Annotated in this window: 49 protein-coding genes, 1 CRISPR repeat array and 1 other annotated feature (1 of these 51 cut by a window edge); of the genes, 44 read left to right on the top strand and 5 right to left on the bottom strand. The window is 28.7% G+C overall.

Annotated elements, in window-relative coordinates:
• Positions 1-49: 49 nt before the first annotated feature.
• Positions 50-376, bottom strand: a complete 327-nt coding sequence (locus HMPREF9629_RS12715) for a transposase (protein WP_009524537.1) — start codon at positions 374-376, stop codon at positions 50-52.
• A gap of 236 nt (positions 377-612) precedes the next feature.
• On the opposite strand from HMPREF9629_RS12715, the gene cbiD reads away from it, so the two are divergent.
• The 6 genes from cbiD to xseB all read left to right on the top strand — a co-directional run bounded on the left by cbiD (position 613) and on the right by xseB (position 5,264).
• Positions 613-1,749 carry a cobalt-precorrin-5B (C(1))-methyltransferase CbiD gene (gene cbiD / locus HMPREF9629_RS01475; protein ID WP_009524538.1) on the top strand — a complete coding sequence of 379 codons (1,137 nt, stop codon included), beginning with the start codon at positions 613-615 and terminating at the stop codon, positions 1,747-1,749.
• Between the two features lie 188 nt (positions 1,750-1,937).
• Positions 1,938-2,648 (top strand): YebC/PmpR family DNA-binding transcriptional regulator, encoded by a 711-nt coding sequence (locus tag HMPREF9629_RS01480; protein WP_009524539.1) that lies wholly within the window; start codon positions 1,938-1,940, stop codon positions 2,646-2,648.
• A 133-nt stretch (positions 2,649-2,781) separates the two neighbouring features.
• Positions 2,782-3,108 (top strand): Asp23/Gls24 family envelope stress response protein, encoded by a 327-nt coding sequence (locus tag HMPREF9629_RS01485; RefSeq protein WP_009524540.1) that lies wholly within the window; start codon positions 2,782-2,784, stop codon positions 3,106-3,108.
• Between the two features lies 1 nt (position 3,109).
• Positions 3,110-3,757, top strand: coding sequence for a transcription antitermination factor NusB (gene nusB, locus HMPREF9629_RS01490; protein ID WP_009524541.1), 648 nt, complete (start codon positions 3,110-3,112; stop codon positions 3,755-3,757).
• The gene (gene xseA / locus HMPREF9629_RS01495; RefSeq protein ID WP_009524542.1) at positions 3,754-4,935 is read left to right on the top strand and encodes an exodeoxyribonuclease VII large subunit; all 1,182 of its coding nucleotides are present in this window, start codon (positions 3,754-3,756) and stop codon (positions 4,933-4,935) included. Before nusB ends, xseA begins: the two co-directional genes overlap by 4 nt.
• Positions 4,936-5,072: 137 nt before the next feature.
• Positions 5,073-5,264, top strand: coding sequence for an exodeoxyribonuclease VII small subunit (gene xseB / locus HMPREF9629_RS01500; protein ID WP_009524543.1), 192 nt, complete (start codon positions 5,073-5,075; stop codon positions 5,262-5,264).
• Between the two features lie 165 nt (positions 5,265-5,429).
• On the opposite strand, the gene HMPREF9629_RS01505 is transcribed toward xseB, so the two are convergent.
• The gene (locus HMPREF9629_RS01505; RefSeq protein ID WP_242821994.1) at positions 5,430-6,164 is read right to left on the bottom strand and encodes a hypothetical protein; all 735 of its coding nucleotides are present in this window, start codon (positions 6,162-6,164) and stop codon (positions 5,430-5,432) included.
• Between the two features lie 734 nt (positions 6,165-6,898).
• Between HMPREF9629_RS01505 and potA the strand changes: the two genes are divergently transcribed.
• The 14 genes from potA to HMPREF9629_RS01575 all read left to right on the top strand — a co-directional run bounded on the left by potA (position 6,899) and on the right by HMPREF9629_RS01575 (position 23,832).
• Positions 6,899-7,954, top strand: a complete 1,056-nt coding sequence (gene potA, locus HMPREF9629_RS01510; protein ID WP_009524545.1) for a spermidine/putrescine ABC transporter ATP-binding protein — start codon at positions 6,899-6,901, stop codon at positions 7,952-7,954.
• Positions 7,947-8,789 carry an ABC transporter permease gene (locus HMPREF9629_RS01515; protein ID WP_009524546.1) on the top strand — a complete coding sequence of 281 codons (843 nt, stop codon included), beginning with the start codon at positions 7,947-7,949 and terminating at the stop codon, positions 8,787-8,789. The genes potA and HMPREF9629_RS01515 overlap by 8 nt, the downstream gene beginning before the upstream one ends.
• Positions 8,783-9,580: an ABC transporter permease gene (locus tag HMPREF9629_RS01520; RefSeq protein ID WP_009524547.1), complete on the top strand. Its 798-nt coding sequence runs from the start codon at positions 8,783-8,785 to the stop codon at positions 9,578-9,580. The genes HMPREF9629_RS01515 and HMPREF9629_RS01520 overlap by 7 nt, the downstream gene beginning before the upstream one ends.
• A 32-nt stretch (positions 9,581-9,612) precedes the next feature.
• Complete coding sequence (locus tag HMPREF9629_RS01525; protein WP_009524548.1) at positions 9,613-10,668, top strand: ABC transporter substrate-binding protein; 1,056 nt, start codon at positions 9,613-9,615, stop codon at positions 10,666-10,668.
• Positions 10,669-10,860: 192 nt separating this feature from the next.
• Positions 10,861-11,865 (top strand): ABC transporter ATP-binding protein, encoded by a 1,005-nt coding sequence (locus HMPREF9629_RS01530; RefSeq protein ID WP_009524549.1) that lies wholly within the window; start codon positions 10,861-10,863, stop codon positions 11,863-11,865.
• Positions 11,865-12,806 (top strand): ATP-binding cassette domain-containing protein, encoded by a 942-nt coding sequence (locus tag HMPREF9629_RS01535; protein ID WP_009524550.1) that lies wholly within the window; start codon positions 11,865-11,867, stop codon positions 12,804-12,806. The genes HMPREF9629_RS01530 and HMPREF9629_RS01535 overlap by 1 nt, the downstream gene beginning before the upstream one ends.
• Positions 12,806-13,768, top strand: a complete 963-nt coding sequence (gene opp4B / locus HMPREF9629_RS01540) for an oligopeptide ABC transporter permease (protein WP_009524551.1) — start codon at positions 12,806-12,808, stop codon at positions 13,766-13,768. The genes HMPREF9629_RS01535 and opp4B overlap by 1 nt, the downstream gene beginning before the upstream one ends.
• Before the next feature lie 10 nt (positions 13,769-13,778).
• Positions 13,779-14,720: an ABC transporter permease gene (locus HMPREF9629_RS01545; RefSeq protein ID WP_009524552.1), complete on the top strand. Its 942-nt coding sequence runs from the start codon at positions 13,779-13,781 to the stop codon at positions 14,718-14,720.
• A 209-nt stretch (positions 14,721-14,929) separates the two neighbouring features.
• Entirely contained in the window at positions 14,930-16,771 is a 1,842-nt protein-coding gene (locus HMPREF9629_RS01550; protein WP_009524553.1) for an oligopeptide ABC transporter substrate-binding protein, read from the top strand.
• 397 nt (positions 16,772-17,168) lie between these two features.
• A complete protein-coding gene (locus tag HMPREF9629_RS01555) occupies positions 17,169-19,193 on the top strand; it encodes a diguanylate cyclase domain-containing protein (RefSeq protein WP_009524554.1) in 2,025 nt (674 codons plus the stop codon).
• A 443-nt stretch (positions 19,194-19,636) separates the two neighbouring features.
• Positions 19,637-20,410, top strand: coding sequence for a sulfite exporter TauE/SafE family protein (locus tag HMPREF9629_RS01560; RefSeq protein ID WP_009524555.1), 774 nt, complete (start codon positions 19,637-19,639; stop codon positions 20,408-20,410).
• A 161-nt stretch (positions 20,411-20,571) separates the two neighbouring features.
• Positions 20,572-20,814: a binding site (T-box leader), on the top strand.
• Positions 20,815-20,942: 128 nt separating this feature from the next.
• On the top strand, positions 20,943-21,908 hold the full coding sequence (locus HMPREF9629_RS01565; RefSeq protein WP_009524556.1) for an ABC transporter substrate-binding protein: 966 nt from the start codon (positions 20,943-20,945) through the stop codon (positions 21,906-21,908).
• 220 nt (positions 21,909-22,128) lie between these two features.
• Positions 22,129-22,998 (top strand): ABC transporter permease, encoded by an 870-nt coding sequence (locus HMPREF9629_RS01570; protein ID WP_009524557.1) that lies wholly within the window; start codon positions 22,129-22,131, stop codon positions 22,996-22,998.
• 54 nt (positions 22,999-23,052) lie between these two features.
• Positions 23,053-23,832, top strand: coding sequence for an ABC transporter ATP-binding protein (locus tag HMPREF9629_RS01575; RefSeq protein WP_009524558.1), 780 nt, complete (start codon positions 23,053-23,055; stop codon positions 23,830-23,832).
• A gap of 109 nt (positions 23,833-23,941) precedes the next feature.
• Here HMPREF9629_RS01575 and HMPREF9629_RS01580 read toward each other — a convergent pair whose 3' ends face one another.
• A complete protein-coding gene (locus tag HMPREF9629_RS01580; protein WP_009524559.1) occupies positions 23,942-24,811 on the bottom strand; it encodes a YitT family protein in 870 nt (289 codons plus the stop codon).
• Between the two features lie 413 nt (positions 24,812-25,224).
• Here HMPREF9629_RS01580 and HMPREF9629_RS01585 point away from each other — a divergent pair, with 413 nt between their 5' ends.
• The 3 genes from HMPREF9629_RS01585 to HMPREF9629_RS01595 all read left to right on the top strand — a co-directional run bounded on the left by HMPREF9629_RS01585 (position 25,225) and on the right by HMPREF9629_RS01595 (position 31,566).
• Entirely contained in the window at positions 25,225-27,624 is a 2,400-nt protein-coding gene (locus tag HMPREF9629_RS01585) for a glycogen/starch/alpha-glucan phosphorylase (protein ID WP_009524560.1), read from the top strand.
• Positions 27,625-27,823: 199 nt separating this feature from the next.
• The gene (locus tag HMPREF9629_RS01590; protein ID WP_009524561.1) at positions 27,824-29,566 is read left to right on the top strand and encodes a glycoside hydrolase family 13 protein; all 1,743 of its coding nucleotides are present in this window, start codon (positions 27,824-27,826) and stop codon (positions 29,564-29,566) included.
• Between the two features lie 200 nt (positions 29,567-29,766).
• On the top strand, positions 29,767-31,566 hold the full coding sequence (locus HMPREF9629_RS01595) for an LTA synthase family protein (RefSeq protein ID WP_009524562.1): 1,800 nt from the start codon (positions 29,767-29,769) through the stop codon (positions 31,564-31,566).
• Between the two features lie 181 nt (positions 31,567-31,747).
• Here HMPREF9629_RS01595 and ilvC read toward each other — a convergent pair whose 3' ends face one another.
• Both ilvC and HMPREF9629_RS01605 read right to left on the bottom strand, forming a co-directional pair.
• Positions 31,748-32,743 (bottom strand): ketol-acid reductoisomerase, encoded by a 996-nt coding sequence (gene ilvC, locus HMPREF9629_RS01600; RefSeq protein ID WP_009524563.1) that lies wholly within the window; start codon positions 32,741-32,743, stop codon positions 31,748-31,750.
• Between the two features lie 180 nt (positions 32,744-32,923).
• Complete coding sequence (locus HMPREF9629_RS01605; protein WP_009524564.1) at positions 32,924-34,063, bottom strand: cysteine desulfurase family protein; 1,140 nt, start codon at positions 34,061-34,063, stop codon at positions 32,924-32,926.
• Between the two features lie 332 nt (positions 34,064-34,395).
• Here HMPREF9629_RS01605 and HMPREF9629_RS01610 point away from each other — a divergent pair, with 332 nt between their 5' ends.
• The 21 genes from HMPREF9629_RS01610 to HMPREF9629_RS12400 form a co-directional block, all read left to right on the top strand.
• Entirely contained in the window at positions 34,396-35,277 is an 882-nt protein-coding gene (locus HMPREF9629_RS01610) for a hypothetical protein (protein WP_009524565.1), read from the top strand.
• A 129-nt stretch (positions 35,278-35,406) separates the two neighbouring features.
• A complete protein-coding gene (locus HMPREF9629_RS01615) occupies positions 35,407-35,805 on the top strand; it encodes an RrF2 family transcriptional regulator (protein WP_009524566.1) in 399 nt (132 codons plus the stop codon).
• 2 nt (positions 35,806-35,807) lie between these two features.
• Positions 35,808-37,538: a B12-binding domain-containing radical SAM protein gene (locus tag HMPREF9629_RS01620; protein ID WP_009524567.1), complete on the top strand. Its 1,731-nt coding sequence runs from the start codon at positions 35,808-35,810 to the stop codon at positions 37,536-37,538.
• A gap of 24 nt (positions 37,539-37,562) precedes the next feature.
• A complete protein-coding gene (lgt, locus tag HMPREF9629_RS01625; RefSeq protein WP_009524568.1) occupies positions 37,563-38,303 on the top strand; it encodes a prolipoprotein diacylglyceryl transferase in 741 nt (246 codons plus the stop codon).
• A 196-nt stretch (positions 38,304-38,499) separates the two neighbouring features.
• A complete protein-coding gene (rsmH, locus tag HMPREF9629_RS01630; RefSeq protein WP_009524570.1) occupies positions 38,500-39,456 on the top strand; it encodes a 16S rRNA (cytosine(1402)-N(4))-methyltransferase RsmH in 957 nt (318 codons plus the stop codon).
• Complete coding sequence (locus HMPREF9629_RS01635) at positions 39,437-39,628, top strand: hypothetical protein (protein WP_040012641.1); 192 nt, start codon at positions 39,437-39,439, stop codon at positions 39,626-39,628. Before rsmH ends, HMPREF9629_RS01635 begins: the two co-directional genes overlap by 20 nt.
• 28 nt (positions 39,629-39,656) lie before the next feature.
• Positions 39,657-39,953, top strand: a complete 297-nt coding sequence (locus tag HMPREF9629_RS01640) for a hypothetical protein (protein ID WP_009524571.1) — start codon at positions 39,657-39,659, stop codon at positions 39,951-39,953.
• A 13-nt stretch (positions 39,954-39,966) separates the two neighbouring features.
• Positions 39,967-42,135 (top strand): peptidoglycan D,D-transpeptidase FtsI family protein, encoded by a 2,169-nt coding sequence (locus HMPREF9629_RS01645; protein WP_009524572.1) that lies wholly within the window; start codon positions 39,967-39,969, stop codon positions 42,133-42,135.
• Positions 42,136-42,155: 20 nt separating this feature from the next.
• Entirely contained in the window at positions 42,156-43,136 is a 981-nt protein-coding gene (gene mraY / locus HMPREF9629_RS01650) for a phospho-N-acetylmuramoyl-pentapeptide-transferase (protein ID WP_009524573.1), read from the top strand.
• A gap of 174 nt (positions 43,137-43,310) precedes the next feature.
• A complete protein-coding gene (gene murD / locus HMPREF9629_RS01655) occupies positions 43,311-44,660 on the top strand; it encodes a UDP-N-acetylmuramoyl-L-alanine--D-glutamate ligase (protein WP_009524574.1) in 1,350 nt (449 codons plus the stop codon).
• Positions 44,661-44,979: 319 nt separating this feature from the next.
• The gene (gene cas6 / locus HMPREF9629_RS01660; RefSeq protein ID WP_009524575.1) at positions 44,980-45,723 is read left to right on the top strand and encodes a CRISPR-associated endoribonuclease Cas6; all 744 of its coding nucleotides are present in this window, start codon (positions 44,980-44,982) and stop codon (positions 45,721-45,723) included.
• On the top strand, positions 45,720-46,094 hold the full coding sequence (locus tag HMPREF9629_RS12395) for a hypothetical protein (protein ID WP_009524576.1): 375 nt from the start codon (positions 45,720-45,722) through the stop codon (positions 46,092-46,094). Before cas6 ends, HMPREF9629_RS12395 begins: the two co-directional genes overlap by 4 nt.
• 31 nt (positions 46,095-46,125) lie before the next feature.
• The gene (gene cas8a1, locus HMPREF9629_RS01665; RefSeq protein WP_278224194.1) at positions 46,126-47,163 is read left to right on the top strand and encodes a type I CRISPR-associated protein Cas8a1/Csx8; all 1,038 of its coding nucleotides are present in this window, start codon (positions 46,126-46,128) and stop codon (positions 47,161-47,163) included.
• Positions 47,153-48,061, top strand: coding sequence for a type I-B CRISPR-associated protein Cas7/Cst2/DevR (gene cas7i / locus HMPREF9629_RS01670; protein WP_009524578.1), 909 nt, complete (start codon positions 47,153-47,155; stop codon positions 48,059-48,061). The genes cas8a1 and cas7i overlap by 11 nt, the downstream gene beginning before the upstream one ends.
• A complete protein-coding gene (gene cas5 / locus HMPREF9629_RS01675) occupies positions 48,051-49,175 on the top strand; it encodes a CRISPR-associated protein Cas5 (protein WP_009524579.1) in 1,125 nt (374 codons plus the stop codon). Before cas7i ends, cas5 begins: the two co-directional genes overlap by 11 nt.
• A 153-nt stretch (positions 49,176-49,328) precedes the next feature.
• The gene (locus tag HMPREF9629_RS01680; protein WP_009524580.1) at positions 49,329-51,707 is read left to right on the top strand and encodes a CRISPR-associated helicase/endonuclease Cas3; all 2,379 of its coding nucleotides are present in this window, start codon (positions 49,329-49,331) and stop codon (positions 51,705-51,707) included.
• A 178-nt stretch (positions 51,708-51,885) separates the two neighbouring features.
• Complete coding sequence (cas4, locus tag HMPREF9629_RS01685; protein ID WP_009524581.1) at positions 51,886-52,380, top strand: CRISPR-associated protein Cas4; 495 nt, start codon at positions 51,886-51,888, stop codon at positions 52,378-52,380.
• Between the two features lie 256 nt (positions 52,381-52,636).
• On the top strand, positions 52,637-53,629 hold the full coding sequence (cas1b, locus tag HMPREF9629_RS01690) for a type I-B CRISPR-associated endonuclease Cas1b (RefSeq protein ID WP_009524582.1): 993 nt from the start codon (positions 52,637-52,639) through the stop codon (positions 53,627-53,629).
• Between the two features lie 329 nt (positions 53,630-53,958).
• Complete coding sequence (gene cas2 / locus HMPREF9629_RS01695; protein ID WP_009524583.1) at positions 53,959-54,237, top strand: CRISPR-associated endonuclease Cas2; 279 nt, start codon at positions 53,959-53,961, stop codon at positions 54,235-54,237.
• Positions 54,238-54,412: 175 nt separating this feature from the next.
• Positions 54,413-56,962: direct repeats of the CRISPR family, unit length 30 nt; unit sequence ATAGTAAAATCACCAAATTGGAATGTAAAT.
• 17 nt (positions 56,963-56,979) lie between these two features.
• Positions 56,980-57,189: a hypothetical protein gene (locus tag HMPREF9629_RS01700; RefSeq protein ID WP_040012642.1), complete on the top strand. Its 210-nt coding sequence runs from the start codon at positions 56,980-56,982 to the stop codon at positions 57,187-57,189.
• A gap of 72 nt (positions 57,190-57,261) precedes the next feature.
• Positions 57,262-57,671: the 5' portion of a DUF4241 domain-containing protein gene (locus HMPREF9629_RS12400; protein WP_009524584.1), read on the top strand. It continues 175 nt past the right edge of the window; only the first 410 of its 585 coding nucleotides appear in the window; it begins with the start codon at positions 57,262-57,264; its stop codon lies beyond the right edge, outside the window.

Here is a 57,671-nt window from a genome sequence, read left to right on the forward strand (position 1 = left end):
ACCTGAATGGACAGCTCTATAAATAGTGTTATATTGAAATACTAAAAGGTTAGTTTTTTCTTAACTTTTGCTCTACCTTGATATTTTGCTCAGGAGTCCACATTAAGTCAAGTCTATCAATAACGTAGTTTTTAGCTTGTTCATTAGATTGTAATATAGCTTTTTTACCACATTTAGATTTTCTTTTAAGATACTTTTTTTGAGCATGATGAGCGGCATAAGAACCGCTAGCATATGAATTACGATTAAATTCACGAGATATGGTTGAGGGCGAGCGAACAAGTATACGTGCTATAGCACGTATACTTATACCTTGTTCTAACATAACTCTTGACTTTTCTCTTTCTTCTATGCTAAGATGAGTGTAATGACTCATAAAATATCAACTCCTTGTATTTTATTTTCGCAAACTCTATTATACAAGTTTTTGTTTTATGAGTCATTATTTTTTTATTAGGTGTTGCACTTATATTGTAAACCTAAAATATTTTTTATAATTACAGGGAAATATATTTTAATTAATTTTAAATTCATTGGTTTTATCGTATTAAAAAATTTTTGTTTTCTTTGTATCTGATTGGATATTAGTATTAATTTAAATAAGAGGAAAAAATGGACAATTCAATCAAGAAAAACCTTGAAGAATTTTACGAAAATCAACTTGGATATGTGGATTCAAATGGAAAAAAACTTAGACGTGGAATAACAACAGGTACAGTTGCCACAGCAGTTTCAAAGGCAGGAGCCTTATATTTTTTAGAACAAAAAGAGTTAAAAAGTATAGAACTTACATTGCATGATAACAAAAATATACAAGTATTATTGGAAAGATATGAAATAAAAAAAGATGAGGTAACAGTATATTCACGAAAATACGCCGGAGATGATATAGATGCAACAAATCTTGCGCTTATATATGCAAAAGTGAATAAGAGAAACGATAAAAATATAAATATAACAGGCGGAAAAGGTGTAGGTGTTGTAACACGAAAAGGACTTGATGCAAATATAGGTCAAAGCGCTATAAATTCAAAACCTAAAGAAAATATTATAAGAGAGATAAAATCTATAACCGATATGGGATTTGACATAGAAATATGTGTGGAAAACGGAGAAGAAATAGCGAAAAAAACTTTTAATGAAAGACTTGGAATAATAGGAGGAATATCAATAATAGGCACAACGGGTATAGTTGAACCTATGAGTGTAGAAGCCATGAAATCATCCATATCAAAAGAAATAAATGTAAAAGTTCAAAACTCTGATAATATTGTACTTGCATTCGGTAATATGGGTGAAAAAGCATTGAATTTGATGGGCATATCATCGGAAAAAATATGTATATGCAGTAATTATATAGGATATGCATTGGAACAGATAACTACTTATAATCATATAAAAAAAGTTTTGATAGCCGGAAATTTCGGTAAAGCAGTAAAATTGGCAGGTGGAATATTCAATACGCACTCACATATAGCAGATGCAAAAAATGAAATAATTGTAGCAAATCTTGCTTTGATGAAAGCACCATATGAGCTTTTAAATTTGGTTATAAATTCCAATACTACGAGACAAGTAAATGAATATATAAAAGAATACAGTTTTGAAAAGGTATATGACATATTGGCGCAAAAAGCGTCTCAAAAATGTGAAATATCCACAAAAAATCAGTTTAAAACATATGTTTTAATGCTCGACTATGATAATAACAAGTTGAACGATTTGACAAATATTGACGATTTTAAGTAATATTTGTATAGTTATATATAAACGATAGTTTTATTAGATTTATAATATTTTTTAAGTCTATACTTTAATAAACTCTCATTTCATAATTATAAAAAATAAAACTGTCACCTTTAACAAACATTTTACAACAAACTTATTTTATGGTAAAATTGCTATTGCAATAATTTTATTTTTAGGGAGGTAATATAGTGGGTCGTTTACACACTATCGAAAACAGAAAAGGCAAACAAGATGCCAAAAGAGCAAAAATATTTACAAAATATGCAAGACTTATAGCAGTTGCTGCAAGAGATGGAGGAGCAGACCCTGAATATAATGCGGCACTTAAAAATGCAATAGATAAAGCAAAATCTGAAAATATGCCTAACGATAATATAGATAGAGCAATTAAAAAAGGTGCAGGCGGTGGAGAAGGAGATAATTACGAATCCATAGTATATGAAGGTTATGGTCCTGGAGGAGTTGCTATGATAGTAGAGACTCTTACAGATAACAAAAACAGAACGGCAGGTAACGTGAGACACTACTTTGATAAAAATGGCGGTAACTTAGGAACAACAGGCTGTGTATCATTTATGTTTGAGAGAAAAGGCGAAATAATAATAGAAAAAAATGACAGCATAAATGAAGATGAGCTTATGGAAGTATCTCTTGAAGCTAATGCTCAAGATTTTGTTACAGAAGAGGACTGTTACGTTATATATACTGATGCAGCAGATTTTCTTGAAGTGAAAAAAGCATTGGAAAGTAAAAACTATGAGTTTGTATCGGCAGATGTAAAATTGATACCTGCAAATTATACAACTATAGATGAAAGTAATGAAAAAATGATGGAAAAATTATTGGACTCATTGGAAGATGATGATGATATCCAAAATGTATTCCACAACGCAAAATAACATAATACTCAATTTTAAAAATATAATATTCAGCTTCAAAATCACATCATATTTTGGTGTGATTTCAGTTGTTTTATAATAAAATTTTTAATGTCTTTTAAGTGTGAAAAATCAAAAAAAGGAGGCATAAATAATGATAAATACAGATTTAGGAGAAGTAAAGATATCAAGAGAAGTAATAAACACTATTGTAAGATTAGCTATGAGCGAACTTGACAGTGTCAGCAATATACCAAAAGATGCTACAAAAAAAATTCATACTAAATTACCAAAAGTGGAAATAGAAAATAATGAAGTAAAAGTCAATGTATATGTAAGTTTTTATTATGGAACTGAAATAAAAAAAGAAGTGGAAAAATTACAAGAAAATATAAAAAATTCAATAGAGACAATGGTAGAGCTTAAAGTATCCGCTGTAAATGTATATGTATACGATATAATGCCAAAGGAAGAAAACTAAGATGCAGCTTGAAGAAAAAAATATACAAGATATAAAGAAGAAAATGACAAGAAAGACACAAAGACAGACAGTTATGAAGATAATATATCAGATGAGCATAACCGGAGATTATTCAAAAGTTGACAACATATATGTAGATTACAGAAAAAAAGATGAAAACAAAGAGATAGATGCGAGCAATATAGAGGATTTTGATAATATAGACCATATAAAAAAATTAATTTCAGATTTTTCGGCTTCTCATATAAAAGATGATTTTGATATTGAAGAAATATCGTCAAATGACGGCAAGATATTGTACAAAAATAGCGGAAGAAATGAATATTTTAACGAGAGTTTGGAAGAGTATGATGAGATAGATTATCTTAAAAATATGATGGATTTGTTCATAAAAAATAGGCAACATATAGATGAACAGATAGAAAAACTGCTTTTTAACACTTGGAAGATAGGAAGGCTTTCAAAGATAGATTTAGCTATACTTAGAACAGCTATATTAGATATAGAATATATGAATATACCTTATAAAGTTGCTATAAATGAGGCTCTTAATATGGCAAAAGAATATTCAGATGAAAAATCTTCAAGCTTTATAAACGGTGTATTAAAAGAATATGCACAAAATTCTGATAGAGAAATTGAAAAATGAAATTAAAAACTTTAACAGTATCACAAGTCAATGATTATTTGGCAAATTATATAGGCACCAATCCTATATTTTCAAATATGTCGGTTGGAGGAGAAGTTTTCAATCTCAAAAAAACCGGATATGGATATACCTTTTTATCGCTTAAAGATGATGAATCAAAGCTAAATGCAATAACATATTTGGAAAAATTTGATGTTCAAGAAGGCGATTTTATAACTGTAAGTGGAAAGATAAGTTTTTATAAAAAAAGCGGAACATATTCTATAATAATAAACAGTTATGAAAAAAGAGGGCAAGGGAATAATTATGAACAGTTTAAAATATTATATGAAAAATTGGAAAAATTAGGTTATTTTAAATATGAATTAAAAAAACCTATAATAAAATTTCCTCAAAAAATAGGTATCATAACTTCTGCAAAAGGAGCTGCTGTAAAAGATATAATATCTGTGATAAACAGAAGATATCCTAAAGTCACACTTATTATTTATGACTCAAAGATGCAAGGAATAGATGTTGAAAATAATGTAGTTCAAGGAATAAATACTCTAAGTGATTTAAGTGTAGATACAATAATAATATCAAGAGGCGGCGGAGATACAGATGATTTAAGCGTGTTTAATTCACAGCTTATTGCAAAAGCTGTATTTGATTGCAATGTGCCGATAATATCGGCTATAGGCCATGAAATTGATTATGTGATATGTGATTTTGTTGCAGATATGAGAGCGCCTACGCCTTCGATAGCAGGAGAATTATCAGTACCTAATCTGCAGGAAGTATATGATACAATAGATAATTTTGAAAAATCAATCAATATTTCATATAAAAATATAATAAATCTATATAATTCAAAGATTAATTCATATAGGTTTTTGATACAGAGCAATACACCATATCAAAAGATAAATCAAAAAAAGTTATCATTATTAGAGTTGACATCATTTATAGAGCAGGCTTATAAAGATAAAATTCAAAGTTATAAAGATAGACTTTTTTATATGAGTTCCATTTTGCAAGAAAATAACTACAACAATATATTGTCAAAGGGTTTTGCACTTGTAGAAAAGGGCGACAGATTCATAAAAACAACTGAAGATTTGGCATTAGGAGATAGGTTGACGATTAGATTAAAAGATGGAAATGTAAGTGTATTAGTGGAAGAATTTAAGAGTTAATAGAAAATATTTTATGTTTGTTTTTTAGAATTTATCAGATAAGCAAAATCTTAAAGTAAAAAGGATAATAAATATTATTCGTTGATTAAAGAAATATCAGTATAAAATAGATGCAGATTTGTTAAGGAAGAAAAAATATGCCGAAAAAAACAAATGATTTTGAAAATAATGTATTGAGATTACAGGAAATATCGGAAAAAATATCTATGTCAGACATATCACTTGAAGAAGCGTCAAAGCTTTATGAAGAAGGTATGAAACTGAGCAAGATGTGTAAAAAATATTTAGAAGAAAAAGAATTGATAATAGAAGAAATAAATAAAAACTAAAAAACATATCACTTCGTTGGTATGTTTTTTAGTTTTTATACTATTCTCTAATAAAATTATGGACAATTTGTATAATTATATAACATTAGTACACATAGTCTACAGGAAAAATTAATTATTATGTTTTTCTATTATTCTATTAATTTTTAGTGTAAGAGAGTAGTATCAGTCAGTTATATTTATTACTTTCTTTATAAAATCAATATATTTGTCATTATGTTCTAAAAACTCCTGAAGATGTGTCATTCCTTTTTTTATATAAATGTTTGATTTATTGTAATGTAATTTTATATAATTTATGGATTTTTTGGAGAAGTCATTTTCGCCATATCTTATGTATAGTTTTTTCTGCCTGATTTCCTGTATTTTTGGAAAATTAAATCTTATAGTATCCTGTATTATATATTTTAAAGATATTTCATCGAATTTGTCTACCATATTTAAGAATATATCCACATTATCTCCTAATGCCGTTTTTAATATATCTTTATATTCATTTGCATAAGAGTTCGAATTTGCTCTTTCTTTTAAAAATACGGATGTTATAAATTTTTCTTTTATAAGACCAAGATCAAGCATAGGGGTACTGTCCAATATGCAATAATCAAATTTTATTTTATTATTTGCATATAATTTGATTGCTGTCATTCCGCTAAGCGATAGCGAAAATAAGATTTTAAACCCTGTAATGTTTTTTTCAGATAACAGATTTTCTATCTTTATAGCATTGTTAAAAGCACCTTTATAAGAAATTTTACCATCTTCATATTCTAAATTTATAATGCAAAATGAATAAGTTTGTTTTAAATTATCTACCAAATTATCAAAAATACTTTTTTCAAAGCCTATAGGGCAAATTATCAAAATTTTAGGAAGATTTACATTTCCTATGAAATCCATAAACATATTATCTCACTTTCCAAATTAATGTAATGTCATAAAATAAGCGTGTTATTGATTTTTATAATTTTTTATACTCATTTTTTTAATGTATATTACTGACACTTTTACGATTTAATACCGGTATTCATTTAGTTAATGTATAGAATATAGTGTATATTTTTTACTTTTAATAAATATGCTTTATTTAGCAATAAACTTTTAAAAACAAGAATATTCATTATAGTATTAATTTTTAGTATAAATTAACAGTATAATACAATCATTATATAAAAATATATCATATATTAAGAAAATTTTATATATTTTTTGAGAAAATTATTATTGAAGTTTAAAAAATTTAACAATAAAAAAATGATTGACAAAACCTGTGTCAACAATTAAAATTGTAATAAATATGGAATGCACTTTTTCTCCTCTTTTATAAAGTGCACAAATGTTTAAAATTCAGTGAAAACTGGTTTTTCATTTGAAACGGTTTTAAAATTTTTATGATTTTAAAACAAAATTTTGTAAAATATGCTATATTTTACTTAATAGTTAGTTAATTAATTAATCATACAAGACGTTTTAGAAAATTATAGTTTTTAATGGGATTGCTTGTAATACTGAGCATATAACAAAATTATATGCAGTTTTTTAAGAATTTAATTTTTTAAAATGTTTTTTATTGTTTTGACGGCTAAGTTTATATGATTTATTAATTTTCAAGATTAAATCAAGGGGGTAGTTGGTTGGCGAATATAATAATAGACTTAAAAGGTATATCCAAATCGTATGACGGCAAAGATGCTTTGAAAGATATTAATCTCTACATCAGGGAAAATGAGTTTATAACTCTTTTAGGTCCGAGCGGATGTGGTAAAACTACAACGCTTAGGATTATAGGCGGTTTTGAATATCCTGATAGTGGCGATTTATTTTTTGCAGGAAAAAAAATAAATGATCTTCCGCCTCATAAAAGGGCAATAAACACAGTATTTCAAAAGTATGCACTCTTTCCTAATATGAATATATATGAAAATATTGCTTTTGGACTTAAATTGAAAAAAGTTGATAAAGCAGTTATAGATGAGCAAGTACAAAAAATGCTGAAATTAGTAGATTTAAAAGGTTTTGAAAAAAGATCTATACATTCTTTATCCGGAGGACAGCAACAAAGGGTAGCAATAGCAAGAGCACTTATAAATAAACCTAAAGTTCTATTACTTGATGAGCCACTTGCTGCATTGGATTTAAAGCTTAGAAAAGATATGCAATATGAACTTAAAACTATGCAAATGGAGCTTGGAATAACATTTATATATGTTACTCATGACCAAGAAGAAGCACTTACAATGTCGGATACCATAGTTGTTATGAATCATGGGGTTATACAGCAGATAGGTACACCGGAAGATATATATAATGAACCTAAAAATAGGTTTGTAGCCGATTTTATCGGAGAAAGCAATATAATAGACGGAGTAATGCTTAAAGATTATCTTATATCTTTTAACGGTGCTCATTTTGCCTGTCTTGATAAAGGTTTTAGAGATAATGAAAAAGTGGATGTTGTTATAAGACCTGAGGATATAAGTATAATAAAACCGGAAAATGCAAAAATAACAGGTAAGGTTACAGATGTGGTTTTCAAGGGTGTGCATTATGAAGTTATAGTTGTAGATGAAAATACTAATTTTGAATGGATGATACATACAATACATATAGCTAAAGTAGATACTACAGTAGGACTTGAATTCATTCCCGATGCTATACATGTAATGAAGAAAGGGGCTGAAGATGAATAAAAAAAGTCTTTTGAGTACTCCTTATATACTTTGGACATTATTATTTACTGTTATTCCGCTAATAATAATATTTGTATTTTCTATAAGTTCATCTAATCAAATAGGAAAAATTTCTTTTAATTTTACAATAGATAAATATAAGCAGTTTTTTGAACCTATATATATTGATGTATTTTTTCGCTCTGTGAAACTGTCTTTATATTCTACGATTGTATGTCTTATAGTAGGGTATCCTGTAGCATATATAATAGCAAACAAAGGATTGAGAATCAGAAATTTTTTGATAATTTTTATATTGTTGCCGCAGTGGACCAATTTTTTGTTGAGAACATATGCGTGGATGTCTATACTTAAAGATAACGGACCGATAAATTCTTTTTTATTAAGAACAGGTATTATAAATGAGCCGCTTACACTGTTATATACTGATGGTGCTGTGCTTATGGGTATGGTATACAATTTTTTGCCATATATGATATTACCTATATATACTGTTATTTTAAAAATTGATAAAAATTATATAGAGGCTGCAAGAGATTTGGGCGCTAATACAGTTACAACGTTTCGAAAAATAATATTTCCACTAAGTATGCCGGGTGTGGTTTCCGGAGTTATAATGGTATTTATGCCGGCAATATCCACATTTGTAATATCGGACTTATTAGGTGGAGGACACAGTATGCTTATGGGAAATCTTATACAAAATCAATTCTTGGCGGCAAGAAATTGGCAGTTCGGTTCTGCAATTTCTATGATATTGATACTTATAATATTAATATCAATGCTTCTTCTCAATAAATATTCAGGTGATGATACAGGAGGGGCATTATGGTAAAGAAAACTGATTTATTTTCAAATATATATTTGTTTTTTGTACTATTGTTTTTATATTTACCCATAGTTGTACTTATTGTATTTTCATTCAACAAGTCTAAATATGGGGGAATCTGGACAGGATTTACATTAGACTGGTATAAACAGTTGTTTAAAGACAAGTCGATAATATCATCGCTTTACAACACATTTTTTGTAGCTGCTGCCTCATCAATAGTATCTACAATAATAGGAACCTTAGCATCTCTTGGAATACAGTCTATGAGATCAAATTATAAAAAAGCTATGATGAATTTAAGTTATATATCTATGATAAATCCGGATATAGTAATAGGTGTATCGTTAATATCATTTTTTTCGTTGTTCAAGTTTTTAAAATTAGGCTATGTTACGCTCATACTTGCACATATAACTTTTTGTTTACCATATGTGGTTTTTGCCGTATTGCCTAAATTACAACAGCTTAATCCAAATCTTTCGGAAGCTGCTCAAGATTTAGGTGCTACACCTATACAGACATTTTTTAAAGTTGTATTGCCTGAGATAAAACCTGGAATTTTAAGTGGAGCGCTTATGGCGTTTACGCTGTCACTCGATGATTTTATAGTCAGCTTTTTTACAACAGGTTCGGGAATAGCTACTCTGTCAATAAAAGTGTACTCTATGACAAAAAGGGGTGTATCACCTAAGATAAACGCACTTACAACACTTATGCTTGTAGTTATAATAGCACTTATGATAGTATTACAGATCAGAACGAATAAGATGGAACAGGAAAAAAATAAATTATAAAGTATTATTAAAAAAATAGAGGAGGTAGAGATTTGAAAAAAATCTTTATATCAATTTTGATATTAACATTATTTTTAACAGGGTGTTCGTCTAACAATAATGATGATGGAGCAAAAAAATCTGATATAACATTAAATGTTTACAACTGGGGAGATTTTATAGATCCTGATGTTATTAATATGTTTGAAGAAGAAACAGGTATAAAAGTAAATTATGAAAATTTTAACAATAATGAAGAATTATTGGCGAAGATAGAGGCAGGCAGTACAAATTACGATGTTCTGTTCCCTTCAGACTATATGGTTGGAATAATGAGAGAAAAAGGATTGTTGCAAACACTTGATTATAGTAATATTCCAAATGCCAAGTATATAGACGAAAGATTTACAGGTCTTAATTATGATCCTAAACAGGAATATAATGTACCATATATGTGGCAAACAGTAGGTATATCTTATAATTCCAAGGTTGTAACTGATCCTGTAGACTCTTGGGATATATTGTGGAATGAAAAATATAAGAGAAATATAATAATGCTCGACTCATCGAGAGATACAATAGGTATAACTTTAAAAAAATTAGGATATTCTTTAAATACAAAAGATGACAAGGAACTTGAAGAGGCAAAGGAAGAACTTATAAAACAAAAAGAATTGGTAAATTCTTATCAAGTAGATTACTATAAAACAGCTTTAATAGGCGGAGAAGCTGATATGTCTTTGGCATGGTCCGGAGATGCAATGTATATAAAATCTGAAAATCCCGACTTTGAGTATTCCATACCTAAAGAAGGTACTAATGTATCTATAGATTGTATGGTTATACCTACACAATCACAACACAAAAAAGAAGCGGAAATGTTCATAAACTTTATGAATAAGCCGGAAATAGCGGCTAAAAACGCTGAATATATAAAATATTCATCACCAAACTTGGAGGCCATAAAACTTTTACCTGAGGAAGAGAGAAATAATCCTCAAATGTATCCGGAAGGTTCAATAGAATCTTTGGGAGAGATATTTATAGATTTAGGAGATTATAATCAGGTATATGATAAGATATGGACACAAATAAAAACAGCAAATTAGAATTATTAAATGATTAAATATAAATGAAACTGTAAGTAAAAAATGCAATATAATTAATGATATGTAAGAGTAAGTTCATTATTATATTGCATATTTTTTTAAAATAAAGTAAAATGTAATGCGGACATAAAAAATATTTATAAAATTTTTATTTTATATATTCACTAATAAAAATTATACAGTAGGTGAAAAATGGGAGAAAAAACAGCTTTATGCGAACTTAAACATCTTCACACTGCATTTAGAATAAAAGACAGCTATTATGATGCGGTTGACGATGTAGATCTTACTATATATTCAAATGAGGTACTTGCTATAGTTGGAGAATCAGGCTGTGGCAAAAGTACACTTGCTACGACGATAATGGGCTTACATAATCCGAATTATACAAAAGTATCCGGTGAAGTGCAATTTGAAAATCAGAACATATTAAATATAAGCGAGGATGAATATAATAAGATAAGGGGCGGAAAAATAGGGATGATATTCCAAGATCCTTTATCCGCATTAAATCCTCTTCAAAGAATAGGTAATCAAATAGAAGAAGCACTTATATACCATACAGATTTAGATTCCGACAATAGAAAAGAAAGAGCTTTGGAACTTTTAAAAATGGTAGGGATAGAAAATCCGCAAAGAATATACAGACAGTTTCCTCATCAATTATCAGGAGGTATGCGTCAAAGAGTTATAATAGCTATAGCACTTAGTTGTAAACCTAAACTTGTAATAGCGGATGAGCCGACAACGGCATTAGATGTGACTATACAAGCGCAGATATTGGACTTGCTGACTAATTTGCAAGAAGAAATAAAAGCTGGAATAGTTCTTATAACACATGACCTTGGAGTGGTTGCACAAATGGCTGATAGAGTTGCCGTAATGTATGCAGGTCAGATTGTCGAGCTTGCTTTAAGTGAAGAATTATTTTCCAATCCGCTTCATCCATATACGAGAAGTTTGTTAAATTCCATACCGCAAATGAATTCGGAAGACGGAAAAGACTTGCACGTAATAGAAGGAATGGTTCCCTCGCTTAAAAATTTACCAAGAAAAGGTTGCAGATTTGCATCAAGAATACCGCATATATCGGAATCATCTCACGAAAAAAATCCTGTATTACATGAAGTAAAACCGGGGCACTTTGTTAGGTGTACTTGTTGGAAAGACTTTTATTTTAAAGAGGAGGATAATTGATGAGCTTACTTGAAATAAAAGATTTAAAAGTGCATTATCCTATTCGTGGAGGATTTTTTAATAAAATAATAGATCATGTTTATGCGGTAGATGGTGTAAATATGATAGTAGAAGAGGGAAAAACATATGGACTCATAGGAGAAAGCGGAAGCGGAAAATCTACCGTCGGAAAAACTATTGTGGGCTTGGAAAAAGCAACGTCAGGACAAGTTTTATACAATAATGAGAATATATTAAATTCCGAAGTAAGAAAAAAAATAAAATATAACAGAGATGTTCAGATGATATTTCAAGACTCTATGTCCAGCTTGGATCCTAAAAAAAGAGTGATTGATATATTGGCTGAACCAATCAGAAATTTTGACAAACTTGACAAGAGAGCAGAAAAATTAAAGGTGTGTGAATTGTTGGAGATAGTAGGTATGCCGATGGACTCCATATTCAAATATCCGCATGAATTTTCAGGTGGACAAAGACAAAGATTAGGCGTAGCGAGGGCTATTGCCTGCAAACCTAAACTTATAATTGCTGATGAACCTGTATCGGCACTTGACTTATCGGTTCAGGCACAGGTATTGAATTATCTTAAGCAAATTCAAAAAGAATTCAACCTTTCATATATATTTATATCTCATGATCTCGGTGTAGTAAAACATATGTGTGATTATATCTACATAATGCACAGAGGACGTTTTACTGAAACAGGAAATAAGGCAGATATATATAAAGATCCGAGACATATATATACTAAAAGACTTATTGCATCAATACCTCAGATAAATCCGAGTTTAAAACATGAATTGAAAAAGAACAGGCAAAAAGTCGATGCAGAGTTTGAAAAATATTACGATGAGTATTATGATAACTGCGGAAGAGTATATCCTTTAGAAAAAGTTGGAGAAACTCATTATGTAGCGATGAAGAAGGGAGAAAATAACTGATGTGGAAGACGATATTTCGCAGAATACTTATAATGATACCGCAACTGTTTGTACTCAGCATATTGGTATTCATATTGGCAAAGCTTATGCCGGGAGATGCACTTACGGGTTTATTAAACCCTAATATAGATCAAAATGTAGTTGAGCAGCTTAGAATACAGTCAGGATATTATGATCCGTGGTACATACAATATGGAAGATGGATTACAAAAGCGATGCAAGGCGATTTTGGAATGAGTTATAATTATAAACTTCCTGTTATGTCGGTAATAGGTGTGCGTGCCATGAACAGCTTTGCACTTTCATTATTCGCAATTATAATAATGTATGCGGCATCTATTCCAATCGGTATTTTCGCAGGTAAAAACCAAGGTAGCAAATTTGATAAAACAGTTGTGTTTTTTAACTTTTTCATATTTGCAATACCTTCGTTTGTAATGTACTTATTTTTCATTTTGATATTCGGATATAAACTTAAATGGTTTCCTACTATAGGCTCGGTATCATCGGATGTTGTAAAAGGCACATTTGCATATTATATGAGCAAGTTACATCATATGATAATGCCTGCCGTATGTATAGCGATAATAAGCTCTGTAAGCACAATACAATACCTTAGAAATGAAGTAATAGATGCAAAGACGCAAGACTATGTAAAAACAGCAAGAAGCAAGGGTGTACCTATGCAAAAAGTGTATACTTATCATATATTCAGAAATTCTCTATTACCTATAGCCGCATTTTTCGGTTTTCAAATATCAGGATTGCTTGGAGGTTCTGTAATAGCCGAATCAATTTTTAATTATCAAGGTATGGGTAAATTTTTCTTAGAATCAATACAAACTCGTGATTTCAGTGTTGTTACATCTTTAATATTAATTTATGGTTTTTTGTTTTTATTAGGCTCATTGATATCCGATATAACAATGAGTATAGTAGATCCGAGAATACGAATAGAATAGAGGTATAGCAGTGGAGAATATACAAAATAAAAAAACGGATATAGAAAAACAATTGGAAATATTAGAGATAAATCAGAAAAAAGAAAACCCTATGGGATTTGCAGTGATACTTAGAGAGTTTAAAAAAGATAAACTTGCAACTATATCGTTTTGGATAGTGGTGTTGCTTATAGCTTTTGTATTTATAGCTTCAATGTTTATAAATATGAAAGAGCTTGGAAGAGTAGATATATTAAGAAAATATGATGTTCCATCGTTTAATAATTTTTGGGACGTATTAGGTAGAGATGCCGGCGGTAGAAGTATAATAGGATTGCTGATAGTCGGAGCAAGAAATTCTTTGATTGTAGGTTTTTCTATAACTATACTTACCTCTACAATAGGACTCTTTGCAGGGCTTTGTATGGGATATTATGGTGGAAGAGTTGACTCTGTTTTGATGAGGATAGTAGATTTTATAGGTATATTACCTACAATGCTTATAATAATAGCATTTGTATCAATAATACCGACGTATAACTTATTTTCATTTATATTTATTATGACAGCATTTTATTGGACAGGAACAGCAAGATTGGTGCGTTCAAAAGCACTTTCTGAAGCAAGAAGAGATTATGTAAGTGCTTCTAAGACAATGGGAACAAGCGATTTGGAAATAATGTTTAAAGGAATATTACCTAACATATCATCAATAATAATAGTAGATGCAACATTGGCATTAGCTGGAAATGTAGGAATAGAAACGTCACTTAGTTTTTTAGGATTCGGTTTGCCGGCTTCTACACCTTCGTTAGGTACCCTAATAGCATATGCTTCAAAACCTGAAATCATACAATATAAATTGTATGTTTGGCTACCTGCGGCTATATTATTGCTTGTGATAATGCTTTGCATAAATTATATAGGACAGGCTTTAAGACGTGCGTCAGATGCAAAACAGAGATTAGGTTAATAATAAACAAGTTTTTATTATAGTTATGTATATATTTTTTTATATTTTAAAGAATATTAGATAATTTTTTAAGTTTATCAATACATATATTTCAAAGACAGCGTTTTTTATTTAATATACAGGTTTTTGAGGATGAATTTATACTATTATTAAATAAATATGTACAAAACTATTTAAAATATAATTAAAAAAAGGAGAGGAATTTAGTAATGAAGAAAAAATGGTTCAAAGGCATAGCGACAGCTATTGCTTTAACTATGACATTGACAGCTTGCGGTAGCCCAAGCGCTACACCTGACAAAAAAGAAGAAACTGCTGACAAAAAAGAAGAAACTGCGAAATCAAGTTCTTCGATAGAAGAAAAATATCCGGGACTCATTGAAAATGAGGGAGAGGCAGTAGACGGAGGTACATTAAAAGTAGGTCTTGTATCAGATTCACCGTTTAAAGGAATATTTAACGGATACTTATATACTGATAATACCGATAATGTTATTATGAAGTATACTATGGATGGAGCTTTTCCTATAGATGCAGACTTCAAACTTATAGCTGACAGTGATGAAACTCCTATAAAATTAAATATAGACAAAGAAGCTAAAACAGTAAGTTACACTATAAATCCCAAATTCAAGTGGTCAAACGGAGATCCTGTTACAACAGCAGATATAGTAAAATCTTATGAAATAGTGGCAAACCAACAATATATAATGGCCGCTAAATCTGCAAGATATGACTCGGATATGAAAGTTATTGAAGGAATAGAAGACTATAACGAAGGAAAAGTCGATAAGATATCAGGACTTGAAGTAATAGATGATGCAAATATGAAGATACACGTTAAACAGCTTACACCTAATATGTTATGGGGCGGAGGATTTGTATCAGAATTTGTGAATGCAAAACAATATGAAGGCATTGCGATGGATAAAATAACAGAGTCCGATGCACTTAGAAAAAATCCGTTATCTTATGGACCATATGTTATAAAAGATATAATTCAAGGTGAAAAAGTTATATTTGAAGCAAACCCTTATTATTATAAAGGCGAGCCGAAAGTTAAAAAAGTTGAGATAGAAATAGTACCTCCATCTCAACAAGTAGCTGCAATGCAAGCCGGGAAATATGACCTTTTATTTGAAGCACAGGCAGATGTGTTCCCTCAATTAGAAGAGCTTGACAATATAAAAATAGCTACAAGAATGGATTTGTATATGTCATATCTCGGATTTAAACAAGGAAAATGGGACTCATCAAACAATAAAGTAATAGCAGATCCTAATGCCAAAATGAATGATGTAAATCTTAAAAAAGCAATGGCTTATGCAATAGATAACAATGCTTTGGGAGAAAAATTCTATAATGGCTTGAGATTCAATGCAGTAAGCCCTATACCTCCTGTATTTTCAACTCTACACGATCCTGAGATGACAGGATATGAATATGATTTGGAAAAAGCTAAATCATTACTTGAAGAAGCAGGATATAAAGATGTAAATGGTGACGGTGTAAGAGAAGGAAAAGACGGAAAAGAATTTAAAATAAACTTTGCAATGATGAGCGGTTCAGAAATACAAGAGCCGTTATCACAATACTATATGCAACAATGGAAAGAAATAGGATTAGATGTAGAATTGGTAGATGGAAGATTATTAGACTTTAATATATTCTATGACAGATTGACAGCTGATGATCCTGCAATAGATGCATTTATGGCTGCGTTCGGCTTGGCATCAGATCCTAATCCTTCAGGGCTTTACGGTTCAGAAGCGCCATTTAATCTATCAAGATATACATCACAAACTTTAGATGATTCATTAAAAGCTTTAGGCACGGAAGAAGCTATGGATCCTGAAAAGATGCCTGCACTTTATCATAATTTTGAAAAAGTGTTCTTCGATGAAGCACCATCTATACCTCAAACAAATAGAGTTGAATTTTTACCTGTAAATAAGAGAGTTAAAATGTATAACTTCAGACATGACGATGCGAGCGGTTTTGACTGGTCTAAGGTAGAGCTTACGGCAGCTGAGCCTATAGCAGCAAAATAATAAAATTCAAAAAAATCTAAAAATAAATTTTTGAAAATGAAAATAAATATAAAAAAGAGATATTACCTTGTGTACTATCTCTCTTTTTTTAGTAAAAATACTATATTTTTAGAAATTAAATAGCAATATTATATGTTTTCTAAAAATATGTTGTTTCATAATACTTTTTGCACATTAACTACTTTTAAAATCAAGACTATAGGCATATTTATTTATTTTGTAAAGTAATTGAAAAAATATATTATTTTTTTATAATTTATGGTATACTTTATTCGAGTTATTATATAATAGATTAATTTGTAAATAAAACTAAAGATTTAGATTTTTTATTCATTTATAAGATAAAAATATAAGATAAAAAAACTATTGCTGTATATTAAAGGAGAACTGAGGTTTTATGCAAGGCGTATTGGAATTTATTATAAAAATCGGTTTTATAGTATCAGTTATGTTATTATCAGGTTCGATAAATAATCGTATAAAAAAAAGAACGTTAAATTCAATAATCCAGGGAATAATGTTTGCAATAGTAGTTATTATTGATATGTCTGTACCTTTCATTATGATGAACAGCAAAAGTAATTTTGATGTAAGAGAAGTTTTGATAAATATTTCGGGTATATTCTACGGACCGCTCGGAGGAGGAATAACTTCGCTTATTGCACTTATATTCAGAGCATATAGAAAAACCAACGGAACCATACCTGCACTTGTAAATATCGTTTTGGCATATATATTTACTGTGATTGCTTATAAGAGAACTAAGGGCAAAAAAGCTTCTTCAAGAGATATATTTATATTATCATTTTTAACTAATTTTACAAGCATCATTGCTATACTCGTAAATCCGAAAAATAGAAATGTTGAGAGTATACCGCTTTATATAGCCATAACGATAATATATCCTATTGCAACGGTAATATCTGCGGAGATTATAAACAGTATAAATTTAAAAAATCATCTTATGAAAGAACTTATAGACAGCGAGGAAAAGCTGCAATTACAAAACAAAAAGTTGCAAGATAAAGTTATAGAGATAAGAAATAAGGAATATTTGTTGAAAAAGAGCGAGGAAATGTTCAAAAATATATTTTTCAATTCTTCGGACGCATCTTTTGTTTTGGATAAAGCTGTAATAATTCAGGCAAATAGAGAGAGCGTATATCTTTTGAATTATGACAATAAAAAAGAACTTATAGGCAAATCCGTACTTGATTTTTTCTATGACAATCAAAAAGAAGAGTTCTTACAAATATTAGAAGAAGTATTAAGTAAAGAGGACACAAAAAAATGTGAACTTCTTATGAAGGATAAAAACGGTATTGACATAGATGTTGAAATAACTATAAGTAAAGTGAACTTCTCTAATAAAGATTTTGCCTATATGTCTTTTAGAGATATAAGGACGAGAAAGTCTAAAGAAAAAGAGCTTGTAAAAAAATCTCAGGTTGATGTGCTTACAGGAGTATATAATAGATTATATCTTAATGAGTATGTGATAAATCTTATGCCTGAACAATATCCGATAGGAATTGTTGTGGCTGATTTGAACGGACTTAAATTGATAAACGATTTTTTCGGGCATAGTAGAGGAGATACAGCTTTGGCTGATACCGCATCAGTATTATCTAAAATGACACCGAAAAACGGATTCGTAGTGAGAATGGGTGGAGATGAATTTACAATTGTTTTGAATAATACATCTAAAGAAGAAGTAGAGTCTTTTATAAAAAATACATTAAACGAGTTTAAAAACAAAAAAGTTTTGTATGGGGAACTGTCTGTGTCTATGGGAGCGGACGTATCTTATAATGAAAACGAAGACATTGTAAAAATAATGAATGTGGCAGATAAAGAGATGTATGAGATAAAAATACTTGAAAGTCAAAAATTTAAAGAGAGATTTTTGGAAATAATTTACAACAGATCTCTTGATAATAACAGATTTAAGAAAACTTATAAAAATTGCATAGAAGAATGTTGCAGAAAACTGGCATATGCAATTGATCTTGATGAAACAACTATGGAAAATCTGATGTTGCTGACAAAATATTATGATGTAGGAGATATTTATTTGGAGAGTAAATCATTTGAAATAGGAACATTTGAAAACACATACAACCTTGCCAAACAAATATCAAAGACAATGGATATATCACTTGCGATATTATATTTTATGGAAAATTGGAACGGTAGCGGAAAATATCGTATAAAAGGGGAAGATATACCTCTTATATCAAGAATACTTCGCATAGTTAACGACTATTATTATGAACTGGATATTGCTCACAATGATAATAGGATATTGTCAGATACTGATGAGAATGATGTTGCCGTTGAAAAATTGCAACGAAAAAAAGCCGAGTTTTATGATCCGTATTTATTGGACATTTTTATGAATTTAGAAAAAGATTCCAAATAAGATTATATAAAAAACGCATTGGAAATAATCTATGTGTTTAAAAGGAAAAAATTGTAATAAGCCTGAAAAGTATTGTATCTTTTACTCTTCGGGCTTATTGTCCTGATACATTTATTTTATTGACAATGTCTGTACTTATTTTCAATAGAATAATAGATAGTTTATATTAAAAAGTCTATAAATAATGCTGTATTTTATTAAATTTACAAAGCGTTATTCTTCTGCAATTATATTGAGTTTTAGTATTATAGTGATATTCGTTTAATTAATGGATAAGATGTATATAAGTTTTTTTATTTTGACTATATTTAATTTTACTTAGCTAATAAATTCTTAAAAACAATAATATCAATTATTATATTAAATTTACACAACTTTTCTGTTGTTGTATCGAATTTTAGTATAATATAAGTTTTCTATAAATATTTTTTAAGGAGATTATTATGGTTGCAACTCATTTACTTGCTATATTGTGTTTTTTGACATTTCTTGCAGGATTTATAGATTCTATTGCAGGAGGTGGAGGACTTATCTCTCTACCGGCATATTTATTTATAGGCTTACCGATACATAATGCGATGGCATGTAATAAATTTTCAGCAGGCATAGGTACAACTTTTTCTACATTCAGATTTTTTAAAAATAAGGTGCTCGATTGGAAAGTGGCATTGGTATCAGCTATAAGCTCGTTTACCGGATCATCTATGGGTACGAATTTGGCTTTATTGATAGACGAAAAATTGTTGAATAAAATATTTGTGTGTGTTTTACCTGTAGTTGCCGTGTTTATATTATTAAAAAGGGATTTTGGAGATGAAAACAACTCTGATTCAATACCAAAAGTAAAAGCTTACATATTAGCATTTGTAATAGGGATTATAATAGGATTTTATGATGGACTTATAGGCCCCGGAACAGGGACGTTTTCAATAATAGCGTATTGCTTGATCATGAAGTATGATTTAAGGACAGCGTCCGGTAATGCAAAAATGCTTAATTTTGCATCTAATTGTGCTTCTCTTATAGCATTTATATACTCAGGCAAAATATTATATTCCATAGCAATTCCGGCTGCAGTATCGGGGATAGTAGGTAATTATATGGGAGCAGGTTTTGCAATAAAAAAAGGAGCAAAATTTATCAGACCTATGATGATAGTTGTAATAGTATTACTGTTTGCCAAAATGTTTTTAGATATTTTTGGGAAGATGTTTTAGTATTATTTATATTTTTAAAAAGAAAAACAGCAAATTATATTAAGACAAATAATAAATTAATTTTCAAATATTTTTATGATATTATTGTAAAATCTTAAAAAAAACTTAAATATTTATTGACAAAATAAATTTATTATTGTATTATTTTTTAAAGCAAAAGAATAAAGACTTTGAAAAAGAGAAAGATATCAAGTATACTTACAGAGAGCCGTATCAGGTGAAAGTCGGCAGTTTAACGAGATATGTAATATTCACTTTTGAGTTCCCGGTTTTAAAGCATTAGCGAGTAGAATTGGGCGGAGGCTTACCGTTATATAAGCGGAAATTGATGGATTTCTTTAAGCGATGAATTTTATAATTCATAATTTGGGTGGTACCGCGGAGATTGTATCTTCGTCCCTATGTATTTGATTACATATGGACGGAGATTTTTTTTATTCAAATTTTAATTTATAAAAATTCAATTCTTATACAAAGCATCGAAAATTTATTTATAGTAGTTTTATAAACACTGAAAATGGAGGATTTATATATGAAAAAATTAATGTCTATTATACTTATATCATCTTTATTATTGACAGTAGGATGTTCTTCATCAGATAATTCAGAAAAAAAAGAGGAGGATGTTAAGAAATATAAGATAGGTATAACGCAACTTATAGAACATCCGGCGCTTGATGATGCACGGAAGGGTTTTGAGGAAGAATTAAAAGCAAAAGGTATAGATGCTGAAATAATATATAAAAATGCTCAAGGCGATGTAGCAACTGCTACAACAATAGCACAAGGCTTTACAGATGAAAAAGTAGATTTGATATACTCTATATCTACAACATCTACACAGGCGGCAAAACAAGTTACAAATAATATACCGATAGTGTTCTCTGCGGTTACAGATCCTGTAAAATCAGAGCTTGAAGGCGAAAATATAACAGGAGTATCAGATAAAACACCTATTAAAGAACAGTTGGAATTATTCAATAAATTACAAGATGGAATTAAAAAAATTGGAATAATATATTCAACAAGTGAAACAAATTCACAAATACAAGTTGCAGATGCAAAAGAAGCATCTAAAGAAATCGGTTTGGAAATAGTGGATATTGGAATTAACAATATCAATGATATGCCACAGGCAATAGATGCTTTGATAGGAAAATGTGACGGAGTATATGTAATTACGGATAATTTAGTAGCAAAATCACTTGATTTATTGACATCTAAAGTAAATTCTGCAAAAAAAGTGTTGATTATGTCTTATGTAGATAGTTCGACTTCATCTCAAAATGTATTGTTGGCAAATGGTGTGTCATATGTGGATTTTGGAAAACAAGCCGGAGATATGGCTGCAAAAATATTATTAGAAGATGTGAAACCTTCAAGTATACCTGTAGGATATGCAGACAGAACATATAATACAGTTAGTATGAAAATAGTAAAAGATTTGGGATTAGATGAAAACAATCCTATTATAAAAGAGGCTCAAAAAATAGAATAGCATATTTTACAATTTTATATAATACTAATCTCTAATATAATAATGGATATTTTTGTTTTTAAGGATTTATTAGATAAGAAATATTAAGCATACTTTAAATAAACAACTTATAATAAATTTTATTCATTAATCAAACGGATATTGGTATAAAACATAAAAATATTATATACAATTTGATTTACAAATAGAAAATATTAACAAAAGCGAGGAAAATTTTAAAATGGGAAATGCACTTTTTATAACATCGGTTGAGCAGGGACTTATATTTGCTGTGCTTGCAATGGGAGTATATATATCATATAAGGTACTTGATATAGCGGATTTGTCTGTAGAAGGTTCTTTTCCATTAGGAGCATTTACATTTGCAATTTTGGCAACAAAAATGATAAATCCTGCTATATCAATGATGGTAGCATTTATAGCAGGAATGCTTGCCGGCTTGCTTACTGCAGTATTATTTATAAAATTAAAAATAACACCGTTATTATCAGGAATACTTACACTTAACATATTATATTCACTAAATCTTGCAATAGGTCTTGGAAATTCAAACATACCACTTTTTCAAGTACCTATAATATTTAAAGAATCAAAAACAGTTAATATATTGATATTGTTAGCTTTTGTAGTGTTGATAAAAATTATTTTAGATTTGTTTTTTAAAACAGAGATAGGATATCTTGTGATAGCTACAGGAGATAATGAAACTCTTGTAAGAGCACTTGGGCAAAACTCAGACAAATATAAAATTCTCGGATTGATGTTGTCAAACGGCTTGGTATCACTTTCAGGAGCGTTAATGGCACAGAGTCAAAAATTTGCAGACTCCAATATGGGTACAGGAATAATAGTATATGCCTTGGCCTCCATAATAATAGGAGATACAATAATGAAAAGCAATCAAAAATTAAAAGGAACATTAAGAGCTGTATGTGGAGCTATGATTTATAAATTTATATGGGGATTAGCTCTGGACAGAGGATTACCTTCAAATTATTTAAAAGCTGTCACATCACTGATAGTTATAATATTTATAGTGTATAATAATATGGAAATAGGAAGAAAAATGTTCAAGAAAAACAGAAAATAATAATATATTAACTAAAAATTGTATATTTATTAATTGCAAAATCGGGGTGAAAAAATGCTTAATATAAAAAATTTGAGTAAAACTTTTAATACAGGAACAGAAAATGAAATAAAAATTTTTGATAAATTCGATTTGACTATAGAAAAAGGGAAATGTACAGCACTTATAGGCTCAAACGGTTGTGGAAAATCAACACTTATGAACATAATATCAGGTAGTATCTTTCAAGATGATGGAGATATAGTATTGGATGGAAAAAATATAAGCAAGCTTAAAGAAGAAAAAAGAGCTATGTATATAGGAAAAGTACACCAAAATCCGTCATTAGGAGTATCGCCTTCATTGACCATATTGGAAAATATGTCATTAGCAGATAAAAAAGGTGAAAGATTCGGAATAAAAAAACTGATAAATTTTAAAAATGTTTCAAAATATAGAGAAATTTTGAAAGAACTTGATCTTGGATTAGAAGATAAACTTTCTACGAAAGTAAAATTTCTTTCAGGAGGACAAAGACAATCTCTATCACTTTGTATGGCAACTATGAAACAACCAAAAATCCTATTATTGGATGAGCATACTGCGGCACTTGATCCGAAAACATCAGCAGTTATAATGGAAAAGACAAGACAGCTCATAGAACGTAAAAAAATTACTACAGTTATGATATCTCACAATATGAAAGACGCTATAAAATATTCTGACAGAGTAATTATGCTTGACAGCGGAAATATAATATTGGATAAAGAGAGCAAAAACCTTACGGAGCAGGAGTTAATAGATATATATACAGAAAAATTGGTAGATTTCAATGAAAGAAGAAGAGTGGGTTAATAAAAAAATAGTAGATAATACTATTATCCAATTAAAACAGATTTTAATTTAAACGGATTTTAGTATTATCTACTATTTTTTCATTATGTTGTAAGAACAAATATGTTATTTAATCAATATCATATGTAAAGCCGTTACCCTCTATTTCAGATATTTTGGATAAAAATAAAAATGCTCTGTCATCAGTTTTTTTGACGAAGTTGTGGAGTTTTATGTATTCTTTTCTGTCCATTATGGAATTAAGTATTTTTCTTTGTTCGTTTGAGTATCCGCCTTGTGCAATATATATAGTAGAGCCTCTACCTAAGTCTTTTATTATGAAATCATTTATAATATCTATTTTTTCAGAAATTATTGTTATATTGTATTTTGAATTGAAGCCTTCTATAAATCGGTCAATCATAAAAGAGTTCATTATTACACCGAGCAGAGCATACATACCAAGTTTAGGACCGTAAATGAAACATGCACCCAGAGTTATAAGACCGTCGCATATAACAAGTCCGTTTCCAAAAGAAAATTTTGTATATTTTTCGATAATTTTTGCAAGGATATCAGTACCTCCTGTAGAACCTCCACTATTTAAAACTATGGACATACCTATACTTGATATCAATATACCGAACATAAGATTGATAAACAAGTCATCAGTTATAGGCATATTCATAGGAGAAAATATCTCCATAATTCTTAAAAAAGCAGACATGACAGTGATAACATAGATCGTCATAGCACTAAAATGCATTCCTATTGTGACAAGTCCAAGTACAAGAAGTATGGTATTAATTACTAACAATATTATAGATATAGGGATATCTATAACAGAAGTAAGCAATATTGAAAATCCTGATGCACCTCCGGTAGCAAGATTGGACGGTACCAAAAAATAATGTATAGAAAGAGCTAATATGAGCGTCCCTATATTTATAAATAAGAATTTTTTTATATTGTTGGATGTTAATAATTTTTTTAAATCCATAACCCCTCCTTAAAATCTCAATACAAATGTAGAACTAAGACATATATTACAATTTATTATATCATTATTATAAATATTTTGCTATTGTAATATTTAATAACATTCAAAAAGTGCTATATCTGAATTTTTTTTGTTAAAGAAAATTCAAATTGTATAAAAAAATTTAAAAAAATAAATCATTTTTTGACTAAAAAATATAAAATAAGGTATAAATATAAACAGTTTATTTTATATTTTTGGTACTTAATGCTTTTATTAGTATAAAGTTCCTAAAATTAATTTTGGTTTAAAGTTGCAAATTTTAAAGAATTAAATTTACCATAAAAAATTAGACAATAAAAAATATATTGCATTTTGAACAAAAAACTACTACAATATAGAGTAGTTTTTATTTATTTTTTTAGGGAGGGTTTATGCAAATCGATAAGGAACAATTCAAAAAAGATTTGGCAGAACAGATTCAAAAAGATTATTCACAGTCAATAGATGCAGTTTCAGCGAGTGAAGTATATCAATCTCTTGCAAAAACTATAAGATATTATATATCAGGGGATTGGATAAAGTGCAAAGAAAAAGTAAGAGATAATCTTGAAAAACAAGTGTATTATTTTTCAATGGAGTTTATGATAGGACGTCTTTTGAAAGAAACGCTTTTAAAAACAGGAATGCTTGAAGATGTAACGGATGTATTAAGAGAGTTCGGATTTAAAATAGAAGATATATTAGAGTCTGAAAGAGAACCGGGACTTGGAAACGGAGGCCTCGGTCGTCTTGCGGCATGCTTTATGGATTCTTGTGCATGTCTTGGAATACCTGGAAATGGAAATGGTATAAGATATAATTACGGGATGTTTGAGCAGAGGTTTAGCGACGGCAATCAGGTAGAATGGCCTGATGACTGGCTTAGAAATAAAAATCCGTGGGAAATAAGAAAAGAAAACAGAAAAGAAGTGGTTAAATTTGGCGGTACTGTCAGAATGGATGCAAATTTAAAACCAATACACGAAGGCTACGAAATAGTACATGCAGTACCGTATGATATGCCTATAATAGGAAACGATGATAAGACTATAAACACTCTTAGACTTTGGTCGGCGGAATTGAGTTTGGAAGACAGTGAATTAAATTCGGTGGAGTATTCAAAACTTGAAGCAAAAAAAATAGAGATACAAAAAATAACTAATGTGCTTTATCCTGATGATTCTACAGATGAAGGGAAGCTGTTGAGATTAAAACAGGAGTATTTCTTTGTATCAGCCGGCTTGCAAAGCATAATGAAGGATTTTAAAAAATTAAAACTGTCTATATCTGAATTTCCGAATAAAGTTGCAGTTCATATAAACGATACACATCCTGCACTTTGCATCCCCGAGCTTATTAGGATATTGCTCGATGAAGAGCATCTTGAATGGGAAGAAGCAATAGAGATTACAAGAGATACTATGAGTTATACGAATCATACTATAATGCAGGAAGCTCTTGAAAAATGGCCTGCACATTTTTTAAAAAATTTGCTTCCGAGAATATATATGATATTGGAAGAACTGGACAGAAGATTTAACGATAAATATTCGAGCAGTTTGACAGAAGAGCAATTAAGAAATACTTCAATAATAAGAGACGGTTATGTAAGAATGGCGAACCTATCAGTAATAATGTCACATTCTACAAATGGAGTTGCAAAGCTTCATACAGATTTGTTAAAAACAGAAGTTATGAAGGATCTTAATTTCTTATTTCCTGACAGGTTTAATAATAAGACTAACGGTATATCATACAGAAGATGGATAGAGTCTTGTAATCCGACATTGAGCAGTTTAATAGATGAAACAATAGGAAAAGACTGGAGAAAAAATCCGCTTGAATTAACCAAATTAAATGACTATAAAGACGATCCTATAATGCTTGACAGAATAGAGAGAGTAAAAAATATAAACAAAGAGAATTTCTCTGATTATATGAAACAAAGATATGATTTTGATATAGATCCGAAATCTATTTATGATGTACAAATAAAGAGATTTCATGAATATAAAAGACAATTTTTAAATGCTCTTCACATATTATATCTGTATCATAAAATACTAAGAGAACCTGATTATAAAATGCAACCTGTTACTTTTATATTTGGAGGTAAAGCCGCCTCTTCATATTATAGGGCAAAGAAAGTTATTAAGTTTATAAATTCTTTGGCATATCATATAAATACGGATCCGAGAGTAAAAGGCAGAATAAAAATATATTTGATACCTAATTACAATGTATCTTTGGCAGAACGTATAATACCTGCTACAAATATAAGTGAGCAAATATCAACAGCAACAAAAGAAGCATCAGGCACATCAAATATGAAATTTATGCTTAACGGAGCAATAACATTGGCTACACTTGACGGCGCAAATATCGAGATAAAAGATCAGGTAGGCGATGATAATATTATGATATTCGGACTTAATAAGGAAGAAGTGCTTGATTATCAATCAAACCATAATTATAATGCCTCTGATATATACCAAAATGACGAGGATATAAAAATGGTTGTAGATTCTCTCGTAAATGGATTCTTGCCTAAGCTCGGTTATGACGGTATAGACTTATATGATTCGCTTTTAAAAGAAAATGACAGATATTTTGTATTGAAAGACTTTCATTCATATAAAGAAGCATCTGCAAAACTTAGATGTATGTACAAAGACAGGAAAAAATGGAATAAAATGTCTATAATAAATACAGCAAATGCAGGAATATTCTCATCAGATGAAACTATTAAGAGATACGCAAAAGAAATATGGAATGTTAACGGAGATTTTTAATAAATTCTATTTTTTAAAAATTCTTAAATTTTTTATTTGGTAAGAAAAAAATTATATTATATTAAATGCAAATAAGTGGCAGATTTTCAAATTAAGCAGGTATAAATTCAAAGCACCCTAAATTATCGGGTGCTTGATTTTTTTATGATTTATGTATAAAATATAACCTGTATAAATTTTTTTAGAATAGGAGAAGTGTATGTATTATAATAGCCTTGATGAACAATATAAATGTCCTGTAGGCGCAGTAAAGTTAGGTGAAAAAATAGAGTTTTTCATAGAATCTCCGGATACTTTGGAGGCGTATTTAGTTATAAAAAGAGATGATATGCCATATGTATCTGTTCCTATGCAAAAAGCTGAAAAGAATGGAAAATTCGGTTTTAAAACTGAATTTGTTCCAAGTGAAGCTATGCTTTATTTTTACCATTTTCAGATAAATGAACCGAGAGAAACGAAAATTATACAAAAAAATTATGATATAGACTATCAATTAACTGTATATGAAGATTTTACAGTACCTAAGTGGTATAAAAATGCAATAATATATCAGATATTTCCTGACAGATTCTACAATCCCTTCAAGACACCGATAGCATATAAGCCCAACAGTTTCATATATGCTACTTGGAAAGACAAACCGATGAATATTATAAATGAGAAAAAAGAGCTTGTAAGGCAAGATTTTTATGGTGGAAATTTATATGGAGTTATTGAAAAATTGGATTATTTAAAATTATTAGGGATAGATGTAATATATTTTAATCCTATATTTGAATCAAACTCCAACCATAAATATAATACAAAAGATTATCACAAGATAGACTCTATGCTTGGAGATGAGGAAACCTTTAAAAAACTCATAGCAGAAGCTAAAAAAAGAGATATAGAAATAATATTGGATGGAGTTTTTAACCATACGGGAGATGACAGTGAATACTTTATATCAGCGAAAAAAGATAAGAGTTCCAAGTATTATAGTTGGTATTATTTTAAAGAATATCCTAATGTATATGAAAGCTGGTGGGGGTTTGATACACTTCCAAAGGTAAATTGTATGGATGAGTCTTATCAAAATTTCATTATGGGTGAGGGAAATTCAGTATTAAATCATTGGACATCGCTTGGGGTAAAAGGTTGGAGATTAGATGTGGTAGATGAGCTTGATGGTTCATTTGTAGAAAAATTTAAAGCCAATATGAGAAAAGTGAATGAAGAGTCTGTACTTATTGGCGAAGTATGGGAAGATGCGTCGAATAAAACCGCATATTCACAGCGCAAGAAATATTTTATGGGGCATCAATTGGATTCAGTTATGGGCTATCCATTTAAAGAAAATGTGCAAAATTTCCTAAACGGTAATATAAACGGTTATCAAATAACGGAAAATTTTAAAACTCTTTGGGAAAATTATCCAAGAGAGGCGTTTTATGCCAATATGAATCTTATATCTACTCATGATACGCCAAGGTGTATAAATGTTTTAAATTTTGATGAAACCAATTTTAAATCGGCAGTAACGGTTCAGATGACATTTGCAGGAGTACCTCATATATATTATGCGGATGAAGTCGGAGAAACAGGACAGATGTGTCCTGATAACAGGCGAGGTTTTCCTTGGGGAGAAGAAAATGAAGAAATACTTAATTTTTATAAAAAATTGATAAATTTAAGAAAAAATAATAATATTTTTGTAGACGGAGAGATTGAGTTTTTCTACTTGAATGATGATGTATTTTCATATAAAAGATATTTCAAAGACGATCCGGAAAAAGTCGTATATGTAATGATTATGAGAAAAAATACATTATTGTCATTGGAATTAAAACCCATGACAGTATTTGAATATTTTTCTGGAGAAACAATAAAGTGTGGTTATGGTACACTAAACCATAATTTTGATAAAGGTTGTTATATAATATCGACATATCCGTTAAATTAAAAAATACGGTTTATCCTAAATAAGATTATTTTTTTACAGCAAACTTAAATTATACAGTTTAGCAAGTTGTTAAGCTTGATAAATTGTATAATTTAATAAATAAATTTATGAATGTTAGACAAGGTCTATTATAAAAAATGTCATAATATTGCAGTACAAATCTGTATTGTAATAAATACATAGACAAGGGAGTTAAAAATATGTATGTTATATATGTTTTGATTGCATCAATTACTATGTCTTTTATATATGAGTATTCAGGACTCAACGGCATAGGAGCAAAAAATATGATGCTTTCGTTTTTACTGTTTTTATTTATCAATATTCTTGTATCAAATCCAAATAAAAAGTATAAAAGAAATATAGTAATATTTTCATTTATACCTGTATTACTTGCTATATGTAATGTAACTAAAGTCAGATTTCAGCTTGCGGAGATAAGTTTTTTTGATGTTAAGCTCGCTAAAGCCGCAGGAGATATAGCGGGACTGTTTTTAGATAAAATACCTTATACCAAAATAGCTTTAATTTTGGTTGTTTATGTAATATTTGTCATATTAAGCAAGAAATATGTTGATATAATAGATTTTTTTAAGATGAAATACACTTTGGAAGAGCAAAATGATATTGATGATAAATTATTTGACATTGATAGACTATTCCGTTTGAAATATATAAAAATTTTTCCTCTTATTTTTATAATTTCTTTTTTTACATTTACAAGTGAAATTTCTTCAGCATTATCCACTTCAAGTTTCGGTAATTTACTGATATCAGGCAAGATATTGACACAGACGTATTTAAGAAAATATGAAAATGAAGAACAGGCTATAAAAAGAATTATAAAAACGGCAAAAAAAGAAGAGTTGGCTAAAATTGACATAAATGACAGATTATTGAAAGATTATCCGTTTAATAAGCAAAATAATATGGACGTTGTAATAATTCAATCCGAAACTTTTTTTGATTTGCCTAAATATCAGGATAAACTTGAAAAAAACGGTATTGTTGTTCATGACGAGCATATAAGTGATAATTTGCATTATTATCAAAATAACGGCATATCCGGAATAATGCACACACCGACAGTCGGTGGCGGTACTGTAAATACAGAATATGAAGTGATGACAGGATATGGGGCAAGATATTTTGCAAGAGGAAGTATAGTGTTCACATCAATATTGGAAAAACAGACTAATTCTTTGGCATATTTTTTAAAAGATTATGTAGGAAATATGAAAACCATAGGTATACACAATCATAATGCCGACTATTGGGACAGAGATAGAGTGTACCCTCTTTTAGGAATAGATAAATTTATAGACATAACTATGTTTACTAAAGAAGAACAAGATGATTTGGTAGGAGCGTGGATGTCAGATAAAACAATATTTGATATGACAAGAAGACAGCTTGAAGAAAATCCGAACACAAATAATTTTATATTATCTGTAACAGTGCAAAATCACGGACCGTTTTTGGGTAAAAAAGGCGAAGATATTGAAGTAGATAATTTAAGTGAACATGATGGCTGGGAAATAAGAAATTTTGTATCTAATTTAAAATATTCAGATGAACAGCTGAAAATTTTTATGGATTATATAGATAGCAGACAAAAGCCTACAATAGTTATTTTTTATGGAGATCACAAACCCGATCCTAACTATGATATATTTAAAAATTCAAAATATTATACTGAAAATGACAGACAAAATATGTTCAACACGGATTATTTTATATATTTCAACAATGCTGTGCAAGATGAAAAACTGACTTCATTAAAAGGTATACATCAGGATATATCGGCAGCGGCACTCAACAGATATATACAGATATTGCTTGGTGATACATCGCCTGTATCAATGTATATGTACAACTATACAAAAGATCCTGTAAATTACTTCAATAAAGACGTGATTACAGGCATAAAAGACAACACATATAGAGATATAACAACTAATTTTGTTAATGCTTTTATAGACTATAAAGATTTTGATTAGTATTAAATGCAAATTAAAACAGACATATATAGCTAAGAAATTATATTTTGTAAGTATAAAATATATAGAAATTTTATATTTTATAATAGTGTTTAGTATAATATTGAATTTTCTACAAAAAAACTCCTAAAATTTGTATAATTTAGGAGTTTTTTGTAGAAAACATATGACTAAATAAAAGTTATTTCTTTAGCCAAGACATCATATCTCTAAGTTCTTGTCCTACTTTTTCCAATTGATGTTCTGATTCTTTTCTTCTTGTTGATAAAAATTTTGTTTTTCTTCCTGAAGAAAATTCTGTCATAAATTCACTTGCAAATGTTCCGTCTTGTATATTTGACAATATACTTTTCATTGCTTTTTTTGTATCTTCGCCTATTATTTTTTTCCCTGCTGTATAATCTCCATATTCAGCTGTATTTGATATGGAATTTCTCATTTTTGCAAATCCGCCTTCGTTTATAAGGTCTATTATTAATTTCATCTCGTGGATACATTCAAAATATGCCATTTCAGGTTCATATCCCGCTTCAACTAAAGTTTCAAAACCTACTTTCATAAGCTGTGTTACTCCACCACAAAGCACAGCTTGCTCACCGAATAAATCTGTTTCTGTTTCTTGTCTAAAGGTAGTTTCTAATATTCCGGCACGACCTGCACCTATTCCTGATGCATATGCAAGAGCATAATCTTTAGCTTTTCCTGATTTATCCTGATATACTGCTATTAAGGAAGGTACGCCTTGTCCGGCTTGATATTGGCTTCTTACAGTATGACCTGGACCTTTCGGTGCGACCATTATTACATCTATATCTTCGCTTGGTGTAACCAAATTATAGTGTATGTTAAATCCATGTGCATACATAAGTACATCGCCTTTTTTCATATGTGGTGCGACTTGTGTATTGTATATGTCTGCGGATATTTCATCAGGTACGAGCATCATAACAAAATCGCCTGCTTTTGCGGCATCTTCTACGCTCATAACTTCTATTCCTGCATTTCTTACAGCGTCAGCGGATTTACTGTCAGGTTTAAGTCCGACTACTACTTTTATTCCGCTTTCTTTAAGGTTTTGCGCATGAGCATGTCCTTGACTTCCAAAACCTATTATAGCAATTGTTTTATCCTTTAATAAACTTAAATCACAATCTTTGTCATAATATTTTTGAATCATTTGATTTTCCACCTTTTCTGAATTTTATAATATTATTAAGTTTCAATTAAATATATTTTTTATAATTTATTAAATGGATATCCATATAAAATAAATTTAGTTTGATATATAAATTGAAAGTGATATTTGATAATTTTACCCCAAAAATTAATTTATAGTCAATTAAATTTTAAGATATTATCAATTATTTCTCAATTTTTTTACTGTTTCGGCAAGGTTTGATACGACATAATCAATTTCTTCTTTTGTATTATATTTTGAGAGAGTAAAACGTATATTTCCATTTATATATTTATCATCTACGCCTATTGCCTGAAGTACATGAGAATTTTCTACTGAGCCTGAAGTACATGCCGAACCTACAGAAGCACATATGCCGGCTTTATCCAATAATATTATAAGTATCTTTGAGTCTATATCAGCAAAACAAAAGCTTGCGTTATTTATAAGTCTGCTGTCACTATTACCTGTTAATATGCAATCGTCTATTTTAAATAAGACTTCATCTATAAAATAATTTCTTAAATTTCTTATATAATTCTGTTCTTTATTATTTGATATAAGCTTTTCACAAGCTAAGCCGAGAGATACTATTGCAGGGACATTTTCCGTACCGGCTCTTTTGTAATTTTCTTGACTGCCTCCGTAAATTAAGTTTTTCAGATGTGTTGATTTTTTTATATATAAAGCGCCTATACCTTTTAAGGCATGTATTTTATGACCTGATATACTCATCATATCAACATTTGTATCTTTTACATCTATGTTCAATTTGCCTACAGCTTGGACTGCATCAGTATGAAAATAAGCACCGTTTTGGTGTGCTATTTTGCAAAGCTGTTTTATTGGTTGTATTGTGCCTATTTCGTTATTGGCAGTCATTATTGACACAATAGATGTATTATCCTTCGTTATATTTTCTTCTAATGTTTGAGGATTTATAAATCCGCTTTTGTCCACATCAAGATATGTTATGTTAAGTCCTGATGCCTTCATATATTTACAAGTGTTTAATATGGCATGGTGTTCTATCTTGCTTGTTATTATGTGTTTTTTATTTTCATTTTTTACACATTGTATTGCCCAATTGTCAGATTCTGTACCGCCTGATGTAAAATATATCTCATCATCGCTTGCATTTATAAGTTTTGCAATGGATGAGCGTGCCTTATATATTGCGTTTTGAACTGTTCTTGATTCTTTGTAAATACTTGAAGGATTGGCATACTCAACGTTAAAATATTTTGTTATTTCATTCAATATGTCATCATCAACTCTTGTAGTGGCGGCATTGTCAAGATAAATTCGTTTATTGCTCATGGTTCACCTTTTTAATTTTAATAGATTAAAAATTTATATTTTATAAACAATTTTCATAATATTAACATATTATAATGAATAAAGCAAACACAAGTATTGAAAAAATAAATGATTTATTATAAAATGATAATATATCAATTTAATATAAATTTTTTTGTTTTATAGGTCATTATTTTTTTAGTGTTGCAATTATATTGTAAATATAAAATTATATATTTGAAAACTATTTATTTTTATATACACGTAAGTAATATATTTTTATATAAATTGTTATTTGACGTCTTGTTTAATCATGATTTTTGATATTTAAACTTGATTGTGGAGTGTCCGGTATGAATAGAAAGCTTGATTTTAGACCCGGTGTTGTATGGGTAGGCGGAGATGCTTTTGTACAAATAGTGGATGTAAAGCTTAAAGGCAGTACATCTGATTTGACATTGGAGTTGAAAGCTCTCAACAAAAGTGGCTCTATACTTGTAAAAATAGAATATGAAGTATATTTTTATGACTCTGTGGAAACAAAACTTCAAGATGAACCTTATAAAATAACAGGAGAAGATGTAGAAATTAAACCTAATGAGGTAGGTGTTGTTTCTGAATTTAATTTAAGTAAGGGTTTTCCAAGTGCAAGACGTGCGGAGGTGAAATTACTTAGGGCTGTTTTTTCAGATGGAAAATCTATAGATTTGGTATATGAAAATATGGAAAAATTCGCAATACCTCCTATTACTGATGATGACTTACGATTGCTTCAAAAAGTTGTCGGACAGGATGCCATATGTTTACCGGCAAAGCTGAGTATTAATTGGAGATGTGTTTGCGGATATTTTAATGGAGATGAGTCGGATCTTTGTAATAATTGTATGAGAGATCAAAGTCAAGTATTTTCCGATTACGGTTCCATAGAAAAAATAAAAGAAACGTTAGAACGTGAAATAGCAGGAAATGTTGAAGATGATGTCGATCCTCTGGCAGATTTGGAGGCTGAATTAGGGTTAGATCTGGATCCTGTTATTCAAGAAGAAAATCAGGAGATTGCTATAGAAGAACAACATGTACCTGAAAAAAAAGAATTTGAAGTTATAAAAGCGAGTGCCTTTAAGGAAACCGGCGAATATTTGGCAAAGGCTCCTAAATTGAATTTAGTAACATTATTAATATCCGGAATAATGATAAGTACTTCAATATTTATTTTGCTGTTCAGAATTAGATAGTATACAAATTGTATTTATACTAATTTCTGATAAACAATAGATAGTTTATATTTAAGAAGTATATAAATAGTGATATATATTATTTTTCCATTGTTCTATTGAATTTTAGTATTAAAATGGAGGAAGTTAATGAGAATAACGCAGGAAACTGATTATGCCTTGAGAATGATAGATTATCTGTCTTGCAGTGAAGAAGAAGTTGTAGGGGCAAGCACACTTTCTGAAGAATTAAAAATACCTATAAGATTTGCTTTAAAGATACTTAGAAAGTTGAATATATATGGAATTACAAAAGCGTTAAGAGGTGTAAATGGCGGATATTATCTCAATAAGAATCCGCAAGATATAAATTATAAAATGGTGGTAGAAGCGATAGAGGGAGAAATATATATAAACAAATGCCTTCAAGATCCTGCCTGTTGCAGTAGAAATATGGTGGGAAGCGAATGTCCGATAAATAATAATTTAAGAAAAATACAAGATAAAGTAAATGAAGAATTAGAAAAATATACATTTGGAAAAAAATAATTATGAAGATTTTGCTTACTACACTTAACTCTAAATTTATACATTCATCATTAGCATTAAAGTATTTATACAACAATATATATGATATTGCTGATGTAAGTGTAAGAGAGTATACTATAAATGAAAATTTGCAAGATATATTTTGCGACATAATGAGTGAAAACTATGATTTAATAGCATTTTCTACATATATATGGAATGTGGAGCATATATTGAAATTATGTTGTGATATAAAATTAGCCAACCCTTATACAAAATTATTATTCGGAGGACCTGAAGTAAGTTTTGATAGCATAGATTTTATGAAGAAAAATGATATGGTTGACTACATAATAAGAGATGAGGGAGAAATAGTTTTTAGAAAATTTATAATGGCATATGAAGATAAGTCTTTTGAAAATGTAGAGTCTTTAACATATAGAAAAAATGAAGAAATAATTGAAAACATAGATGCAAGACCTATAGAAAATCTCGGAATGATAAGAGGAGCATACGATATATTTGATGAAAACAGCATAAAAGATAAGATAGTTTATTATGAAACATCAAGAGGATGCTGTTATAATTGCTCATATTGTCTATCATCAGTTACAAAATCAGTAAGATTTTTCCCGTATGAAAAAGTAATCAGTGATTTGGAAAAACTTGTGAGTCTTGGTGCAAAACAGATAAAATTTGTAGATAGGACATTCAACTACGACAAGAAAAGAACCATAGATTTGATAAAATATTTATGTACGCTTGATAACGGCAGTATAAACTTTCATTTTGAGATAACGGCTCATATCATGCAGGATGATTTGCTGGACGCACTTAAAAATGTAAGGCAAGGCTTGTTTCAATTTGAAATAGGAGTTCAGTCGACTAATAAGCAAACTATAAAAGCTGTAAACAGAATAGACAATTTTGATGAATTGTCAAAAAAAGTAAGAAAGATAAAATCTTTTGGCAATATACATCAACACCTTGATTTGATAGCAGGATTGCCTTATGAAAATCTGGATAGTTTCAAGCATTCCTTTAATGATGTAATGGCATTGGAGCCTGATAATTTACAGCTCGGATTTTTGAAAATGCTGAAAGGTTCTCCTATTAATTCGGTAGTTGGTCAATTTGCTATAAAATACAGAAACTATGCACCTTATGAGGTAATAAGTACGCAATTTTTATCATATAAAGATATATTTTTGCTAAAAGATGTTGAATCTGTGCTTGAAGAATATTATAATTCTATGACTTTTAATTATTCTATGAAATTTATTTTAAGTAAGATAGACAATGATTATTTTTCTTTTTTTGAAAGATTTTGCAATTTTAAAAAGGGTAATGATTACAATAAAAATCTTTCAAGAGATGACAGATTTTATCTGCTCTTTGATTATGCAAGAAGTTTTTTAAGCGATAAAAATATATATTTTTTTAAGGAATTATTGAGATTTGACTATCTTCTTATGGGAAGAAACAGAGTTATACCTGAGTTTTTAAAGAATGATACTTGCAAATTAAATTCACAAATAAAGAAAGATATAATTGCAGATATTGATTTGTCAAAGAAATTTGATATAAATACAGAAATTAAAAATATAAATTCTGTAATAAACATAGAGCTTTTTGATATTGACATAGAAAAATTTGATAAAGAAAATATACCTGAAAAAAAAGAAAGTTATGTAGTGTTTAACTATTTTGGAGCAAAAAATTTCAGAAATATTGTGAATTTTTATGTATATTAATAAAAAAACAGTAAAGGAAATAAAATGATAAATCCTATAGCTTTCACCATATTAGGAATTCAAGTCAGATGGTATGGTGTAATAATAACTTTAGGTCTTTTAATAGCCGGATATATAGCGATGAAAAATGCAAGATATATGGGACTTAAAGATGATTATATAACAGATTATGTCTTATGGGCAATGCCATTTTGCATAATAGGGGCAAGATTATATTATGTGATTTTTGAATGGGATTATTATAAAGGGGATTTTTTTAAAATAATTAATATAAGAGAAGGTGGGCTTGCAATACATGGAGGATTGATAGCCGGTTTTTTGGTAGCATATTTTTACACTAAGGCTAAAAAAATAAATTTTATGCAGTTTGCCGATATAATATGTGTTTCCATTCCGCTTGGTCAAAGTATAGGTAGATGGGGCAACTTCACAAATTCAGAGGCATACGGTACTGCAACGAATTTGCCATGGGCAATAAATATAAATGGTCAAATGGTACACCCTACATTTTTATATGAATCTATTTGGAATTTTGCATTATTTATTTTCTTGTATAGATTATTAAAAAAAAGAAAATTTAACGGACAAATAATATCTTTGTATATGATAATATATTCTGTAGGGAGATTTTTTATAGAAGCTCTTCGTACAGACTCTTTAATGATTTTAGGATTAAAAACTGCACAGCTTGTAAGTATTTCACTTATTATATTGGGAGTGGCAGTATATGTATATGCCAGCAAAAACAATAGAATCAGCGATTAATATAGATGTGTTGATTAAGTTTTTTAATAATATTTTTGTATTTTTTTTGAAAATTAAGCAAATATATTATCAAAAATAATAAAAATATTTATTTTTTGAAAAACTATTAAATATGAAAATTAAATTTTTTAAAACTGTTTTTATGTAATTATTTTTTATGAAAACAGTGTGATAGTATTATATGAATGAGGGAGTTATGCAATACGAACATAAGACGGTTTTATTAAATGAAACGGTCGACAGCATAGATGTTAAAAACGGGAAATTGTATGTAGATGCAACATTTGGAGGAGGAGGGCACAGCGGACTTATATTGTCAAAGGCTGATGACATAAGATTATTCGTATTTGATCAGGATATAGAGGCGATAGAAAACGGAAAACTGAATTTTGTAGGAGAAAAAAGAATCAATTTTATAAATGATAATTTTGTAAATATTAAAAAAAATCTTCAAGCTTTAGGAATAAAAAAAGTAGATGGAATAATCGCCGACCTTGGAGTATCATCATATCAGCTTGACAATGCTGACAGAGGTTTTTCTTATATGAGTGATGCAAAATTGGATATGAGAATGGACAAAAATTCATCTCTCACAGCAGAGTATGTAGTAAATACATATTCAAAAGAAAGATTGAAACATATAATAAGAGAATATGGTCAAGAGAATTGGTCTGATAGAATTGCCGAGATAATAGTAGAAAAAAGAGCTGTAAAACCTATAACAACTACATTGGAATTAGTAGATATAATAGAAAAAAGCATACCGAAAAAACTTCGAGATAAGCATAAACATCCTGCAAAAAGGACTTTTCAAGCTATAAGAATAGAAGTTAATAATGAGATAGATATAATTGAAAAATTTATACAAGATTCATTTGATATGATGAATATTGGAGGAAGAATTGCAATTATAACTTTTCATTCATTAGAGGACAGAGCTGTAAAAAATTCATTTAAAGAATTATCCATAGATTGTGTATGTCCTAAGGAGTTTCCTGTATGTATGTGCAATACAATACAAAAAGCAAAAATTTTGACTAAGAAACCTATTTTACCCACAGATGAAGAAATAAATTCAAATCCGCGTTCAAGAAGTGCAAAGCTGAGAGTATTGGAGAAGATAAGCGAGGGAGATGAGAAAGATAAGAGATAATAAGAATAAAACAAGTCAAAAATCCAAAATGTCATATCATTCATATAAAACTCAGGTGCAAAAATCCAATTTGAAAAAGGGAAAAAATACGTCAAAGAAAGTAAAAACACAAAAAGAAATAAAAAAGAAAAGAAAGAAGAATTTAAAAAAAGACAATAAAACAAAAAAATAAAGTTTTAAAAAAAGCAAGACGAGAAAATTTGAAGAAATCTATTGTAAAAAATCTGAATAGTGACAATTTTATTATTGTAGCAGGAGGAATTATAATAATATTATTGCTTTCTTTAATAACTTTCAAACAATCCCAAATAGCTGACATAAAATATTCTATAAATAAAAAAAATACTGAAATTCACAATATAAACAATGAGATAAAAGTAGAAAAATTAAAGATAGATGAGTCAAGCAGAAGTGACATAATAGAACAAAAAGCTATGGAAGAACTCGGTATGATATATAGACGTCAAGATCAGATAGAATATATAACCGTTGATTAGTTGGAGGATACAAGTGGCAAAAAATGTTGATGAAATAATGCTCAAAAGAGTAAAAATCTGTTTAGGACTGTTTATATTTTTTACACTTATTGTTGTATCTCGCTTAGGATTCTGGATGATAGTAAAAGGCGATAAATATAGCCTTGAAGCAAAAGAAAATCAATATAGAGAAGCATTGATAATGCCTACAAGAGGTATAATATATGATACCAATGGTAAAGAACTTGCTGTAAGCATACCTAAATATGATTTTTGGATAGAGCTTAAAAATATAAAAACTGAAGAAGCTAAGCAAAAAATAATAGAAAAAATAAGTTCGGTTTTAAAAGTCGATACTGAAAAATTAAAAAAAGATCTGAATTTAAAAAAAGACAGAATAATACTGTTAAACAATCTTTCATTAGATGATGTGAAAAAATTAAAAGAAAAGAAAATTTCCAATACTTGGTTTGATGAAAAGACGAGCAGATATTATCCGTATGGAAATTTTGCGTCATATGTTTTAGGTCATACATCTGCTAATAATGTAGGTCTTGCAGGTATTGAGGCATATATGGATTTGCAGTTGAAAGGAATACCCGGAAAAAGACTATATGTAAGAGATGCACTTGGAGGTGAAATATCTCTAAGAGATATAAAGTATCAAGAGCAAATACCAGGGAAAAATGTTATGCTGACAATAGATGAGGTTATACAGCATAATTTGGAAAAAGTTCTTCATAATGCTTATTATACTTATACGCCTAAATCTGTAACAGGTATAGTAATGGAAACAAAAACCGGCAACATATTGGCAATGTCAACTATTCCGGACTATAATCCCAATCTTCCGAGAGAGCCGGCATATGATTACTATGCAAAACTTATGCAAGAAGCTGTAGATGAAGATGAAAAAATGAAAGTAGTATATGATATGTGGAAAAATCCGTCTGTAAATGTAGTTTTTGAGCCGGGTTCTCCATTTAAACTAATAACTGCTGCAACAGCTTTAGAAGAAGATAAAAGTAATATGGAAGAATATTTTAATGATACAGGCTCAATAGAAGTTGCAGGAGTAAAACTGAAAAACTGGACACCGACTCCATATGGGATTATAACTTTAAAAAAAGGATTGGAAAATTCCGTGAATACAGTATTTGTTCAATTAGGGCAAAGAATAGGTGCAAAGCTTTTTATGGAATATATAGATACATTCGGTTTTGGTAAAAAAACCAATATAGACTTGCCCGGAGAAGAATCGGGGGTTGTCAGAAAAGTCGAAAACATAGGTCCTGTTGAGCTTGCAAATCTTAGTTACGGTCAAGGTATATCAGTTACACCTATACAGCTTATTACAGCTATCAATGCTATAGGAAACGGTGGTAATCTGGTAGAGCCTAATATAGTAAAAGCTATAACGGATAAAGACGGAAATATAATATCAAAATCTGAAACAAAAACATTAAAACAAGTTATATCTTCACAAACTGCATCATCTATACTATACGCTATGGAATCAATAGTAGATAACGGTTCAGGTAAAAAAGCAAAGGTTGAAGGATACAGAATTGCAGGTAAAACAGGCAGTGCCAATAAGGTAATACCGGGGCAAATAGGATATGCAGATAATAAATATATTTGTACATTCGCAGCCATAGTGCCTGTAGAAGATCCTAAGATAACAGTTCTTGTTGTAATAGACGAACCTTTAGAAGGAACACAAAGTGGTAGCGAATCAGCAGCACCTATAACAGGTCAAATATTGGAAGGTACACTCAAATATCTTGGAATAAATCAAAACATAAGGATAAATGAAGAAAATAACCAAAAAACTGTAGCTGTACCTGAACTGAAAGGCAAGTCTTATACAGAAGCTACTAATGAACTTAGAGCAATTGGTTTAAATCCGGTATTCGATCCTAATATAGTAGTAGAATTGGAATCTCATGTAATGAGCAGCTTTCCACAAGCAGGAGAAATGGTAGAGCCTAATTCATCTATAATGTTATATATGCGTTCAGATTCCACTCTAAAAACGAATATGCCTAATCTTATAGGACTTACAAAAGAGCAGGCACAGGTAATACTTGATAATTTAGAGATAAAATACAATTTCAGCGGAAGCGGAAAAGTGTATAATCAATCTCCAAAGGTGGGTACACCTGTAGATAAAGATTTCAGAGTGAATATAGAATTAAAATAAAGATTAAAGGAGACTTTAAGTTGTTACCGACGAGTCAAATAATTGAATATATACTGTCTTTTTTGTTTGCATTCGCAATAGCGTTTGTAATATCACCCAAAATATTGGATATGCTGAAAAAATTAAAGTTAGGGCAAGAAATAAGACAAGAGGGACCACAGTCGCATTTATCAAAAGCGGGAACCCCTACCATGGGTGGAATAGTATTTATAATTGCGATAGTAATATCCTCATTGGTACTTAATCGCAACAATATATTTGATGTGCTTGTATTTTTAGCATATCTGTTATTATTTGCCATAATAGGATTTACAGATGACTATGTAAAAATAGTAAATAAGAGAAATTTGGGATTGACAGAAAAGCAAAAATTATTAGTGCAATTAGTATTTGCAATAATACTATCATATATTTCTCTTGTAAAATCATCATATAATACAGATTTGGTAGTACCTTTTACAAGTTTTAAACTTCATACGGGATTCTTATATATACCTCTTACATCACTTGTAATAATAGCAACCACAAATTCTGTAAATTTAACTGACGGTTTGGACGGTTTGGCATCAAGTGTGACATCAATAGTTATGTTGGCTTTTGCTATAATAGCAATAAATCTTAATTATATAACAACAGCGATGATTTCATTAAGTGTAGCAGGAGCTTGTTTAGGTTTTTTGAGAATAAATGCACATCCTGCAAAATCATTTATGGGAGATACAGGCTCTATGGCTCTTGGAGGTGCAGTAAGTGCTATTTCTATTGCTATGAATATGCATCTGATAATAATAATAATAGGTATAATATATGTTATAGAGAGCCTTAGTGTGATAATCCAAGTATATTCTTTTAAACACTATGGAAAAAGAGTATTTAAGATGTCTCCGTTTCATCATCATATGGAATTAAGCGGATATAAAGAAGTACAAGTAGTAAAAATATTTTGTGTAATAACTTGTATAGCATCTATAATAGGTATAATATCAACAGCTTTTATATAATTTGCCCAATATAAAAATATTTTAACAGTTTTTTTATTTATAAGTATTTTCTTATGCTTGAGTAAAATTTATCATAAAGCCTATATATTATAACTTTCTTGTTTCTTTTACAATCTATGAAAGGGTTTATTTTAAGTTGATGATGGACTATAAATCTAAGGAGGATTTTATTATATGAGCAAAATTATTGTTGTAGGACTTGGTAGATCCGGAATATCGCTTTTAGATTATTATTCAGGTAGAGATGAAACGGTATTTGCTTATGAAAATAATAAAAATATTGATATATCAAAATTTAAAAAATATGAAAACTCAAATAATATAAAATTTTTTTTAGGGAAAAATCCTACTGGAGATGAAGAAGCAGATATAGTATATCTTTCGCCTGGAATATCACCAAATGAATACTTTGCACAAAAATTTATTCAAAGAGATATTTGTGTGACAAATGAAATTGAATTGGCATACAATTTAGCAAAAGATGCCAATTTTATAGGAATTACAGGAACAAATGGCAAAACCACAACAACGAGTATGCTTGGAGATATTTATAAAAAGTATGATGAGAATACTTATGTTGTTGGTAATATAGGAAATGCTGTACTTTCAAGTATAAGTCTTGCAAAAACGAAAGCCAATTTTATAACAGAACTTTCAAGTTATCAATTAGAAACAATCGTAAATTTTAGGGTGCATATAGCAGTGATACTGAATATAACACCGGATCATTTGTCAAGACATAAGACAATGGAAAACTATAAAAATGCAAAATATAATATTACAAAAAATCAAATCGAAAGCGATTTTTTAGTTTTAAACAAAGATGATGAAAGTATAGATATAAATCTTGAAAATGTAAAATCGAAAGTTATATATTTTTCAATGAAAGAAAAACTTAAAAACGGAGTTTATTATGATAGAGAAAAAGACTCTATAATAAGCACGATAAATGGAAAAGAAGAAGAAATAATAAAAGCTGAAGATATACATTTACTTGGAAAACATAATATACAAAATACACTTGCCTGTGTTACTGTATCCATACTTGATAAGATACCGACAGCTTTAATAGCAGAAGCTATAAAAGATTTTAAGGCTGTAAAACATAGATTGCAAAAAGTAAGAGAAGTTGATGGTGTAATATATGTGAATGACTCAAAAGGTACAAATATAGACTCTACGTTAAAAGCGATAGAGTCGATAGATAATGATATAATCCTGATAGCCGGAGGCTATGATAAAATGCTTGAGTTCGACGATTTAATAAAAGGATTTAATGGTAAAGTAAAAACACTTTTGTTATTCGGAGCTACAAAAAAACTTATTAGAGATACAGCACTTAAATATGATTATAAAGATATAATAAGTTTGAAAAATTTAAAACAATGTGTACAAATAGCAAAGATAATAGCAGAAAAAGGAGACGTTGTATTATTATCACCTGCCTGTGCAAGTTGGGATATGTATCAAAGTTTTGAAGAAAGAGGAGATGAATTCATAGAGCTTGTAAACAATCTTAAATGAAAAAATATCTGCTCACTATAACTTATACTAAAACTTTTATCTATAGAACATTTTTATGAATTTTGAAAAAGATTTTAAATTAATATGAGATAAAAATATATTAATAATAATTTATATATGTAAAATGTAATTTTAAATTTTAAAATAAGCCTGAAAAGTATTGTATCTTTTACTTTTCAGGCTTATTTTGTATCATTATAATAATAGATTTTAAATAAAAAATAAAAAATTCCATTATTAATTTTATGTAAAAATATTGACTCTATAAAAATGATGTGCTAAAATGAATTTAAAGTTGATAAAGAAAGGAGAAAAGATTTTGAGAGTTTTATTAAAGTTTAATATGAAGACAAATTTTTTACCTTTAGACTATCACAAATTTGTGGTTAGTTATATAAAAAAGGCATTGACAGATTATGAAGGTGGAAAATTTTTTGGTGAATTTTATTCTAAGAATATTTCAAATAACTACAAAAAAGATTTTTCATGGAGCATGAAAATACCGAATCCTGCGTTTTTTAAAAATAGGATTGAAGTTAATGAGAAATATTTGGAAATTACTTTTGTTACTCCAAGTAAAACGAATTCTGCCATATTTTTGAACGCATTTTTGTTGCAAAAAGGAAAAGTCTTTGCGATATCTAAAGAAAATGAAATTGCACTTGTTGATATAACAATGTTAAAAGAGCCGACTATAACTCAAAATATGGCACAGTTTAAACTCTATTCACCTTTAGTATTGAGAGAGCATTATAGAGATACTAATAGAGATAGATATTTTACGGTTGAAGATGAAGATTTTGTATCAAGGCTTAAAGAAAATATAAGAACAAGCTATCCTAAATATGCATCTTATGTTGATGAACTTAAGATAGATATATCTAAACTGCATAAAGAAATAATTCCACTTTATGGTGTGAATATAGAGGTTTCTATTGGAGATATTATTATGCTTGGAGAACCTAAGTTACTTGATACAATATTAAAGGGTTCACTTGGATTAAGAAAAGCTTCAGGATTTGGAGTACTGAAATTGGTTGATTCATGGAGGTTTGATGTATGATAAGTACAGGGAATTATGGAAAGTACGATACATCTCTTGAATTTTCAGATTGGAGATTTTCTGCAGCAGCTGTTGGTATTATGAAATATCTCCAATATAATGATATGGATTTTTATATTTATGACTATAATGATGAGGAAAACGATTATGAATATAAAAAAGATGCCATATATTATAATAAGAAAGATATATTGGATGAAAATAAGTATTTGGATTTTGCAGAACATTTTTTTTCTGATAAATTTCACCATAAAAGAGTGATAGCTTTGTTGGATTCTGATAATTTTGATACTGAAAAGATAAAAAGAATAAATGATACACTAAAAGCAAACGTTATAATGAAAAAAAATATTTGCCAATATAAAATTTAATGGAGAAAATAAAGATGAAATCATAAATCTTATACAAGACAATAGGTATGAGATTATAAAAGAAACGTATAGAAATGCAAAATCTATGTATGCAAATTTTTGTAATATAAATTCTATTTTTTCAAATTCACAGGAGATATGTAGATTACTTGGATACAATGTTGACCTTGGCAAAAAGAAAAAATCTCTCGGTTTTAATTGGAATTATGACACTTATGTTTATAACGATGTTTTTGAATTTGACTACATACCTTTTGCTTTTACAAGAACAAGAGATGTTTTTTTCATAAACAATAACTTCAATGCAAAAGAATTGCTTAAATCTAACGAAAATATAGATTTGAATTATTTTAATGATAATGAAAAGAAGAATATAAGAAAAGAATTGTTTTTTTCTTCAAGCAAAAATGCAAAATATATAGATTATGAAGTGGAAATTATAAGTAAACAGAGAGACTATGACTATTTTGAAACGATGTTTATAAGAGATGAGGCAATAAGGATTTTTAATGCAATTGATGATATGAAGGATGAAAATATAGTGAATGCTTTAAGCAATTCTTGCAAATATGGCAAATCAGATTATTTGCCTATATTAAATATAGTTGTAGATTCCATAATAAATCTTTTGCATTTAGATCCTATAATTGATAAATTATTGAAGGACTTTAAAAATGATCACGGGTATTTGATTTCCCAACTTATAAGGATTAACATTTTACTGTATAAGGAGAATTATGAAATTATGGAAAATAAAGGCGATAAATCTAATAAAATTGCAAGAGTAATAGCCACAGCTAACGAAGTTAACAAAAAACTGAGAATAGATAAGTCAAATAAAATAATAAGCTATAAAAATAAATTGATATCTTGCCTTGTATTTAAAGACTATGACAGATTTTGTTCAATATTATTGCAATTAGCTACTTACAGTTCAGTAAGCTTAGGATTTGCTTATGATTTATTTGAAGATTTTGAAAAAAATAAAAACTTGGCATATGCATTTGTAAACGCATTAAATTTTAAAGAATTAGGTCAAAACAAGGAGGAAAATAAAAATGAAAAATAAAGCTTTAACGTTGACAATAATTTCAAATATTACATCTAATTATGGAGAAGGATTGGGCAATGTATCAACTGTTCAAAAAGTGTTTAGAAATGGGAAGGTGTATGCGACAAGAAGCAGAGAGAGTTTGAAAAATGCAATAATGGTACAAAGCGGTCTATATGATGACTTAAAAGTAACCGTTGACGGAGCAGCGCAAAAATTAGTAAATGATGATGTGAATATAAGCAATTGTAAAGCTTTAGAAGGTGGTTATATGAATACATCAGGGACGACCAATATAAGAAAAAGTTCGTTTTATTTGACTGATGCCGTATCTTGTGATGAATTCGTAAATGAAACAAGATTTCATAATAATTTATATCTTGCAACAGCATATGCAAAAGAAAATAAAATAAATTTTCAAGCTAAAAAAGACAGGGAAAATGAGGATAAAAAAGAGAATTCTTCAGGTTTGATGCCGTATCAATACGAATTTGATAAATCATTGAAAAAATATAGTATAACAATAGATCTTGACAAGATTGGAGTGGATGAAAACTTTCCTTCTCAAGCAGATACAGTTGAAAAAATTCAAAGAGTTCTTTCAATATTAAAAACCATTCAAAACTTATCGTTGATTGTTAAAGGAAATATGGATAATGCGGAACCGCTTTTGATATTTGGCGGTATAGGAGAATATAAGACACATTATTTTGACAATGTAGTAAATGTAAAAAGAGATACTCTTAATATAGAAAACGGATTAAAAGACAGGGTGAAAAACGGATATAGAGTAGGATTGCTTAGAGGAGGTAATTTTATAAATGAAGAAGATATTGTAAATGAATTTTCACCACTTAGCATATCTGAATTTTTTAAGGATTTAGAAGAGGATGTGAAAAGCTACTATGAAGAATAGCGTTTTGCGTTTAAAATTACATCAAAATAAGGCACATTACAGGAAAGAAGAAACAGTAAACAATAAGATGACATATCCTTTACCAACTTATTCAATGATAATAGGTGCGATACATAATGCGTGTAATTATAAAGAGTATAGACCTATGGATATAAGTATACAAGGCAATTATGAGTCTATCAAAAGAGAGATTTATACAGACTATTGCTTTTTGAATAGTGTTATGGATGACAGAGGGATACTTGTGAAATTGAATAATCCCAAACTTTTAGAGAATGGATATAAAGTTATTGCAAAGGCATTAAAATCACAAGGAAACAGCTTTAAAAAAAGAATAACTATAGAAATTTGTGATGAAAAAGAGCTTGATGAATATATAAGAATATCAGATTTAAGAATAAAATTTCAAGAAGAAAATTCTTCTATAAATCAAAAAATATCAATAAAAAAAGATGAAATAAAAAAAATAAAACAAGAACAAAAAACAAAAGATAAAAAATCAGACGAATATAAAAATATGTCAGATAAGATAAATGAAATAAACGATGAAATAAAAAAAATAAAAGATGAGTTTGATGAGAGAAGAAAAGCAGAATATTTAAAACCTATATCATACTATGCTTCGCTTACAAAATCAATAAAGAGCTATGAAGTTTTGTACGGTGTAGACTTAGTAATCCATATAAGAAGTGATGAAGAAACTCTCAATGATATAAAGAAAAATTATCACAATATAACATCTGTAGGTAGAAGTGAAGATTTTGTTGACAATATAGAAATATCATTTGTGAACATAAGTGATGAAGAAGATAGTTTTAAACATATTAAAAGCAAGTATAAAGCTTATGTAGATAAAGAAGCTGTTGAAAATAAAGCTATTATCAAGTCAAACTTATCAGCCCACAAAGTAAACTTTGTACCTACACGAGGAACAACATACTATATAAACAAGAATTATGTAATAGAAAATAACAAGAGAGTTTTTGAGAAAAAAAGAGTTGTATATCTATCAGGATATGAATTTGGACTAAATATAAATCAATATAATTACCCAAATAAAGACAAAGGAATATATATTGATATTGACAACAAAGATATAGTAAGCTTTTTATAGTGAAATTAGATTTTTATTATAGTGTTTTTATATGACTTAATATTTTTAAATCTAATAAATAATTGTAATTTGTAGAGTATATTGCCAATTATATTTTTAAATTTTTATATAATAGATATATACTCTACAAATTAGAAAAATCAAGGTGAAACAATGATAGATGACAAACTGTATGACAAATTAAAACATTGTTATGCCAAAGAAGATGAAAGCATAGAAGTTCATGTAAGCAATGTTTTAGAACAGATGGGCATATTAAAAAAATTGGGCTATATAGATGATGAAAAGGCGGAAATACTTGGAGATGCCATAAAATGCCATGATGTAGGTAAAGCGAATAAATATTTTCAAAACAGAATATTATCAGCAAAAGAAGGAAAGAAGAAATATTTTGATAAAGAAAATGAAGTAGGTCATAACATATTATCTCCGTTTTTGTGCAGGTTTGGAGATGATGAAAGAGATTATATAACTGCATATGCAATAGTAAATCATCACTATTATGTAAAAAATAATTTCAACGAAATTAAAGAGAAAGAAGATATACTGAATAAAAACATAGAAGAAATATATAAAAGTTATAATTTAGAATTTGATAAAAATAATATTTTAGATTTATATAAATTTATTTCTATTTTGCAAACAGAATTGGAGGAAAATCCCAAAATTTTGAAAAAAGCATTATTAATTTTAGGATTACTTAATAAATGTGATTATGCAGCAAGTGCACATATGGAGGTAGAATATAGTGCAGATTTCTTGCAAAATGCTTTGGAAAATATGATGGACGAATGGAAAAATAAAAATTCGTCAGCATCTTGGAATGATATTCAAAAATTTTGTATGAGCAATAAGGATAAGAATTTAATAGTGGTAGCACCTACAGGTATGGGAAAAACAGAGGCGGCATTGAGTTGGATAGGAGATAATAAAGGTTTTTTTATACTCCCGTTAAAAACAGCTATAAATTCTATATATGACAGAGTGAAAAAAGATATAGTAAAGGATAATATATCAAAAAGAGTAGCTTTGTTGCATGGAGATACATTCAATATATACAATGATGAAAAAATAAATGATAATAATAAAAATGAAGAAGATATATGGGCATATTATGAAAAAAGCAAGCTATTTTCAATACCTTTAAATATATCAACACCCGACCAAATTTTCGACTTTATATTCAAAGCAATAGGATTTGAACCTAAATATGCGATGCTGAGTTATTCAAAAGTTGTTATAGATGAGATACAAGCATATGATTCAAATTTGTTGGCATGTATAATTATAGGGATACAAAATATAATAGATATAGGCGGAAAAGTATCTATATTCACAGCCACACTGCCTCCATTTGTAGAAGACTTACTGTCTTTAAAGAAAGCGGGCTCTTCTAAAATTGAAAGATATAAATTTGTAAAAAATATAGCTGATATAAAAGGTTATAAGAAAAGGCACAATATAAAGATATTAGAAGAAGAGATGAATGCAGATTTAATATATGAACACTATAAAAACAGCTATAGTAAAAAATATCTCGTAGTGTGTAACACAGTAAAAAAATCTCAAGAAATATATCAGGAGCTAAAAGATAAAGGAATAGATAATATAAATTTACTACATAGTAAATTTGTAAAATTAGAGCGTAAGGTAAAAGAAAATAATATAATGTCTGTTGGGAAAACCTATAAAGAAGATAATGAAACAATAAATGAAATTGATGAAGTGTGGGTTTGCACACAAATTGTAGAGGCAAGTTTGGATATAGATTTCGATTATATATTTACAGAGCTTTCAGATTTGAACGGTCTGTTCCAAAGATTAGGCAGAATAAACAGAAAAGGAGCTAAAAACATAAATGATCATAACTGCTTCATATTTACAGAAATAAATCAAAAACTATTGATAAAAAAAGAAGACTCTATAAGAGGATTTATAGATGAAGCTATATATAAACTTAGCAAAAAAGCAATATTAAGTCATGGAGACGGCATATTGACTGAGGAAGATAAATTGAATCTAATAGACGAATATCTCACAACAGAAAATATGAAAGAAAGTCTATTTTTAAAAAGATATTGGATTTCTTATGACTATTATTCAAAATTGTATATGCACGAACTTTCTGCAAAAGATGCTGAAAAATATTTGAGAAATATAATTTCTTTTGACGTCTTTCCAAAAGATATTAATAATGGATTATTAAATGAAGAAGAAATAAATTTAATATTTGAAAGAATAAAAGCTGTGAAAGAACATTTAAATGATAAAAACAAGAGCAGAGAAGAAAAAAAGAAATATGTATTTGAACTTAGTGAACTGAAAAATGAGATTATGAAATATACTGTATCAGTAGGCCTATATGATTTAGGAGGGGAAAAAGTCAAATACCTTGAAAATATAGAAATTTCAAAAAATACATCAATACCTATACTCTTGTGTCATTATGATGAATTGGGTTTTAGAAGGCTTACAGAAGAAGAAAGTAAAAATGAAAATTTTGATAATAAAGATGATGAAAATTTTATATAGACATTTATAAAATGTTTTTAGGTTAACAGTATAAGTGCAATCTCTAATAAAAAAATTATATAATAGCAAAGTCCTTTATCTTAATAAATAATATAATACTGAATTTTTAATATTATATTATTTTATTATACTGAATTTTTAATAGTGTAAACTTTACGATTATAAAGGTGATTAATATATGCAAAAAGATATAACCGGAATCATGGTATATTATTATGTTGTGTGCAAGAGAAAACTATGGTATTTTTCCAATGATTTGACAATGGAGCATAACGATGAAAATGTAGCGATAGGAAAATCAATAGATGAAAACACATATAATGATGAAGATAAGCATATAAACATAAGAAACATAATAAATATTGATTACATAAAAGAAAGAAATGTAATACATGAGGTCAAAAAGAGTCGCTCAATAGAAGAAGCATCAATAAAACAAGTGGAATACTATTTGTATTATTTAGAAAAACAAGGAGTTTTAAATGTTTATGGCATATTGGATTATCCTCTAATCAAAAAAAGAAAAGAGATATACTTGACAGATGAAGTCAGGCAGGAAATAGAAGATATTTTGGGAAATATAAAAAATATATTAAGCATGGATATTCCTCCTGAATACAAAAAAATTGGAATATGCAAAAAATGTGCATATTATGATATTTGTGCAATTTAAGAAAATTATCTAAATTTTTAAAATTTATAATTCTTTTGTAGTATTATTTTTTATTGTATTAACTATTATAAAAATAAATATTTATACAATTCTCAATAGAATAATAGGTAATTTATAGAAAGAATTCATAAATAGTATCATATTTTATTAAATTTACACAAGCATATCTTTCTGTTGCTCTATTGAATTTTAGTATTAATTAGCTAACCGTTATAAATTGATGAAATTTATATTATTTATTAAAAGGACTTTAAATATGAAAAAAAGTTATTTTATATATTCTGAGTCAGAACTAAAAAGAAAAGATAATACTCTCCAAATAAAGACTGTAGATGGAGTAAAAAAAGATATTCCTATTGAAACGATATCTGATATATATGTTATGACAGAAATGACATTTAATACAAGCCTTATAAATTTATTGTCTCAATATGGAATAATAATACATTTTTTTAACTATTATAATTTTTATAATGGAAGTTATTACCCAAGAGAAAAAAATGTTTCCGGAAGATTACTTGTAAATCAAGTAGAACACTATACAGATGAAAATAAACGTCTTATTTTAGCAAAAGAATTTGTGCTTGGAGCAACAGACGGAATATTAAGAAATATGAGATATTATAATGAAAGAGGAAGAGACCTGAAAGAACAGACATCACAGATTAATGAGTTGAAGAGACTCATAGAAAAGCAGAAAAATGTTCAGGAACTTATGGGTATAGAGGGGAACATACATAAAATTTATTATAAAACTTGGAACGATATAATAAATCAAGAAATAGATTTTGAAAAAAGAGTAAAAAGACCACCTGATAATATGATAAATACGCTTATATCTTATGTGAATAGTATGATATATACAACAGTATTATCTCAAATCTATATAACACAACTCAATCCAACCATAAGCTATCTCCACGTTCCAAGTACAAAAAGATTCTCATTGGCGTTAGATATAGCCGAAATATTTAAACCTCTGATTGGAGACAGAATGATATTTTCATTGTTCAATAAATTACAAATAAGTGAAAAACATTTTATAAAAGAATTAAACGGTTTGCAATTGACTAAACAAGGCTCAATGATTATATCAAAGGAATTTGATGATAGACTTTCAAGAACTGTAAAACATAAAAATTTGGGAAAAGACGTAAGTTATAAATACCTGATAAGATTAGAAGCATACAAGCTCATAAAACATCTCATAGGAGAAAAAGAGTATCAAAGCTTTAGATTGTGGTGGTAAATATTAAAACTTATATTAACAGTTTGAATTATTGCTATAAGTTAATATATTGAAAGGGTCTTTTTGAAAAATTTATGCTTGATTTTTACAATTGCTTTAAAAAATTAGTTTTCTATTACTTGATAGAATTTTAGTATGATTATAAATAATTCTATTATTTTAATTAAATAAATATATTTTTTTGTATAATGTTCAAATACATTTGTTTGAAGCATTTTTATAAATATTGGTAAAGTGTATATTTATAAAACCATTAGAGTATATATTAATTTATAAACAGTGTTTTAAAATAAAATTAAATTTATTATAAAAAGATGAGAGGATGTCAGATGTATATTATACTGGTTTATGATATATCATTAGAAAATGGAGGTGCAAAAATTTGGAGAGATACTTATAAAATATGTAAAAAATATTTATCACATGTGCAGAATTCAGTTTTTGAAGGAGAGATAAGCGAATCTCAGCTGTTTGAATTAAAAAAGCAACTATCTAAAACAATAAGAAAAGATATGGATTCATTAATATTATTTAAAAGCAGAAATGAAAGATGGTTGGAAAAAGATATTTTAGGAGTGGATATTAGGGCTACAGACAGATTTATATAACTGTCGATTGTAGATAAACATAAAATATTAAAAGGTAGACAGGATAAAAAAATATTGATATAATAATAAAAATAAATATTAAAGTTAAATTTTATATAATAAAATAAATTTTTTATTGTAGATAGACAAAACATATGTCTATAACATAGTTATTTCAATATATAAAATTAATCCTGACGTAAAATCACCAAATTGGAATGTAAATGTCTCTCCGAAGTCTATTATGCATTTTCCAGATTTTGACGTAAAATCACCAAATTGGAATGTAAATATCTGTTACCATCTATAGTAACATAAGCACTGCCTGGACGTAAAATCACCAAATTGGAATGTAAATATTAAAATGTGTTTTACATTCATAACACATATAAGTGACGTAAAATCACCAAATTGGAATGTAAATGCAGAATATGCAATTACGATGTCTTGGCTAAAAGGGACGTAAAATCACCAAATTGGAATGTAAATTGAGCTATTTTTCTTTGTTATAGGTCTGCCATATAGGACGTAAAATCACCAAATTGGAATGTAAATTCGGTTCAAGTCCACAATGCGTGTACTTGAACAATAGACGTAAAATCACCAAATTGGAATGTAAATACAGCCTTTGCCGCTCTGATTACCACATTCAGCCCGAGACGTAAAATCACCAAATTGGAATGTAAATTATGGGACAATACGACAGCGTCTTTATATTTGTGTAAGACGTAAAATCACCAAATTGGAATGTAAATGCATAATTGCGTCTAAAAATTCTAACATCTTCAAGAGGACGTAAAATCACCAAATTGGAATGTAAATTAAGGAAAAACGGAACAAGGTTCCGCCCTTTCGGGGACGTAAAATCACCAAATTGGAATGTAAATTATTATCATAACTACCATAATAGTCAGGCATTAGGACGTAAAATCACCAAATTGGAATGTAAATGGACGATGAACGTTTTAATCTTGTAAAGATAGATTAATAGTAAAATCACCAAATTGGAATGTAAATGAATGTTCTACTTTTACATTAAACAAGCTACTATCAATAGTAAAATCACCAAATTGGAATGTAAATTTGACATTTGCTGTTATAGTGGCTGTTTTAGTTTTGTATAGTAAAATCACCAAATTGGAATGTAAATAGCAACATCAGATTTGTTTGATTGCATTGCAGCATCTATAGTAAAATCACCAAATTGGAATGTAAATTTTTTTTTATGAATGTATTTGCGTAACTTCTATAACGATAGTAAAATCACCAAATTGGAATGTAAATTTTTTGGTTAGCTCTTTTTCTTGATTCTGATAATGCATAGTAAAATCACCAAATTGGAATGTAAATCTATAAATAGAAAATATACGCCATTTAAAAGCACAAAATAGTAAAATCACCAAATTGGAATGTAAATTATACTCAAAAAAATCTTAAATACAAGCTTGATAAAATAGTAAAATCACCAAATTGGAATGTAAATAGTTGTCGATATATTACAATCGTATTTTAATATATTAATAGTAAAATCACCAAATTGGAATGTAAATTTAGCCAAAGATAGATTACCTAACAAGTCCAAGTCTATAGTAAAATCACCAAATTGGAATGTAAATACAGATTTAACTAAAAGTACATATAATGAGTTGTATTATAGTAAAATCACCAAATTGGAATGTAAATTACGGGGAATTAATAACAGGTTTCAATACTCAGAAAATAGTAAAATCACCAAATTGGAATGTAAATCATCAGCTTTATGATTTTTAGATACAAACAAAGATGAATAGTAAAATCACCAAATTGGAATGTAAATACGTTGTGCAGTATATAAAATACGTTTACCATTACCATAGTAAAATCACCAAATTGGAATGTAAATTAAGGAACTTGCGGAATATTAATCAATAAATTTTTTATAGTAAAATCACCAAATTGGAATGTAAATTAATCATAGAATTAAGATAAAATCAATAAATATAAAAATAGTAAAATCACCAAATTGGAATGTAAATATTTAATAGAAAAATTAAAAGAACTTTTAAAATCATATAGTAAAATCACCAAATTGGAATGTAAATGAGCAAAAGCCTATGATATAGTGCTTAACGGCATAGATAGTAAAATCACCAAATTGGAATGTAAATTATCATAGTTAAGGGCAAAAAGACTGTAGGAGCAAAATAGTAAAATCACCAAATTGGAATGTAAATGTGCTTGATATATTAGCAGAAAGCGGTTTCGACGGGGATAGTAAAATCACCAAATTGGAATGTAAATATCAATTACTTTAGCTAATTTAGAATATTCATTTGCATAGTAAAATCACCAAATTGGAATGTAAATTTCTCTAAAATTAGCAGTCATAATAACTTCTGTCTTGATAGTAAAATCACCAAATTGGAATGTAAATTGCCGTATTCGCTTATTTCATTACCCATAAATTTATTAGATAGTAAAATCACCAAATTGGAATGTAAATTTAATAGGCTGGCCTATATAAGATCCAATACCAACCTATAGTAAAATCACCAAATTGGAATGTAAATAAGATAAACAATGATAACATTAGGATTCTAGGAATTAATAGTAAAATCACCAAATTGGAATGTAAATGTTGGTATTGGTTTTATTGCGGTAAAAAAAGGAATAATAGTAAAATCACCAAATTGGAATGTAAATGATATATAAATACTTTGTCATCGTTAGTGAATAAAAAGTAAAATCACCAAATTGGAATATAAATATTTCTATGGCAAATTAATGCGCTTCTATCATTATTCCTTTGAGGTATTAAAAACATATCAGGAAGAATTTGCAAGATGGAAATATACTGAATTTAACGAAAGGAGAAAAATTAAAAATATTGTTTTGTTACAAGATGTAGAAAATAGAGCATTTGAAAAAATAGAAAAAGTTCAAAAAAAGTACAGCAGTTTTTTAGTAAGTATGAAAAAACTACTAAAGATATAATAAGGCTATAAAAATAGCATATTAAAAAGTGTTTGTTGTTTTTTTCTAATTAAATATATTTAAGGAGGTCTTATGGAAAGAATACAAGTATCAAAAGAGTGGATGCAAAAATATGAAGAAATTAAGAGTTTAATGACATCACCTGTAAATTATGCACAGTGTTTTGGTATGAAAGAAATACAGGGCAAGGAAATTTTTGTTTTAGATATGGGAGAAGTGACTTTCCCCAGTGGAGAAATTTTGGTTAGAGATCCTTTAGTATGGCTCAATAGAAATGAAAAACCATATTTACAGTCTGTGCCTATAGGAAAATTTAAAGTGAATACATTAGTAGCCAAGATAGAAGAAGATCATTATAGATATGTGCTGAGCAGGGTTAAATTTACAGAAGAAATACCGGTTATTTACTATGAAGCATTAAAGGGAGATGAAAACTTAGATTCTTTTGAAGAAGATAGCATTTTTGGATTTCCAGTTGATGC

The sequence above is a fragment of the Peptoanaerobacter stomatis genome (genome assembly GCF_000238115.1).
Classification (GTDB): Bacteria; Bacillota; Clostridia; order Peptostreptococcales; family Filifactoraceae; genus Peptoanaerobacter; species Peptoanaerobacter stomatis.

Coding starts and splice junctions, on each gene's coding strand:
- HMPREF9629_RS01595 (WP_009524562.1), top strand. CDS start 29,767: ATGTATGTTATATATGTTTTGATTGCATCAATTACTATGTCTTTTATA.
- murD (WP_009524574.1), top strand. CDS start 43,311: ATGAGCAAAATTATTGTTGTAGGACTTGGTAGATCCGGAATATCGCTT.
- HMPREF9629_RS01555 (WP_009524554.1), top strand. CDS start 17,169: ATGCAAGGCGTATTGGAATTTATTATAAAAATCGGTTTTATAGTATCA.
- HMPREF9629_RS01680 (WP_009524580.1), top strand. CDS start 49,329: ATGATAGATGACAAACTGTATGACAAATTAAAACATTGTTATGCCAAA.
- HMPREF9629_RS01505 (WP_242821994.1), bottom strand. CDS start 6,164: ATGGATTTCATAGGAAATGTAAATCTTCCTAAAATTTTGATAATTTGC.
- cbiD (WP_009524538.1), top strand. CDS start 613: ATGGACAATTCAATCAAGAAAAACCTTGAAGAATTTTACGAAAATCAA.
- HMPREF9629_RS01535 (WP_009524550.1), top strand. CDS start 11,865: ATGAGCTTACTTGAAATAAAAGATTTAAAAGTGCATTATCCTATTCGT.
- HMPREF9629_RS12715 (WP_009524537.1), bottom strand. CDS start 376: ATGAGTCATTACACTCATCTTAGCATAGAAGAAAGAGAAAAGTCAAGA.
- HMPREF9629_RS01575 (WP_009524558.1), top strand. CDS start 23,053: ATGCTTAATATAAAAAATTTGAGTAAAACTTTTAATACAGGAACAGAA.
- HMPREF9629_RS01615 (WP_009524566.1), top strand. CDS start 35,407: ATGAGAATAACGCAGGAAACTGATTATGCCTTGAGAATGATAGATTAT.
- HMPREF9629_RS01520 (WP_009524547.1), top strand. CDS start 8,783: ATGGTAAAGAAAACTGATTTATTTTCAAATATATATTTGTTTTTTGTA.
- nusB (WP_009524541.1), top strand. CDS start 3,110: ATGCAGCTTGAAGAAAAAAATATACAAGATATAAAGAAGAAAATGACA.
- HMPREF9629_RS01605 (WP_009524564.1), bottom strand. CDS start 34,063: ATGAGCAATAAACGAATTTATCTTGACAATGCCGCCACTACAAGAGTT.
- lgt (WP_009524568.1), top strand. CDS start 37,563: ATGATAAATCCTATAGCTTTCACCATATTAGGAATTCAAGTCAGATGG.
- cas5 (WP_009524579.1), top strand. CDS start 48,051: ATGAAGAATAGCGTTTTGCGTTTAAAATTACATCAAAATAAGGCACAT.
- cas4 (WP_009524581.1), top strand. CDS start 51,886: ATGCAAAAAGATATAACCGGAATCATGGTATATTATTATGTTGTGTGC.
- HMPREF9629_RS01570 (WP_009524557.1), top strand. CDS start 22,129: ATGGGAAATGCACTTTTTATAACATCGGTTGAGCAGGGACTTATATTT.
- HMPREF9629_RS12395 (WP_009524576.1), top strand. CDS start 45,720: ATGATAAGTACAGGGAATTATGGAAAGTACGATACATCTCTTGAATTT.
- HMPREF9629_RS01515 (WP_009524546.1), top strand. CDS start 7,947: ATGAATAAAAAAAGTCTTTTGAGTACTCCTTATATACTTTGGACATTA.
- HMPREF9629_RS01585 (WP_009524560.1), top strand. CDS start 25,225: ATGCAAATCGATAAGGAACAATTCAAAAAAGATTTGGCAGAACAGATT.
- ilvC (WP_009524563.1), bottom strand. CDS start 32,743: ATGATTCAAAAATATTATGACAAAGATTGTGATTTAAGTTTATTAAAG.
- cas2 (WP_009524583.1), top strand. CDS start 53,959: ATGTATATTATACTGGTTTATGATATATCATTAGAAAATGGAGGTGCA.
- HMPREF9629_RS01550 (WP_009524553.1), top strand. CDS start 14,930: ATGAAGAAAAAATGGTTCAAAGGCATAGCGACAGCTATTGCTTTAACT.
- HMPREF9629_RS01700 (WP_040012642.1), top strand. CDS start 56,980: ATGCGCTTCTATCATTATTCCTTTGAGGTATTAAAAACATATCAGGAA.
- opp4B (WP_009524551.1), top strand. CDS start 12,806: ATGTGGAAGACGATATTTCGCAGAATACTTATAATGATACCGCAACTG.
- HMPREF9629_RS01620 (WP_009524567.1), top strand. CDS start 35,808: ATGAAGATTTTGCTTACTACACTTAACTCTAAATTTATACATTCATCA.
- HMPREF9629_RS01560 (WP_009524555.1), top strand. CDS start 19,637: ATGGTTGCAACTCATTTACTTGCTATATTGTGTTTTTTGACATTTCTT.
- HMPREF9629_RS01635 (WP_040012641.1), top strand. CDS start 39,437: ATGAGAAAGATAAGAGATAATAAGAATAAAACAAGTCAAAAATCCAAA.
- cas7i (WP_009524578.1), top strand. CDS start 47,153: ATGAAAAATAAAGCTTTAACGTTGACAATAATTTCAAATATTACATCT.
- HMPREF9629_RS01565 (WP_009524556.1), top strand. CDS start 20,943: ATGAAAAAATTAATGTCTATTATACTTATATCATCTTTATTATTGACA.
- HMPREF9629_RS01580 (WP_009524559.1), bottom strand. CDS start 24,811: ATGGATTTAAAAAAATTATTAACATCCAACAATATAAAAAAATTCTTA.
- HMPREF9629_RS01590 (WP_009524561.1), top strand. CDS start 27,824: ATGTATTATAATAGCCTTGATGAACAATATAAATGTCCTGTAGGCGCA.
- xseA (WP_009524542.1), top strand. CDS start 3,754: ATGAAATTAAAAACTTTAACAGTATCACAAGTCAATGATTATTTGGCA.
- cas1b (WP_009524582.1), top strand. CDS start 52,637: ATGAAAAAAAGTTATTTTATATATTCTGAGTCAGAACTAAAAAGAAAA.
- HMPREF9629_RS01610 (WP_009524565.1), top strand. CDS start 34,396: ATGAATAGAAAGCTTGATTTTAGACCCGGTGTTGTATGGGTAGGCGGA.
- HMPREF9629_RS01530 (WP_009524549.1), top strand. CDS start 10,861: ATGGGAGAAAAAACAGCTTTATGCGAACTTAAACATCTTCACACTGCA.
- rsmH (WP_009524570.1), top strand. CDS start 38,500: ATGCAATACGAACATAAGACGGTTTTATTAAATGAAACGGTCGACAGC.
- xseB (WP_009524543.1), top strand. CDS start 5,073: ATGCCGAAAAAAACAAATGATTTTGAAAATAATGTATTGAGATTACAG.
- HMPREF9629_RS01485 (WP_009524540.1), top strand. CDS start 2,782: ATGATAAATACAGATTTAGGAGAAGTAAAGATATCAAGAGAAGTAATA.